At 73.0% G+C, this 57,671-nt stretch carries 51 protein-coding genes and 1 pseudogene (2 of these 52 cut by a window edge); 22 read left to right on the top strand and 30 right to left on the bottom strand.

Annotation, left to right across the window (positions count from 1 at the left end; all coding sequences use genetic code 11):
* From Aiant_RS41215 to Aiant_RS41200, 4 genes are all read right to left on the bottom strand, one after another.
* Positions 1-60: the 5' portion of a hypothetical protein gene (locus tag Aiant_RS41215; RefSeq protein WP_189330067.1), read on the bottom strand. It extends 417 nt beyond the left edge of the window; 60 of the gene's 477 nt are visible here — the first part of the coding sequence; it begins with the start codon at positions 58-60; its stop codon lies beyond the left edge, outside the window.
* Positions 61-106: 46 nt separating this feature from the next.
* Positions 107-355 carry a hypothetical protein gene (locus Aiant_RS41210; RefSeq protein ID WP_189330066.1) on the bottom strand — a complete coding sequence of 83 codons (249 nt, stop codon included), beginning with the start codon at positions 353-355 and terminating at the stop codon, positions 107-109.
* A gap of 61 nt (positions 356-416) precedes the next feature.
* Complete coding sequence (locus Aiant_RS41205; RefSeq protein WP_212846777.1) at positions 417-1,274, bottom strand: helix-turn-helix transcriptional regulator; 858 nt, start codon at positions 1,272-1,274, stop codon at positions 417-419.
* The gene (locus Aiant_RS41200; protein WP_189330065.1) at positions 1,271-2,212 is read right to left on the bottom strand and encodes an SDR family oxidoreductase; all 942 of its coding nucleotides are present in this window, start codon (positions 2,210-2,212) and stop codon (positions 1,271-1,273) included. The genes Aiant_RS41205 and Aiant_RS41200 overlap by 4 nt, the downstream gene beginning before the upstream one ends.
* Positions 2,213-2,425: 213 nt before the next feature.
* Here Aiant_RS41200 and Aiant_RS41195 point away from each other — a divergent pair, with 213 nt between their 5' ends.
* Positions 2,426-3,793 (top strand): alpha/beta hydrolase family protein, encoded by a 1,368-nt coding sequence (locus Aiant_RS41195; protein ID WP_189330064.1) that lies wholly within the window; start codon positions 2,426-2,428, stop codon positions 3,791-3,793.
* 492 nt (positions 3,794-4,285) lie between these two features.
* On the opposite strand, the pseudogene Aiant_RS46285 reads toward Aiant_RS41195, so the two are convergent.
* Positions 4,286-4,456, bottom strand: a pseudogene (locus Aiant_RS46285) (TetR family transcriptional regulator); the annotation flags it as partial.
* A gap of 70 nt (positions 4,457-4,526) precedes the next feature.
* On the opposite strand from Aiant_RS46285, the gene Aiant_RS41190 reads away from it, so the two are divergent.
* The 6 genes from Aiant_RS41190 to Aiant_RS46275 all read left to right on the top strand — a co-directional run bounded on the left by Aiant_RS41190 (position 4,527) and on the right by Aiant_RS46275 (position 10,134).
* Positions 4,527-5,357, top strand: a complete 831-nt coding sequence (locus Aiant_RS41190) for an alpha/beta fold hydrolase (protein ID WP_212846775.1) — start codon at positions 4,527-4,529, stop codon at positions 5,355-5,357.
* Between the two features lie 141 nt (positions 5,358-5,498).
* Positions 5,499-6,083, top strand: a complete 585-nt coding sequence (locus Aiant_RS41185; RefSeq protein ID WP_189330063.1) for an RICIN domain-containing protein — start codon at positions 5,499-5,501, stop codon at positions 6,081-6,083.
* A 70-nt stretch (positions 6,084-6,153) separates the two neighbouring features.
* Entirely contained in the window at positions 6,154-7,359 is a 1,206-nt protein-coding gene (locus Aiant_RS41180) for a GGDEF domain-containing protein (RefSeq protein WP_189330062.1), read from the top strand.
* 18 nt (positions 7,360-7,377) lie between these two features.
* A complete protein-coding gene (locus tag Aiant_RS41175) occupies positions 7,378-8,076 on the top strand; it encodes a putative bifunctional diguanylate cyclase/phosphodiesterase (RefSeq protein WP_189330061.1) in 699 nt (232 codons plus the stop codon).
* A 98-nt stretch (positions 8,077-8,174) separates the two neighbouring features.
* Entirely contained in the window at positions 8,175-9,452 is a 1,278-nt protein-coding gene (locus Aiant_RS46280; protein ID WP_229829969.1) for a M6 family metalloprotease domain-containing protein, read from the top strand.
* Entirely contained in the window at positions 9,373-10,134 is a 762-nt protein-coding gene (locus tag Aiant_RS46275) for a hypothetical protein (protein WP_229829968.1), read from the top strand. The genes Aiant_RS46280 and Aiant_RS46275 overlap by 80 nt, the downstream gene beginning before the upstream one ends.
* Here Aiant_RS46275 and Aiant_RS41165 read toward each other — a convergent pair.
* Together Aiant_RS41165 and Aiant_RS41160 are read right to left on the bottom strand one after the other, a co-directional pair.
* Complete coding sequence (locus Aiant_RS41165) at positions 10,109-10,399, bottom strand: hypothetical protein (protein ID WP_189330060.1); 291 nt, start codon at positions 10,397-10,399, stop codon at positions 10,109-10,111. The genes Aiant_RS46275 and Aiant_RS41165 overlap by 26 nt on opposite strands.
* Positions 10,386-12,626 (bottom strand): putative bifunctional diguanylate cyclase/phosphodiesterase, encoded by a 2,241-nt coding sequence (locus Aiant_RS41160; protein WP_189330059.1) that lies wholly within the window; start codon positions 12,624-12,626, stop codon positions 10,386-10,388. Before Aiant_RS41160 ends, Aiant_RS41165 begins: the two co-directional genes overlap by 14 nt.
* Before the next feature lie 248 nt (positions 12,627-12,874).
* Here Aiant_RS41160 and Aiant_RS41155 point away from each other — a divergent pair, with 248 nt between their 5' ends.
* From Aiant_RS41155 to Aiant_RS41145, 3 genes are all read left to right on the top strand, one after another.
* Positions 12,875-13,807: a LysR family transcriptional regulator gene (locus Aiant_RS41155; RefSeq protein ID WP_189330058.1), complete on the top strand. Its 933-nt coding sequence runs from the start codon at positions 12,875-12,877 to the stop codon at positions 13,805-13,807.
* A 68-nt stretch (positions 13,808-13,875) separates the two neighbouring features.
* Positions 13,876-15,282, top strand: coding sequence for a SidA/IucD/PvdA family monooxygenase (locus tag Aiant_RS41150; RefSeq protein ID WP_189330057.1), 1,407 nt, complete (start codon positions 13,876-13,878; stop codon positions 15,280-15,282).
* Positions 15,272-16,609: an NtaA/DmoA family FMN-dependent monooxygenase gene (locus Aiant_RS41145; RefSeq protein WP_189330056.1), complete on the top strand. Its 1,338-nt coding sequence runs from the start codon at positions 15,272-15,274 to the stop codon at positions 16,607-16,609. The genes Aiant_RS41150 and Aiant_RS41145 overlap by 11 nt, the downstream gene beginning before the upstream one ends.
* Here Aiant_RS41145 and Aiant_RS41140 read toward each other — a convergent pair.
* The 12 genes from Aiant_RS41140 to Aiant_RS41085 all read right to left on the bottom strand — a co-directional run bounded on the left by Aiant_RS41140 (position 16,604) and on the right by Aiant_RS41085 (position 29,624).
* The gene (locus Aiant_RS41140; RefSeq protein ID WP_229830018.1) at positions 16,604-17,134 is read right to left on the bottom strand and encodes a YrhB domain-containing protein; all 531 of its coding nucleotides are present in this window, start codon (positions 17,132-17,134) and stop codon (positions 16,604-16,606) included. The two genes, Aiant_RS41145 and Aiant_RS41140, sit on opposite strands and share 6 nt — an antisense overlap.
* Before the next feature lie 81 nt (positions 17,135-17,215).
* Positions 17,216-18,442 carry an acyl-CoA dehydrogenase family protein gene (locus Aiant_RS41135; protein WP_212846767.1) on the bottom strand — a complete coding sequence of 409 codons (1,227 nt, stop codon included), beginning with the start codon at positions 18,440-18,442 and terminating at the stop codon, positions 17,216-17,218.
* 10 nt (positions 18,443-18,452) lie between these two features.
* Entirely contained in the window at positions 18,453-19,598 is a 1,146-nt protein-coding gene (locus Aiant_RS41130) for an acyl-CoA dehydrogenase family protein (protein WP_189330053.1), read from the bottom strand.
* Between the two features lie 9 nt (positions 19,599-19,607).
* Complete coding sequence (locus Aiant_RS41125; RefSeq protein ID WP_189330052.1) at positions 19,608-20,912, bottom strand: NtaA/DmoA family FMN-dependent monooxygenase; 1,305 nt, start codon at positions 20,910-20,912, stop codon at positions 19,608-19,610.
* Positions 20,909-21,946: an aldo/keto reductase gene (locus Aiant_RS41120; RefSeq protein WP_229829967.1), complete on the bottom strand. Its 1,038-nt coding sequence runs from the start codon at positions 21,944-21,946 to the stop codon at positions 20,909-20,911. The genes Aiant_RS41125 and Aiant_RS41120 overlap by 4 nt, the downstream gene beginning before the upstream one ends.
* A gap of 67 nt (positions 21,947-22,013) precedes the next feature.
* Positions 22,014-23,105, bottom strand: a complete 1,092-nt coding sequence (locus Aiant_RS41115) for an acyl-CoA dehydrogenase family protein (RefSeq protein WP_189330050.1) — start codon at positions 23,103-23,105, stop codon at positions 22,014-22,016.
* A gap of 30 nt (positions 23,106-23,135) precedes the next feature.
* A complete protein-coding gene (locus tag Aiant_RS41110; RefSeq protein WP_189330049.1) occupies positions 23,136-23,963 on the bottom strand; it encodes a MetQ/NlpA family ABC transporter substrate-binding protein in 828 nt (275 codons plus the stop codon).
* 8 nt (positions 23,964-23,971) lie between these two features.
* Positions 23,972-26,254, bottom strand: a complete 2,283-nt coding sequence (locus tag Aiant_RS41105; protein WP_212846765.1) for a copper resistance CopC/CopD family protein — start codon at positions 26,252-26,254, stop codon at positions 23,972-23,974.
* A 4-nt stretch (positions 26,255-26,258) separates the two neighbouring features.
* Positions 26,259-26,882, bottom strand: a complete 624-nt coding sequence (locus tag Aiant_RS41100; protein ID WP_189330046.1) for a YcnI family protein — start codon at positions 26,880-26,882, stop codon at positions 26,259-26,261.
* Entirely contained in the window at positions 26,879-27,718 is an 840-nt protein-coding gene (locus Aiant_RS41095) for an ABC transporter permease (protein ID WP_212846763.1), read from the bottom strand. The genes Aiant_RS41100 and Aiant_RS41095 overlap by 4 nt, the downstream gene beginning before the upstream one ends.
* Complete coding sequence (locus Aiant_RS41090; protein ID WP_189330045.1) at positions 27,699-28,496, bottom strand: ABC transporter ATP-binding protein; 798 nt, start codon at positions 28,494-28,496, stop codon at positions 27,699-27,701. The genes Aiant_RS41095 and Aiant_RS41090 overlap by 20 nt, the downstream gene beginning before the upstream one ends.
* A gap of 6 nt (positions 28,497-28,502) precedes the next feature.
* A complete protein-coding gene (locus tag Aiant_RS41085) occupies positions 28,503-29,624 on the bottom strand; it encodes an ABC transporter substrate-binding protein (protein ID WP_189330044.1) in 1,122 nt (373 codons plus the stop codon).
* 255 nt (positions 29,625-29,879) lie between these two features.
* Between Aiant_RS41085 and Aiant_RS41080 the strand changes: the two genes are divergently transcribed.
* From Aiant_RS41080 to Aiant_RS41065, 4 genes are read left to right on the top strand one after another with little or no spacing between them, the layout of a single operon-like run.
* Positions 29,880-31,094, top strand: a complete 1,215-nt coding sequence (locus Aiant_RS41080) for an LLM class flavin-dependent oxidoreductase (protein WP_189330043.1) — start codon at positions 29,880-29,882, stop codon at positions 31,092-31,094.
* A complete protein-coding gene (locus Aiant_RS41075) occupies positions 31,091-32,020 on the top strand; it encodes an LLM class flavin-dependent oxidoreductase (protein WP_189330042.1) in 930 nt (309 codons plus the stop codon). Before Aiant_RS41080 ends, Aiant_RS41075 begins: the two co-directional genes overlap by 4 nt.
* On the top strand, positions 32,017-33,219 hold the full coding sequence (locus Aiant_RS41070; RefSeq protein ID WP_189330041.1) for an acyl-CoA dehydrogenase family protein: 1,203 nt from the start codon (positions 32,017-32,019) through the stop codon (positions 33,217-33,219). Before Aiant_RS41075 ends, Aiant_RS41070 begins: the two co-directional genes overlap by 4 nt.
* 12 nt (positions 33,220-33,231) lie before the next feature.
* Positions 33,232-34,203 (top strand): aldo/keto reductase, encoded by a 972-nt coding sequence (locus tag Aiant_RS41065; protein WP_189330040.1) that lies wholly within the window; start codon positions 33,232-33,234, stop codon positions 34,201-34,203.
* Between the two features lie 42 nt (positions 34,204-34,245).
* Here the strand turns inward: Aiant_RS41065 and Aiant_RS41060 are convergent, their stop codons facing one another.
* Positions 34,246-34,686, bottom strand: a complete 441-nt coding sequence (locus Aiant_RS41060; protein ID WP_212846762.1) for a MarR family winged helix-turn-helix transcriptional regulator — start codon at positions 34,684-34,686, stop codon at positions 34,246-34,248.
* An 84-nt stretch (positions 34,687-34,770) separates the two neighbouring features.
* Between Aiant_RS41060 and Aiant_RS41055 the strand changes: the two genes are divergently transcribed.
* The gene (locus tag Aiant_RS41055; RefSeq protein WP_189330038.1) at positions 34,771-35,007 is read left to right on the top strand and encodes a hypothetical protein; all 237 of its coding nucleotides are present in this window, start codon (positions 34,771-34,773) and stop codon (positions 35,005-35,007) included.
* The gene (locus tag Aiant_RS41050) at positions 34,929-36,200 is read left to right on the top strand and encodes a DHA2 family efflux MFS transporter permease subunit (RefSeq protein WP_189330037.1); all 1,272 of its coding nucleotides are present in this window, start codon (positions 34,929-34,931) and stop codon (positions 36,198-36,200) included. The genes Aiant_RS41055 and Aiant_RS41050 overlap by 79 nt, the downstream gene beginning before the upstream one ends.
* A gap of 79 nt (positions 36,201-36,279) precedes the next feature.
* On the opposite strand, the gene Aiant_RS41045 is transcribed toward Aiant_RS41050, so the two are convergent.
* Positions 36,280-36,861, bottom strand: coding sequence for a GNAT family N-acetyltransferase (locus Aiant_RS41045; RefSeq protein ID WP_189330036.1), 582 nt, complete (start codon positions 36,859-36,861; stop codon positions 36,280-36,282).
* 61 nt (positions 36,862-36,922) lie between these two features.
* Here Aiant_RS41045 and Aiant_RS41040 point away from each other — a divergent pair, with 61 nt between their 5' ends.
* From Aiant_RS41040 to Aiant_RS41025, 4 genes are all read left to right on the top strand, one after another.
* Positions 36,923-40,255, top strand: coding sequence for a CHAT domain-containing protein (locus Aiant_RS41040; protein ID WP_189330035.1), 3,333 nt, complete (start codon positions 36,923-36,925; stop codon positions 40,253-40,255).
* A 17-nt stretch (positions 40,256-40,272) separates the two neighbouring features.
* Positions 40,273-40,992, top strand: a complete 720-nt coding sequence (locus Aiant_RS41035) for a class I SAM-dependent methyltransferase (protein ID WP_189330034.1) — start codon at positions 40,273-40,275, stop codon at positions 40,990-40,992.
* Positions 40,993-41,011: 19 nt separating this feature from the next.
* The gene (locus Aiant_RS41030; RefSeq protein ID WP_189330033.1) at positions 41,012-41,842 is read left to right on the top strand and encodes an SDR family NAD(P)-dependent oxidoreductase; all 831 of its coding nucleotides are present in this window, start codon (positions 41,012-41,014) and stop codon (positions 41,840-41,842) included.
* 86 nt (positions 41,843-41,928) lie between these two features.
* On the top strand, positions 41,929-42,450 hold the full coding sequence (locus Aiant_RS41025; RefSeq protein ID WP_212846753.1) for a MarR family winged helix-turn-helix transcriptional regulator: 522 nt from the start codon (positions 41,929-41,931) through the stop codon (positions 42,448-42,450).
* Here the strand turns inward: Aiant_RS41025 and Aiant_RS41020 are convergent.
* The 5 genes from Aiant_RS41020 to Aiant_RS40995 form a co-directional block, all read right to left on the bottom strand.
* Complete coding sequence (locus Aiant_RS41020) at positions 42,361-43,935, bottom strand: GGDEF domain-containing protein (RefSeq protein WP_189330032.1); 1,575 nt, start codon at positions 43,933-43,935, stop codon at positions 42,361-42,363. The genes Aiant_RS41025 and Aiant_RS41020 overlap by 90 nt on opposite strands.
* Positions 43,936-44,008: 73 nt before the next feature.
* Positions 44,009-44,734, bottom strand: a complete 726-nt coding sequence (locus Aiant_RS41015) for an anti-sigma factor (RefSeq protein ID WP_189330031.1) — start codon at positions 44,732-44,734, stop codon at positions 44,009-44,011.
* Complete coding sequence (gene sigK / locus Aiant_RS41010; RefSeq protein ID WP_189330030.1) at positions 44,731-45,345, bottom strand: ECF RNA polymerase sigma factor SigK; 615 nt, start codon at positions 45,343-45,345, stop codon at positions 44,731-44,733. Before sigK ends, Aiant_RS41015 begins: the two co-directional genes overlap by 4 nt.
* Positions 45,346-45,441: 96 nt before the next feature.
* A complete protein-coding gene (locus Aiant_RS41005) occupies positions 45,442-47,916 on the bottom strand; it encodes a sensor histidine kinase (protein WP_229829966.1) in 2,475 nt (824 codons plus the stop codon).
* Positions 47,917-47,974: 58 nt separating this feature from the next.
* Positions 47,975-50,221, bottom strand: a complete 2,247-nt coding sequence (locus Aiant_RS40995; RefSeq protein ID WP_229829965.1) for a putative bifunctional diguanylate cyclase/phosphodiesterase — start codon at positions 50,219-50,221, stop codon at positions 47,975-47,977.
* A 106-nt stretch (positions 50,222-50,327) separates the two neighbouring features.
* On the opposite strand from Aiant_RS40995, the gene Aiant_RS40990 reads away from it, so the two are divergent.
* Positions 50,328-50,747 (top strand): VOC family protein, encoded by a 420-nt coding sequence (locus tag Aiant_RS40990; RefSeq protein WP_189330029.1) that lies wholly within the window; start codon positions 50,328-50,330, stop codon positions 50,745-50,747.
* On the opposite strand, the gene Aiant_RS40985 is transcribed toward Aiant_RS40990, so the two are convergent.
* Positions 50,699-52,276 (bottom strand): transcriptional regulator, encoded by a 1,578-nt coding sequence (locus tag Aiant_RS40985; RefSeq protein ID WP_212846751.1) that lies wholly within the window; start codon positions 52,274-52,276, stop codon positions 50,699-50,701. The genes Aiant_RS40990 and Aiant_RS40985 overlap by 49 nt on opposite strands.
* Before the next feature lie 241 nt (positions 52,277-52,517).
* Positions 52,518-54,338: a rhamnogalacturonan lyase gene (locus Aiant_RS40980; RefSeq protein ID WP_189330027.1), complete on the bottom strand. Its 1,821-nt coding sequence runs from the start codon at positions 54,336-54,338 to the stop codon at positions 52,518-52,520.
* 268 nt (positions 54,339-54,606) lie between these two features.
* Between Aiant_RS40980 and Aiant_RS40975 the strand changes: the two genes are divergently transcribed.
* Entirely contained in the window at positions 54,607-56,211 is a 1,605-nt protein-coding gene (locus Aiant_RS40975) for a class-II aminoacyl-tRNA synthetase family protein (protein WP_189330026.1), read from the top strand.
* 525 nt (positions 56,212-56,736) lie between these two features.
* Here the strand turns inward: Aiant_RS40975 and Aiant_RS40970 are convergent.
* Both Aiant_RS40970 and Aiant_RS40965 read right to left on the bottom strand, forming a co-directional pair.
* Positions 56,737-57,168, bottom strand: coding sequence for a hypothetical protein (locus tag Aiant_RS40970; RefSeq protein ID WP_189330025.1), 432 nt, complete (start codon positions 57,166-57,168; stop codon positions 56,737-56,739).
* Positions 57,165-57,671 carry the 3' portion of an RNA polymerase sigma factor gene (locus tag Aiant_RS40965; protein ID WP_229829964.1) on the bottom strand. The gene runs 54 nt beyond the window's last position, so the window shows 507 of its 561 coding nt (coding positions 55-561); the start codon falls outside the window, past its right edge; its stop codon occupies positions 57,165-57,167. The genes Aiant_RS40970 and Aiant_RS40965 overlap by 4 nt, the downstream gene beginning before the upstream one ends.

Here is a 57,671-nt window from a genome sequence, read left to right as displayed (position 1 = left end):
AAGTGCCGCGGTCAGCGTGAAACCACCGGTGACGAGCAGCGGCGCGATATTGACGTCCATGGTGCCAGTATTTCCGCGCGGTGCGGATAGGGCGCCGCCCGGAGCGCTACGCGACTCCGCCGATGACGGTCCGGCCCTCGTCGGCGGCCGAGCGGTAGAACGCCGCGATGGCATGCGAGATCAGCGTGACCTCCTGTCCCGGGCTCCACCAGCCCTCCAGCGCGAGACCGTCGGCGATCTCGGCCGCCTCCCGGGCGTTCACCGTGAACCCGTTGCCGTAGCCGAAGTCGTACTCGACCTCGGCACCGGTGCCCTCCAGGGCGCGGAGCACGCCGGAGAGACCTTCACGAGGCAAAGGCTCATGCTCACGGGGCAAACCTAGACGACTCCTCGTCGTGACGGCTGGAATTGGCAGGTCAGGTGGTTCGTGCGGCAAGGGTCTGTGCGCCGATGACGGACAGCAGGGCCAGCTTGTCGTAGCTCTCCGTCCCGGGAACCGCGGTGTAGACGAGCAGCGAATGCCCCTGCTCCGGGTCGAGCATCGCCTGGCAGGTGAGCTCCAGCAGCCCCACCTCAGGATGCAGGAGGCGTTTCACGTGCTGATATCGGATTCCGATCTCATGCTCGTCCCAGACCGCGCGGAACTCCTCGCAGCTGTCGAGCAGCAGACCCTGGAGATATGCCGCCCGGGAGCCCGGCCCGCGCAGCGTGACCACGTGCCGCAGCCCGGACGCGAACACCCGGGAGTGCAGCTGGTGGTCGTCGGGGTGGTAGAGCGCGCGGCAGGCCGGATCGGTGAACCAGCGGTACCCGATGCTGCGGGCCGGACCGGTGAACCTGGTGAGGTCGCCGTTGAGGGCCACACCGAGCGCGTTCTGCCGCAGGGTCTCGCCGAGCTCGGTGACGATCTCGGCCGGGGTGTCGGCGAGCCGGTCGAAGATGCGCAGCACACCGGGGCTGATGTGTTCGCCGACCGCACCGCTACGAACCGGCGGGTGGTGTCCGGCCAGGCGGAACAGGTGGTCACGTTCGTCGATCGACAGGTGCAGCCCCTGCGCGATCGACGCGACCATCTGCTCCGAAGGGTGCGGGCCGCGGGCGCGTTCGAGCCGGCTGTAGTAGTCGGCGGAGATGTGGCAGAGCGTGGCCACCTCCTCGCGGCGCAGCCCGGACGTCCGGCGGCGCTGCCCGCGCGGCAGGCCGACGTCCTCGGGTTGCAGGGACTCGCGTCGCCGCCGCAGGAACTCGGCGAGCCCGGCACGATCGATGATCATCCTTGTACCGCCGTGAACGCCACCTGTGTCAGCTCCTCGGAGACACGCCACACCCGGTCGGCCTCGTCCTCGCTGCGCAGCCGCGAGTACAGCCGCTGCTCCGCGGGCGGCCCGCCGAGGTGTCCTGGACCGCTCGGCCCGTAGAAACCACCGTCCTCGGCAGTCGCCGCCACCAGCGCCGGCAGCCCCGCGGACTCGGCCGTTCCCAGCAGGATGCCACGCGCCGACAGGGCACCGATGAGCCGCCTGCCCATCGTCTCCCGGGCCCGGCCGACCTCGGGGCGAGCCGCCAGCAGACTCGTCGGGGCCACACCGGGATGCGACAGGTTGCTGGTGATCCCCCACCCGTGCCGCCGGCTGCGCCGGCTCAGCTCCAGACCGAACAGACCAAAAGCGATCTTCGATTGACTGTACGCCCGCATCCCGTCGTACGAGCGTTCCCAGTTCAGGTCCGCCCAGTTGATCGCGTTGGAGTTCGCCGCGACGCTGATCTGGTTGACCACCCGGGCGCCACCGGCCCGCAGCAGCGGCAGCAGGTGCGCCACCAGCGCGAAGTGGCCCAGGTGGTTGGTGCCGAACTGGAGCTCGAACCCGTCCGCGGTGGTCTGCCGCTGCGGCGGCGTCATCACCCCGGCGTTGTTGACGAGCAGATGGATCGGCTGACCCTCGGCCCGCAGCGCCGCGCCGAGGGCCGCCACCGAGCCGAGCGACGACAGGTCGAGCTCGCGCAGCGAGGCCTTCGCCCGCGGCACCTGCCGGCGGATCCGCTCGATCGCCGCCTCGCCCTTGACCGTGTTCCGGACCGGAATGACGACCTCGGCCCCGGCGGCCGCGAGGCGGGTGGCGATGCCCAGCCCGATGCCGTCGCTGCCGCCGGTCACGACGGCCCGTTTGCCGGACAGGTCGGGCATGGTGATGTCGGGCTGTTTGCGCGCCATGTGCTGCTCCTGATGTCGTTCGCCGGGTGTGACACCAGGATGCGATCAGCCGCTGAGGTTAGCCACGGCCTGACGATCCCAGGCTACCGGTGAGCCCGGGTGTCCGGGGACCGGCGACCTGCCGTTACCGATCGCCCGCCCCGGCACGTCTCAGCAAGGCTCAGCGGGCTCTCAGCGCGCCCATAGAACGATCTTGTCGTGACCGTCCTTCACATGTCCGCGCCGGAAATCGTCGTCGTGCTGGACTCGCTCGCCCTGGTGCTGAGCCGGTGGTTGCCGCCCGTCGCACGCCGCCGGACCGCGCTCGCCGCGACGGGCGTGGTGGCGGCCGGCACCGCCCTGGCCGCACCCGGGATGCGCTGGCAGCTGCTGCCGGTGCTCGCCGCGGACCTGCTCGTCGGGGTGGGAGCAGTCATCGGCCGGCTGGTGCGCCGGCGAGCCGAGCGGGCCGGGTGGCGGGCCCGCTGGTGGCTGGCCCTGCCCGGATCCGTGGTCTGTCTCGGCCTGATCGTCGCGGGCGCCGGGGCGGCCTGGGCGCTGCCGGTGGCGAACTTCCCGCAGCCGTCCGGGCCGTCCGCGGTCGGGACCACGGTGATGCAGTGGACCGACCCGGCTCGTGCCGGGCGCGCCGTGGTCGTGCAGCTCTGGTACCCGGCCGGGCCGGTCCCGCCCGACACCCCGCGGGCGCAGTACCTCGGGCGGAACCGGAGGGAGGCGGACATCGTCGCCGCGGCGGAAGGCGACTACCTGGGTGCGCCGGCTTTCCTGCTGGACGGGGCGGTGCGCGCACACAGCCACGCGGTGTCCGACGCGGCGCCCGCGCCGGGCCGCTCCCCCGTCGTGCTGTTCTCGCCCGGGCTCGGCGGCGTGCGCACCCAGAACACCGCCTGGGCCGAGGACCTGGCCAGCCGCGGCTACCTGGTGGCGGGCGTCGACCATCCGTACGACTCGGCGGCGGTCGTGCTCGCCGACGGGCGGACGCTTCGCACCCGGGTCGCGGCCGGCGGCAACCCGGGCGAGGACGCCCGGCGCCGGACCGGCTGGGTCGACGCACGGGCCGCCGATCTCAGCTTCGTCCTCACCCGGCTCGGCCGCCTCGACACCGAGCCCGGACCGTTCACCGGACGGCTCGACACGTCCCGGGCGGCGGCGACCGGCCACTCGATCGGCGGGGCGGCCGCCATGCGCGCCGCCGAGCGCGACCCGCGGTTCACCGCCGTGATCAACCTCGACGGCGGGCCCGATCCGGACCAGGGTCCGCTGCGCCAGCCGGTGCTGGCCCTGACCCATCCCGTCGAGGACCGGGCCGACGCCGACTACGTCGCCCTGGTGTCGGCGATCCTGGAGCGCGGCACCGGACCCGGCTATCTGCTCACGGTGCCGGGCAGCGCGCACCTCACCTTCACCGACGCGCCGCTGTACCTACCACCCGTTCCGGCGCTGGTCGGCTCCTCAGGGCGTACCGAAAGTGTCCGGATGACCACCGCGACCTGCGCCGCGTTCCTGGACGCCGGCCTGCGCGGCCGCGGCGGTGACCTGCCCGCGGTCCTCTCCGCCTACGGCGACCTGCATGTCTGGTAGCGGCCTCAGCAGGGCCGCGGTGAGGACGTCGATGATCCGGTCCTGCCACTGCCGGGGAGTCCAGCCGCACAGGTCGGTGAACTGGAGGTAGGTCTCCACGTTGGTGACGGCGAACGCGATGTCGCGGGCCTGATCGACGTCCAGCCCCGGGCGCAGCGCCCCACGGGCGGCGAGCAGCTCGGCCAGCATGCCGTGCGCGCTCCGGGTCTGCTGCTGGTTGACCTCCCACTGGGCGGCCAGGTCCGGATCGGCGCCGGTGGCACCCCGCATCACCCGCATCAGCGGGGCGACCCGGTGCAGGATCTCGCGGCCGTTGACCACCCACAGCTCGACGATGCGCCGCGGCTCGGTCTCCTGACGCAGCTGCTGGATCCAGGGGCGGTCCAGCATCGGCACCGGCTCGTCGTCGCCGGCGGCGGCCACGTCCATGACGTGTTTGAGCAGCGTGCGCTTGTTGCCGAAGTGGAAGTACACGGTCTGCACGGCGACGCCGGCGCGCTCGGCCACCTGGTCGAGCAGCGTCGCCCCGTAGCCACGGGCGAGGAAGAGCTCGGCGGCCGCGTCGACGATGCGCCGGCGGGTGGCCCGGGCCTGCTCGGCGCGGCTGATGCGGCCGGCCGGTGCGCTGTCGGGTTTCGTCGCTCGCTTGACCCCGTCCCGCATTCGCTAGAGCCTACTCTAGTAACTCGCTAGAGCCAGCTCTAGCGAAATCGACCTCGGAGGAGGGATCACCATGGCGCATCCGACTTTCGCCCCGATCACCTGCACCGACTCCGGCGGGGGCGGTGAGGCCGTGGTGCTGATCCACGGCGGCGGGCTCGCCGACTGGTTCACCCCGCTGGCCGCCGAGCCGGCACTGCGCGATCACCGGGTGATCCGCCTGGTGCGGGCCGGATACACCGGCGCCCCGGCGCCGCGGGGGCTCACCGTCGCCGGCCACAGCGAGCAGGCCGCCGCCCTGCTCGATCACCTCGGCACGGGGCCCGCCCACGTGGTCGCGCACTCGTCGGGTTGCACGGTGGCGCTCCAGCTGGCCCTCGACCATCCCGATGCGGTCCGCGGCCTGACACTCTGCGAGCCGCCGCTGGTGGCGCCGCTCGCCGCTCCGGCGGATCGCGAGCTGCTGCGCACGGCGTTCGGCCCCGTGATCGGCACCGTCATGGCCGCTGTCGCCCGCGGCGATCTGCCGGCGGCGTTCGACACCTTCATGACGCTCGTGTGCGGGCCCGGCCATCGGGCGGTCATGACACAGGCGCTCGGAGCCGGACGCGTCGCGGACGCGGTCGAGCGCAGCGGGTACTTCTTCACGGAGGAGATGCCCGCGGTCGACGCCTGGACCGTGGAGCCGGCGGCCCTGGCGACCCTGCGCCCGCCGGTGCTGCTGGTGCAGGGCGGCGCCAGCCCCGATCCGGTGCACCGGTTGATCGCCCACCTGGCCGAGATGATCCCCGGCGCCACGGTCGCCACCGTCCCCGGCGCCAACCACCTGCTGCCGCTGACGGATCCGGGCGCGCTCGGCGACCTGATCACCCGGTTCAGCCGGGCCACGGTGCGATGGTGCTGAGGTGATCGCCGTCGCCGGACGGGCGGCCGGATCGGCCGACGGGGTCGCTGGCTTCGACATTCTTCGATACGCTCCGGCCTGCGGAATCGCCGGCGCGCCTCCCGTCGCCGCCGGACCGCGCCGACAGCGGGGAGTGACGACATGCGGTGGAGAACGAGACTGGCGGCGGCCTGCGCCGCTCTGAGCCTGGTGGTCGCCTGGCCGGCACCGGCCCGGGCCGACATCAACGACCAGTGGACCACCTGGATCAGCATCCTGCCTCCCGGCGGGCCCAGCGCCAGCGGCCGCAAGGTGATCGACGTCCGGGGCAGGTCGCTGGACCCCCGCGCCACCGTGCAGATCTGGGCGCGCCAGACCACCAACAACGCGAATCAGTACTGGCAGATGACCAAGGTGTATTCGGTCGGAAGCATCCACTACTACACCATCATGAATGTCCGATCCGGCATGTGCCTGGACAAGTCACAGGACGTTCCGGACGCCGACGGGAACGCCGTTTATCAGTACCCGTGCATCGACGGTGCGTACAACCAGCAGTGGGCGTTCACCCCGCTGGAGACCGGTGCCGCCGCCAAGTGGGGGCTGCTGGTCAACCGCAGCGACGGGCGGTGCCTGGATGCGACCGGCGGGACGGACTCCTATTACGACGGCGCGCCGTTGCAGGTCTGGCTCTGCAACCACCGTGGATACGCGGACTGGAACCAGCGCTGGAACATCTTCCTCTGACGATCCGCCGGTGCCGGTGACGATCAGGCCGGCCCCCCACGGACCGCGGCGACGGCGTACCGTGCCTGCCGTGCCCTCGTCGTGGAGGTTGTTCCTCACGTATGCCGGCGCGAGTCTCGTCCCGGTTCTGCTGCTGGGACTGGCGTTGTCGATCGCGCTGAACCACGAGGCACGCGTCCGCGGGATCGGTGTCGCCCGGGTCGAGGCTGCCCTGGTCGCGCGCACCGCCATCGAGCCGCATCTCGCGGACCGCCCGCTCGGCCTGCCCCTGTCGGCCGAGGAGACGCGGGAGCTGCGGGAGATGACCGCCGGTGCGGTCGGATCGGGCGCGATCGTCCGGCTCCGGCTGCGCGACACGGCCGGCCGGGTGGTCTTCTCCGACGACGGGTCCGGGCTGGGCGCCGAGGTCGGCGACGAGGTGCTGCAAGCCGCCCGCGGCACCGCGGTGGCCCACCTGACCAGGCTCAACTCCGACCGCAACGACACCGGTCCGGTCGGCCGGGAGGTGGTGGAGGTCTACCAGCCGATCATCGTGAACGGTTCCGTGGCCGGCATTCTGGAGATCTATTTACCGTACGACCAGATCGCGCACGAGGTCAGCCAAGGCCTGCGGACGGTCTACCTCGCCCTGGCCATCGGTCTGGCCGCACTGTGGATCATCCTGGCCCTGATCAGCGGCTCGACCATACGCCGGATGGCCCACCAGGCCGGACACGACGCGCTCACCGGCCTGCCCAACCGCGTGGTGTTCCAGCGTCGTGCGGCCGCGGCGGTCGAGGCGGCCGAGCGGGACGGTGGCAGCGCGGCCGTGGTGCTGGTCGACGTCGACCGGTTCAAGGAGGTCAACGACACGCTCGGGCACCGTATCGGGGACGGCCTGCTGCGCGAGCTGGGTGGCCGCCTCGCCGCCGCGGTGCGCTCCGGGGACACCGTGGCGCGGCTCGGCGGTGACGAGTTCGGCCTGGTGCTGCCGGACGTCGGACCGGACGAGGCCGGGCCGCTGCTCGACCGGCTGCGCGCGGCGGTCGAGGCCGAGGCCCTGGTCGGCACGCTGCCGCTGTCGCCCGAGGCGAGTTTCGGGTACGCGGTGGCGCCCGCCGACGGCACCGACGTGGACACCCTGCTGCGGCGCGCCGACATGGCGATGTACCTGGCGAAGGGCACCCGCAGCGGGACCGCCCGCTACGACCGGCGCCGCGATCACTACGACGCCGCCCAGCTGGCCCTGGTCGCCGAGTTGCGCCGTGCGATCGAGGCGGACGAGCTGGTGCTGTAGTACCAGCCGAAGGCGGAATTGCGTACGGAAAGAATCTGTTCTGTTGAAGCTCTTGTTCGGTGGCGGCATCCCGAGCGCGGTGTCGTGGCGCCGGACGCGTTCCTGCCGGCCGCCGAGCAGACCGGCCTGATCGATCCGCTGACGCGCTGGATCCTGGGCGCCGCGCTGGCGCAGATCGGCGACTGGGGAGCGGCGTGCGACGCGCTGAGCGTCGCGGTCAACGTGTCGGCCCGCAACCTGGCCCGCGCCGACTTCGCCGACGCCGTGCTGACCGCGCTGGCCGAGGCCGGGGTCCCCGCCGCCCGCCTGATCGTCGAGATCACCGAGACCGCGCTGATGACCGACCCGGCGGTCGCCGCCGACGTCCTGGGCCGCCTGGCCGCGGCGGGCGTGCGGGTCAGCATCGACGACTTCGGGCAGGGTCAGACCTCGCTGGCCTACCTGGCCACGCTGCCCCTGCACGAACTCAAGATCGACAAGAGTTTCGTCGATGACCTGCCGGACAACATCGCCCACGCCGCGATCGTCCGGTCGGTGATCGATCTCGGCCACAACCTGGGCCTTCAGGTGGTCGCCGAGGGGGTCGAGACGACCGAGGTCGCCGACCTGCTCACGGCCGCGGGCTGCGACATCGCGCAGGGCTACCTGCTGGCCCGCCCGATGCCCGCCGACGATCTGCCGTCCTGGCTGAACGCCCGGCAGGCCACGGTCGGCTGAGCCGCCGTCCGCATCTTGGGATTGATAACCGTCGATGAGACTGCCAGGATGGCCAGATGGCGACGGCGCGGGGTCTCGGTTCGGTCATATCCGTTGTGGTGCTGACGGTCACGGGGGCGCTCACCGTGACACCGGCCGGGGCGGCGCCGCCGGGCGGTGCCGACACCGAGACGCCGTGGCGGACACGGCACTGGCCGCAGACCCAGCCGTGGCAGCGTGACGAGCCGGCCGCCCTGGCCGAGCCGGGCGGCGGGCCGCAGCCGATCGACCCGCAGCACTACGAGCTGCCGGACACGATGACCTGGTCGGACTACCGGAAGGTGCCCGGGACGAACTGGGCGGACCCGGCGGTGCACGGGTCGCAGCGCACCTTCAACGGCGCGCTGGTGCTGGTCGACTATCCGAACCAGCCGTTCGTGGTGACGCAGCCGGCGAACTCGACGATCTACCAGAACCCGACCGGCGTACAGAACCTGGCTCGTGACGACGTTCCGGCCTTCTATCGGGACTTCCTGAACAAGCCGGGCACGCTCAATCGCGGGCACACCATCCACGAGTACTGGATGGAGGATTCGAACGGGCGCTTCGGCATCGAGTTGAGCTCGTTCGGGGTCTACCGGATGGCGAGCCCGAGCTACGAGTACGGCATCGAGTCGTCCATGCAGCACGGCCGGGGCTGCCCGGCCGGCGCGGTCTGCGGTCGTGACCTGCGCGGCGACGCGCGCGCCGCGTGGATCGCCGCGGTCGGCGCGGAGGAGGCCGCCAAGTACGACTTCGTCTTCTTCCTGTCCGCCGGGCAGGACGAGTCGTCCACCTGGCAGGAATTCGGCCAGATGAAGTTCACCACCAGGGACGACGTCACCGACGAGTTCGGCCCGCCGGACGAGTCGCTGCCGAACTGGAACGACACCCGTTACGTCCCGTGGACCTCCTGGCAGGCCTCGGCGAACATCTGGCCCAACGCCGCCGCGGGCAGCTCGGTGCAGGCGGAGAGCTCCGGCATGTCGACCTACGCGCACGAGTTCAGCCACATCCTCGGCGTCGGCGACAACTACAACAATCCGTACGGGATCCCGGCCCGCCGCGACTACAGCGGACCGTGGGAGATGCTGAGCCGGGGCACGTTCAACGGGCCGGGCGGCCCGCACAGCCGGTGGCTGATCCCGGGCACCGCGGGCTCCTCGATGGGCGCGCAGCACATGCTGCGCAACAAGATGAAGCGGCATCGTCGACGACGCCGCGGTGCTGAAGCTGTCCCGGGACGCCCTCGCCCGCTCCGGCGTCGTGGTGACGACGGTGACGGCGCGCGAGGTGGACAAGGGCCGGGCCGGGATCACCGTGACGCTGGACGGCGGGGACAGGTCGGCGGCCTGTGATCCGTCGGCGGATCCGTACTGTGACGGCGGCGGCTACGACAACTACACCCTCGAGGTCGTCGACCGGATGGGGTTCGACTCGTTCACGCCGGACTCCGGGGTGCTGCTGGCCAAGACGAAGAACGCGGACAATGCTCCGTTCATCTGGACCGTCGACGCCAATCCGCAGGACATCGACAAGGTCGACTTCGTGTTGCCGGACGGGACGCCGCAGAAGATGACGATCGGCGATTACCGGCAGCTGTCCGACGCGCTGTTCCACGCCGGGACCAGGTCGGGCAGCGAGTTCGAGTACGTGGACGTGGCCAACCGGCTGCACTTCTACGTGCTGGAGCGGCGGCGGGATCGGCACGGGGTGTTGTCGTACCAGGTGGCGGTGCGGTCGCTGGACGGGGCCGGGCCGGGTGCCCGCGGGGTGAAGGCGTCCCCGGCGTCGGCCCGTCTCGACAAGACCGGCTGGGCGCGGTGCACCGTTCCGGTGCGCAACACCGGGCGCGGCGACGATGTGCTGCGCGTGTCGGCGCCGGGGGCGACGGTGCCGCGGGCGGTCGTCGCGGTGCCCGGCGGGAAGACGTCGTCGGTCGAGGTCTCCGTGAACAGTCCGTCGAAGGTGGCGGTCACGATCACCTCGGAGAGCGACCCGGCCGCCCGGACGGTCACGACCTGCACGGTGCGGCGGTGATCGCCCACTCGCGCAGGGTGGTGGCAAAGAGGGCCGGGTCCGCGGCATGCAGGCGATGGGCGGCGTCGGGGAACGAGCGGTAGTCGAAGGGCCCGCTGGTGGCCTCTTGGGCCCGGCGCGCCTGGTCGTCCGAGATGGCTCCCTGGAGCAGGGCTCCGGTCCGCTCGTCGACCCGGCGGGCGTTGTGCAGGAACAGGACTCTCGCCGGACCGCTGCTCGGCGGGCCACCGCTGGAACGCCGTCTTATGCCTCTACCAAGCCACACGAGTCGACGGTGCCGGCGACTGCGCCGCCTGCCGCTCCAGCAACCACGGGGTGAGGCGGTCCGCCGCCTGCGGCCGGCTCAGGTGGTAGCCCTGGACCAGGTCGCAGTCCCACTCCCGCAGGCGGTCCAGCACCACCTCGTTCTCCACCCCTTCCGCGATCAGCCGCATGTTGAGGTTGTGGGCCAGCTCGACCGTGCTCTTCACGATCGCCGCGCTGCGCGGGTCGGTGTCGCAGTGGGCCACGAAGGCACGGTCGAGCTTCAGGTCGTCCACCGGCAGCGCATGCAGGTAGGCCAGGCTGGAGTACCCGGTCCCGTAGTCGTCGACGGCCAGCCGGATGCCGTTCGCGCGCAGCTGGGCCAGGGTCTCGGTGGCCCGGGCGGCGTCGCGCATCAGCACCTCCTCGGTGACCTCCAGGTGCAGCGCGGCCGGCGGCACGCCGTACCGGGACAGCGCCGTCGCGACATACGCCGCCAGCGTCGGGTCGTGCAGGTTGGAGGTGGACAGGTTCACCGCGACGGTGAGGTCGAGACCGGCGGCCCGCCAGTCCCGGCACTGTTCCAGGGCCAGCTCCAGCACCTGCATGGTGAGGCGGCCCATCAGCCCGGCGTGTTCGGCCAGGGACAGGAATCCGTCGGGATAGACCAGGCCGCGGGTCGGGTGGTTCCACCGGACCAGGGCCTCCACGCCCGAGACCGCGCCGGTCGCCAGGTCCAGCTGGGGCTGGTAGTGCAGGATCAGGTCGCCGTCGTCGAGACCGGCGCGCAGCTCCTCCAGCGTGGTGAGCCGCCGCCGGCCGCTGTCGTCGTCGGCGCCCTCGCTGGCCACGGCGAGGCCGCTGTGGTCGCTCTTGGCGGTGTACATGGCGTTGTCGGCGTGCCGCATCAGGGCGCTGCGGTCGGTGCCGTGGTCGGGAAAGACGGCCAGGCCGATGCTGGCGTCGACGTGCAGGGTGACCTTTTCCAGGTCGAACGGGTGCCGCAGCGCGGTGAGCAGCCCGGTCGCGCTTTGCAGGGCGCGGTCGACCCCGGCGGCGGGCAGCAGCACGCCGAACTCGTCGCCGCCGAGGCGGGCCAGCATGCCGTTGTCGCCGAGCGCCTCGCCCAGCCGGGCGGCGACCAGTTGCAGCAGCTTGTCACCGAGGTGATGCCCGAAGCTGTCGTTGATCTCCTTGAAGCGGTCCAGGTCGACGATGGCGACCGCCATCGGCGCGCACGGGTCGCGCAGGTGCAGTTCGGCGTCCAGGGTCTCCTGGAACAGGCGGCGGTTGGGCAGTTCGGTCAGGTCGTCGGTGCGGGCCTGGCGGCGGGCGTCCGAAAGCGCTTCGACGGCCCGCACGGTGAGCAGCATGCGGACGATCGCCGCGGCGATCGCGGTGGCCGCGAGCAGGGTGCTGGTGCGGGGCACCACGTGGCCGTGCCAGCTGCCGTACAGCAGCAGGCCCATCGCCGCGCAGGCCAGCGCCACCGGTAGCGACGAGCCCACGAACGCCCTGGTCGATCCCCGGACCGACGACCGTTTGCGGGTCTGCCAGGCGGCCACGACGATGAGAGCCAGCGCGACCGACCACAGCGCGTCCGTCCAGCCGCCCGGGATGTAGGTGCCGTGGTTGGTGTCGAACATGTGGATGGCGTTGGCGGTGGTGTTGAGGCCCATCCCGGCCAGCAGCAGCACCCACACCGGTTCGGTGCGCCAGCCGCTGAGCGCCCACGCGCCCAGCAGCAGGCCGGCCAGCACGATGTCGGCGATCGGGTAGGCCAGGCTCACCAGGATCGACGCGGCCGAACCGCCGAAGGTGAAGCCGGACAGGAACACCAGCGAGGCGAACGCCGCCGCGCAGGCCGAGGCGATCAGGCCGTCGAGCCAGGTGGGCAGGCTGATCCGGGAGCGCCGGGCCCGCAGCAGCCGCAGCAGCGCGGCGTAGGCGAACGGGTAATACGCCAGCCACATCGCGTCGGCCGGCGAGGGGTACGGCGGCGGGTGCAGGTCGACGAGGACCGCGATCCAGTAGACCGTGCCCGCGGCGTAGCAGCTCAGGCCGCCGGCCATCAGCAGCCAGGCGCCGCGGTCCTGGCGCACGCCGAGACCGCGGGCCGCCACCAGCGCGGCGGCCAGCAGGTAGATCCCGTCCTGGAGCACGTCGTTCACCCAGGTGTGCCGGTCCATCCAGCCGTGCGCTACCGGCATGATCGCGACAAACTGCGCGACCAGCAGCACAACGCCCACCACGAATCCGGCTGAGAGCCAGATCCGCCCACGCGCAGGCGTCCTCTTCACCGAAGGCACACTGGCACAATCGGGCGGTCCAGGCCACACCTGAGCGTTCTGTCGCAATCTCGTGACCTGACGGGCCGCCGTACCCGCTTCGGCAATAACCTACTAGTTACATAGGTTAACTAGGTTATCCCGGGTTCCTGTGCCATATTGGACTTCGTGACAGCAACCAGCCTCACCAGCGGGAACGGCGGTGCGTGATGCTCGACCTGCGGCGCATGATGCTCCTCAGCGACCTCGCCGATCTCGGCACGGTGACCGCCGTGGCGGAGCGCCGGTGCATCACCAGCTCCGCGGTGTCGCAGCAGTTGCGCGTGCTGGAGAAGGAGACCGGCGCCATCCTGTTCCGCCGCGACGGCCGGACGCTGACCCTGACCCGCAGTGGCCACGTCCTGGTCGAGCACGTGCGCCGAGTCCTGGGCGCGGTCGACGAGGCGCTCAGCGCGGTCGCCGCCACCCGCGGCTCGGTCGCCGGGCAGATCGCCGTCGCCTCGTTCAACATGGGCGTCTCCATGCTCGCCGCGCCGACGATCCAGCAGCTGCGGATCGCCGAGCCCGATCTCCAGATCCACCTCCAGCAGGCGCCCAGCCAGGCCGGCGTGCGGCTGCTGCGGCAGGGCGAGGTCGACATCGCGATCACCTGTCGCTACGACTTCGACGCCGACGACCCGTGGAGCGGCCTCGCCGGCGATCCGCTCCTGCACGAGCCGCTGGTCCTGATGGCGCCCTCGCACCTGCACCTGCGGATCCGCGGCCGCGGCCTGTCCGCGCTGGCCGGCGAGTCGTGGGTGACCGGCCCGCGCGACTCCCGGCTGGACACCGCGGTGGAGCGGGCCGGCAAGTCGGCCGGCTTCATCCCGGAGATCAAGCACCGGGTGATCGGCGCGCAGAACATCTGCGACCTGGCCGCCACCGAGGTCGGCGCCGCCATCGTGCCCCGCCTGTCCGTGCCGGCCCATCTGGAGGGCCTGATCGTCGACGGACTCCACCTGGGCGTGCGGACCATCAGCGCGGTGGTCCGGGAGGGTCGCCAGCGCGACCCCAACATCGCGACCATCCTCCGCACGCTGCGCACCATCGCGGCGGAGATCGCGCCCGCGCCGCGCGCCGACCGCCTGAGCATCGCCTCTTAGCAGATCAAAATCCGATTTTCGTACGACCAGCAGGCCCAAACCTGCCCGAAATGAGAGGAATGGGAGCCATGGCGAACGCTGATCTCGCCGCCCGTGAATCCCTCCGGCTGCTCGGCCCCGATCCGGCCGGCTGGGTCCCGCCGACCGACGGCACCGACCACGACGTCGCGGTGATCGGGGCCGGCCAGAGCGGACTGACCATCGCCCACGCCCTCCGCCGGTACGGCATCACCCGGCTCACCGTCCTGGACGCGGTCGACGACGAGCAGCACGTCGGGAGCTGGGCGAGCCGGGCCCGGATGCACACGCTGCGCACCGGCAAGACCCTGGTCGGACCCGAGTTGGGCAATCCGGCGCTCGGCGTCCGCGCCTGGTACGAAGCCCGCTACGGCCCGGACGCCTGGGCCGCGATCGACCGGGTACCGACCGCCGACTGGATCGCCTACCTCACCTGGTTCCAGCGGCAGGTGCGGGTGCCGGTCCGGCGCGGCGTCCGGGTGCTGCGGGTCGAGCCGGGCGACGCCGGCCGGATCCGGCTGCACCTGCGGCAGCAGGGTCGCGACTCGGTCGAGACGGTACGCAAACTGGTCCTGGCCACCGGCGTCGAGGGCATCGGCGGCCCGCGCATCCCGGACGAGGTGGCCGCCCTGTCCCCCGCGGTGTTCGCGCACACCGGCCACGACATCGACTTCGCCGCACGGCGCGGCCGCACGGTCGCCGTGCTCGGCGCCGCCGCCTCCGCGTTCGACGCCGCCGCCACCGCGCTGGAGGCCGGCGCGGCCGAGGTGCACCTGTTCTCCCGGCGGGACGACCTGGTCGTCGTCCGGCCCGGCGGGGTCGCGCCCAGCCCCGCCGCCCACGACACCTTCCACCACCTGCCCGACGACGTGCGGTGGAAGCGCCGGTTCGCGTTCGCCGGCAGCGTCCCGGCCGACTCGGTGGTGCGGGCCACCGCCCATCCGAACTTCCGGATCCACCTGGCCGCCCCGTGGCAGGACGCCACCGAGGCCGGCGGGCAGGTCCGGGTCACCGCCGCGGACGGCCCGCACACCTTCGACTTCGTCATCGCCGGCACCGGCTATCAGCAGGATCCGCGGACCCGCCCCGAGCTGGCCGGGATCGCCGGCCGGATCGCCCGCTGGCAGGACCGCTACGAGCCCCCCACCGAGCTGCGGTCGGAGCATCTCGGCAGCTTCCCCTACGTCGGGCCCGGTTACGAGCTGACCGCCCGGGACAGCACCGACGCCGCCTGGGTGTCCGCGATCCACGTGTTCAACGCCGCCGCGAGCCAGAGTTTCGGGCTACCGGTCGGTGACATCCCCAGCCTGCGCGCGGGCGTCCCCCGGCTGGTCGACGCGATCGCCCGGGACCTGGTCCTGGCCGACCTGCACCGCCCGGCACCGTCCGCTCCCGCCCCCGCGTCGCGCGAGGAATACGCGCACGCGCTCTGGAAGCCGGCGACCGTTGCCGCCTGAACGGAACCACCTCATCCTGAGCGTCGCGCTCAACAGCACCGGTTCCGCCGCACGCTCCTGGGCCGCCGCGGGCACGAAGTGGAACCGGTTCGTCGACTGGAACCACTACCTGCGGTCGGCGCAGCTCGCGCACGAGGGCGTGTTCGACATCGTGTTCGTCTCCGACCACCCGGCGCTGCAACGCGACAACACGTCCCGGCCGATCCACAGTTTCGATCCGACCGTGCTGTTCTCCGCGGTGGCCGCGGCCGTCCCGGACATCGGATTCCTGCTGACCGCGTCCACCTCCTACAACTCGCCGTACAACCTGGCCCGCCGGCTGGCCACTCTCGATCACATCTCCGGCGGCCGGGTGATCTGGAACGTGGTCTCCAGCTTCAACCCGGACATCGCCGCGAACTTCGGCGCCGCGCCGCTGCCCGGGCGCGCCGAGCGGTACCGGCGCGCCGACGAGTTCGTCCAGCTGGTCAAGGATCTCTGGCTGAGCTGGGACACCCCGCCGGACGAGCCGCCGGACGAGCAGCTGTGGGACGCGGGCACGGCGCGGCGGATCGACCATCGCGGCGAGTTCTTCGACGTCACCGGGCCGCTGAACGTGCCGATCGGTCCGCAGGGCCATCCGGTGATCTCGCAGGCCGGCGCGTCCGCCGCGGGCATCGACCTGGCCGCCAAGCACGCCGACATCGTGTACGCGTCCCTGCTGCACCGGACGTCCGCCGTCGACTACCGGGCACGGCTGCGCGACCGTGCCCTGGTCCACGGCCGGGACCCCGGGGACCTGCGGCTGCTCCCCGGACTGACCGTGATCCTCGGCGAGACGCGTGCCGAGGCGTACCGAAAACATGAAGCGCTGCACGGGCACCGTGGCGAGGAGGGCCTGATCGCCGACTTCCTGCACCGCAACTGGGCGACGGACCTGCCCGCCGGCCTGGATCCGGACAAGCCGCTGGACCCGGCGCTGTTCACCTGGGACGAGGGTCAGCAGCGGCCGGTCGGCTTCGTGAAGTCGTTCGCCGAGCTGGCGGCTGCCGAGGAGATCACCCCACGGCAGCTCGTGCGCCGTGTCGAGGGCGGCCATCGCCTGGCGGTCGGCACCCCGCACGAGGTCGCCGACACCATCCTGGACTGGTGGAGCTCCGGCGCGGTGGACGGCTTCAACATCCACATCCCGGTCCTGCCGGACGGCATCGCCGAGTTCAACCGGCACGTCGTCCCGCTGCTGCGCGCGGCCGGCGCCGTCCCCACCGGTTACGACGGCTCCACCCTGCGCGAACGCCTCAAACTCCGCGACCCCCGGAATCCCGAGCCCGCGCCATCAAGATCATGACGTCCCCGCGCGGGCCGGACCGGTCAGCGTCTTGATCGGCAGGACGTACCGCCGGTCCGGAGCCCGGGTGCGGCTGGTGAGCTCCTCGGCGGGCTCGCGCCCGCCGAGAACGGCATCCACGTAGGCCGCGGCCTCCGGCAGGGAGAGCCGCGGGGCCTCGGACCGCAGCAGGCGCAGCGCGGGGAGCCGGCCGTCGCGCCGCGCGACGTCCCGGACGGCGTCCAGCAGCGGGTCCGGTGCGCTGCCCCGTGACTCCTGGTACAGCTCCGCCCAGTCCTCGCCGAGGAAGGTGGTGACCGGGATGTGGTGGATGCTGCCGTCCTGCCGGTCGACCAGGTACGGGCCCTGGCCGATCAGCTCGGTGCCCTCCTCGCGGGTCCGGGCGTAGTCGGCCGAGTTCCAGCAGACCAGCCAGCCGAGGGCGTGTTCCTCCACGTCGACGACAGCCAGGTCGGGCAGCGTCGGCTGCTCCTGCCGTTCCCGGGCAAGCTGCGCTTCGACCAGTTCCACGGCGCGCGCCTTCATGATCACGACAGGCATCATCCGGCACGACAGCACCGCCGTCCCACCGTATTACGCGGGACGGCGGTACTCCCACCGGCGTGGCTACTGCGCGGCCTCCAGCAGGCTCGGTGCGACGCCGACGGACGGGATCGAGACGGGCAGCACCCCGGTGAGCAGGTGCTCGCCGATCTGGCGCTCGCGGTAGATCGCCGGGTTGTGCGAGGAGAGCACGCGGGCGTTGCGCCAGTGCCGGTCCAGGCGCAGGTTCTCCTCGACCGCGGACGCCCCACCCACCTCGAAGATCTCCGTGGTGGCGTGCAGCACCTGGTCGATCACCACCGACTGGGCCCGCAGCACCGACAGTTCCGCGCGCTGTTCGAGTTCTCGCACCTGCTCCTCGCGGTCCGGCGACGCCGCGTCGTGCAGCGCCCAGCGGGCGTTCTTGGCCGTGTCCAGGTCGTCGGCGACGGCCAGCACGATCTGCCGTGAGGTGTGCGCGATCGCGTCCACGCGGCCCAGCACCTGCTGGACGAGGGGATCCTCGGCGGGCAGGTCCGCGCTGCCGTGACCGTAGGAGCGGCGGCGCCGGCGGACGAAGTCGGCGGCCTCGTCGACCGCGCGGCGGGCGATCCCGGCCAGCGTGGCCAGGTGCACCAGTTGCACGATCGAGGTGGTGCCGGCGTGCCGCTGCCGCTGCGGGATGACGTCCTCCGGGTCGACCGGCACACCGGTCAGGATCGTCGTCCCGCTGCCGCTCATCCGCTGGCCGAAGCCGGTGTAGTCGTCGAGCAGCTGAAGGCCGGGGGCGTCGCGCGGGACCAGTGCGGTGATCCGGTTGCCGTCGTCACCGACGACGGCGACCGAGATCCAGTCGGCGTACAGGCTGCCGGTGCTGTAGTACTTGGTGCCGTCGAGCACCAGCCTGCCGCCGGCCTCGGTGAGCGTGGTGGTGGTACGCCCGCGCACGTTGCCGGAGCGTTCACTGGTGGCGTTGCCGACCACCGCGCCGGCGCCGATCCGCGACAGCCAGCGCCGGCCACGGTCGGTGTCGCGCTCCTCCCAGCGGTCCTCGGTGAACCGGAAGTGCACCCGGAACGCCTGCACCAGGTTGGACTCGGCGGCGCCGAGCTCGACGAGCAGCTCGAACAGCTGGCGCAGGCTCGCACCGGACCCGCCGAACTCCTGCGGGACGCGGACCGCGCCGAGGCCGAGCGCGGCCAGCTCGCGGGCCTCGTCGAGCGGGAGACGGCGGGTGGCCTCGCGCTCGCGGGCGTCGGCGGCGATCCGGTCGAGCAGCGGGCGGAAACGGGTGACAAGGTCGGTCGGCACGGCGTACCCCCTAGAAGTAGCCGACGGCGGGCAGCTCGGCGTCGTTGACGACGACGTCACCGATCGCGCGGGCCTTGAAGACCGTCGGGTTGTGGCTGAACAGGGTGCGCAGGTTGCGCCAGTGCCGGTCGAGGTGCTGCGACGAGCGGGTGGCGGAGGCGCCGAGCGCGCCGTAGACCGCTCCGGCGGCACGCAGTGCGATCTCCTCCACGCCGACCTTCACCTTCGAGGCGGCCAGCGAGGCGCCGGGGCCGTCCAGGGCCTCGGCGGCGGCCAGGACGGCGGCCTCGACGACGTACGCGGTGGCCGCCAGCTCACCGACGATCTGGAGGATCTGCGGGTCGTGCCGCGACTCGTCGTGGTTTCCCCACGAGTACGACCGGGTCCGGGCGCGGACCCGGTCCGCGGCGTCGGCGCTCAGGTCGCGCAGGATGCCCGCGGCGATCGCGTGCAGCAGCAGTTGCGCCTGGGCGCCGTTGCGGCGGTCCGGGCCCGGGAACGGGATCACCTCGGCGGCGTGGACCAGCACGTTGTCCAGCACGGTGGTGCCGCTGGCGGTGTGCCGCTGGCCGATCCCGTCCCAGTCGTCGTCGTGCAGGACGCCCGCGCGGTCGGCCGGGATCAGCACGCTGACCCGTTCGCCGCTGCCGTCGCTGACCGCCAGCCGCAGGTAGTCGGAGTAGAGCGCGCCGGTGCTGTAGAACTTGCGCCCGTTCAGCCGGTACGCCGAACCGTCCGCGACCAGCGTGGTGTCGTACGTGTACACGCCCGCCCGGTTGGTCAGCTCCGCCGCCGCGCCGCCGAACACCTTGCCGTCGAGGATCTCGGCGAGCCACGGCCGGGCCGGGTCGCGCAGCACCTCCTCGACGAAGCCGTAGTGCAGGCGCAGGATGTGCGGCACGTCCGGGTCGGCCTCGGCCAGCCGGATGAACAGGGTGAACTGCTCCCGCCGGGTGTATCCGGCGCCGCCGTCGGCGACCGGGACCCGCACGGCGCCGAGCCGGTGCTCGCGGACCAGTGCGAGGGCACGCAGCGGTCGCTCCCCCGGTGCCTCGGCGCGGCGGCGCCGGGCGTCCGCGGCGATCTCCGCGAGCACCGAGGAGAGTTCGTCCGAGTCGAGCGCGGGTGGGCGGACCGGGGTGGTGATGACGGGCATTGCTCCTCCTCAGCTGTCCGCGAAGGACCAGGTCGGTATCGGCAGGCCGAGGTGATGGCGCAGGGTGCGGCCGGTGTACCGGCGGCGGAACAGGCCACGCTCCTGCAGGATCGGGACGACCTCGTCGACGAAGGCCGGCAAACCCTCGTCGATGACGTCGAACATCAGGTTGAAACCGTCCGCCGCGCCGGCGGCGAACCACTGCTCGATGGTGTCGGCCAGGGTCTTCGGGCTGCCGGCGACGGTCAGGTGTCCCCAGCCGTACCGGGCCACGTCGCGGACCGTCAGCCCCTCGTCGGCGAGGAATCGGATCGAGCGCAGGAACCCCTCGGAGGTGTCCTGGCGGCGGCGTTCGAACAGGTCGCCGGGCAGTCGCAGCGGCGCGTCCGGATCGAGTTGCTCGACCGGCACACCGAGCCGCTGGGCGAGCAGGGCCAGGTTCGCACCGTCGAAGAACTCCTCGCGGCGGCGTTCGGCCTCCTCGTCGGTGGCGCCGAGGGACACCACCATGCCCGGCAGGGCCAGCACCGCCGGGCGGCCCGGTGCGCGGGCCCGCGAGGCGGCGGCCAGCCGCGCCCGGTAGTCGTGGGCCGCGTCCAGGGTGCCCGCGGCGACGAACGTCGCGTCGGCGTACCGGGCCGCGAGGTCGAAGCCCTCCGGTGAGCCACCGGCCTGGAACACCACCGGAAGTCCCTGCTCGGACGGCGGCAGCAGGCCGCCGCCGGTGACCGCGAAGAAATCGCCGTCATGGTCGATCGGACGCACCCCGCCGGGCCGGGCGTACTGCCCGGTGGCCTTGTCGGCGACGATCGCGTCCGGTGTCCAGGTGCGCCACAGCGCGCCGACGACCTCGACGAACTCGCGGGCCCGGGCGTAACGCCGGTCCTTGGGCGGCAGCGGGTCCCGGCCGTAGTAGGGCGCCACCAGCGGGTGGTAGCTGGTGACGACGTTCCAGCCGGCCCGCCCGTGGGAGATCCGGTCCAGGCTGGCGATCGAGCGGGCCAGGTTCACCGGGTGGTGCCACGAGGTGGAGACGGTGGCGACCACGCCCAGGTGCTCGGTGGCCAGCGCGGCGGCGGTCAGCGCGAGGACCGGGTCGAGTCCGGCGCGCTGCGGTTCGGTCTCCCAGGTGGGCTGCAACGCCGGGACGTCGGCCGTGAAGATCGCGTCGAACAGGCCGCGCTCGGCGAGCTGCGCGATCCGTACGTAGAAGTCGGGGTTGGCAGTGCCGAGTGGATCGATGCCGTCGCGCCGCCAGGCGCCGCCGTAGGCGCCCAGCCCGGGACAGTTGATCCCCAGGTGCAGTCCGGTCATGCCACGGCCCGGCGGCGAGCGTGCTTGTCCGGGCCGAGCCACGGCGGCTGCCACCCTTCGTCGGCCCGGTTGACCGTGACGCCGGGCGGGACGAGCTCGTCGATCGCGTCGAGAATTTCCGGATCAAGAACGATTTCCGGTACGCCGAGCAGGCTCTCCAGGTGCTCCGGCGTGCGCGGCCCGATGATCACGCTGTCCACCTGCGGATGGCGCAGCACGAACGCCACCGCGAGCTGCGGCAGGCTGAGCCCCGCCTTGGCCGCGAGCTCGCCCAGCGCGATGGCGAGGTCGCGTTTGCGCTGGTTCTCCGGCAGCCGCGGGTCGTGGCGGCCGGGTTGCCGGGCGACCCGCGCCGAGGGCGGCGGCACCGGGAGCCCGGCGACGTGCCGGCCGGAGAGCCAGCCACCGGCGAGCGGGCTCCAGGTGAGCACGCCGAGCCCGTAGCGGGCCGCCACCGGCAGGCTGGCCCGTTCGGCGCCGCGCGCCAGGATCGAGTACGGCACCTGCTCGGTGGCCGGCCGGCTGCGTCCCGCCACGTCGGCCGCCCACTGCGCCTCGACCAGCAGGTGCGGCTCGTTGGTGGTGGTCCCGTAATAGCGGATCTTGCCCTGGCGGACCAGGTCGTCCAGCGCACCCACGATCTCCGTCACGTCGGTGTCCGGGTCCGGTTTGTGCTGCTGGTACAGGTCGATGTGGTCGGTCTGGAGCCGGCGCAGCGAGTTCTCCACGGCCCGGTGGATCCAGCGCCGGGAGCTGCCCCGGGTGTTGACGCCGTCACCCCACTGGCCGTGGAACTTGGTGGCGAGCACGACGTCGTCCCGGCGGCCGCGCAGCGCCCTGCCGACGATCTTCTCGCTCTCGCCCTGGGAGTACACGTCGGCGGTGTCGATGACGTTGATGCCGAAGTCCAGGGCCTGGTGGATGATCGTGATCGCCGCGTCCTGGTCGGCGGTGGCCCGGGCGCCGAAGTTCATCGCGCCCAGCGTGAGCGGGCTGACCCGGACACCGGTGCGGCCGAGCGTGCGGTAGGTCAATGTCTCGTCCGTTCGTTCGCTTCTTACCAGCGGGGAAAGGCGGGCGTTCATGATCGGCGCGGTCCGGCTACGCGATGCGTCTGGCCAGCGTCGCGTAGCGCGCCGCACGGACCACCGGAGCCAGGCCGCGGACCTGGAGGAACACCGCGGCGCGGGCGCGGACCTGGGCGATGTCGCCGTCGAGCAGACCGGCGCCGCCGCGGGCCACCACCGCGGCCGTGGTGGCCCGCACCGCGATCTCGTCGAGCACGGCGCGCCAGTGCGGCTCGGGCAGCGGGCCGGCCACCGCCCGTTCCAGCTCGTCGGAGAGCGCGCGCAGCGACGGCTCGCTGGGCTGGGCGAGCAGCGCGTCGTCGAGGGCGGCGCGGGCCAGGCCGTACGGGCCGGGTGGGGGCAGCGCCGGGAGGTCGGCCGGGTTCACCTCCGGGTCGATCTGCTGGGCGCGGCGGACCTCCCACCCGATCAGCCCGTCGCGGGCCTTCCAGTCGGCGACCGGGATCACCTCGGTGACATACGCGTCCGGCAGCAGGTAGCCGTCGAGGGTCAACTCCGCGGTACGGGAGCCGTAGACCGCGGTGAGCGGCAGCACCCGGCCGGTGATCCGGGGGTCGTGCAGGTCGGCGAGGCCGAAGACGTACCGCTCGGCCGACTCGTCGACCGCGCCGAGCCAGAGCACGTCGGTCAGGCCCCAGCCGGAGTGCCAGCCGATCACGCCGTCGACCCGGTAACCGCCGGGCACCCGGGTGGCAACCGTGCCGCGCCGCTGCGGCCAGGACCGGACGTGACCCATCCCGGCCCCGCCGAACAGCTCGCCGGCTGCCAGCCGGGGCAGCAGCGCGAGGGTCTGCGGGGTCCCGGCCTGGATCGCCGGCCCGACCGGGGCGCCGTGCTGGGTGACGATCGTGGCGGTGGACGGGTCGGCGCCGAAGAGCAGGTTGTCGGCCGCGACCCGCACCTGCGGCGGGACCCGCACGCCGCCGAACTCCTCCGGCACCGACCAGCGGTAGTAGCCGGCGTCGCGCAGCGCCTCCAGGTGTGAGCGCGGCACCTCGGTGCGGTCCACCCGGGCCGCGGCCGGTGCCAGCACCTCCGCGACGACCTCGGCGAACCGCCGATAGGCCGGGTGCGAGCGCACGTCGACGCCCTCCAGAACACTCATCGGTCAACCTCCTTCACAGACAGCCGGTCGTCATGCCGTGGCCGGCAGGTTCGCGCCGGGATAGCGGGCCTTCAGGTACGCGGCCAGTTCAGGGCTCTCCAGGGCGTGCGTCAGGTCGAGCACCCGCGGGTCGCCGGCGAGCCGGGCCGGCGCGGTCAGCACCCGTGCCCACGGGTTGTCCGGGCCCTGCTCGACGGCGAGCGGGTCGGTGGCCGGGTTCAGCCCGAGCGTCGTGGCCTGCGCCGGGGTGAGCACGATCGCGTCGTACTGCTGGTAGACCTCGCGCAGGTGCACATCGGAGTACTGGCTGAGCAGCCGCAGGTGGCGCAGCGAGTCGGTCACGTTGGCCTGGCTGACCGCGAGGTCGGCCGGGCCGGTGCCACCGAACGCGCGGTCGAGTTTCACCAGCTTGGCGCGCTGCAACAGGTAGAGGCCGCGGGCGAAGCCCTCGTCGTCGCCGGGCAGCACGATCTTCGCGCCGTGCGGCAGGCTCCTGCCGCGGATCTCGTCCTCGACGATGCCCGCCCCGACCCAGGAGGTCGTCTCCTTCAGGTCGGTCCACCGCGACGAGTAGAGGCCGAACGGGATGACGTCGACCCGGGCCACGATGCTCGCCGGGTCGCCGACGGCCGGCGCCTCCTGGTAGAACGCGAGGTCGGCGTGGTCGGGCCGGTCGACCAGCTGGACCGTGGTGGTGGGGGCGAGCAGGTGGTCGATCGCGTACTGGAGGATCTCGCGATATTCGCCGGGTCCGGTGTAAACCGACAGCGTGCCCGCGCCCGTCTGATAGGTGACGGCGGGGTGCGACCCGCAGCCCGCCAGGACGAGAGCGAGCAGGCCGATGAGTGTGCGTTTCATCGCGGTTCCTAACGGACGTCGTATCGGAACGAGGCGACCCGGGGTCCCGCCCGAGTGCCGAATGTGACTGTCACCTGCCAGGTGCCGGTGACCGGCACGACCAGGTCGCGGCTGGTCCATCGGGTGCCGTCGCCGGTGTCCTCGGGGGCGCCGAAGCGGACCGGCAGCCGGGCCACGTTGGCGTCGCGGGAGGACAGGTCCACCGTGAGCGGCGAGTTCTGCGGCGCTTCGACGATCAGTTGCTGCGGCCCGCGCCGGGTGGACGGGATGCTGACGTCCAGGACAGCGCCGGCACCGAAATCGACAGTCGTGTGCACCGGCGGGTCGTAACTGGCGGTCGCCGGGGCCACCGAGGAGAGCACCCCGGTCGCCCCGAGGACCACCGTGGCCAGCAGCACCTCAGCGGTGACGAACCGGCCGAGCCGGCGGTAAGCGACGGCGGCCGCGGCCAGCACCAGGGCCACCAGCCCGACCTTGACCAGCAGGATCTTTCCGTAGGAGGTGGTGAGCACCGCGTCGACCGCCGGCACCCGCAGCACCGCCAGGCCGGCTCCGGTGGCCACCGCGAGGCCTGCGTGGACCAGTGCGTATCGGTGCCAGGCAGCGAGCGGGACGTCGCGGCGGCGATCGACCACGATCACCACGACCCCGCCGAGCCAGGCCAGCACCGCGTACACGTGCAGCAGGGTCACCACCAGCGGCAGCGGGAACAGGGCGCGGTCCGCGCCGTGCCCGCCGTAGGCGACGGCGGCCACCGTCGCCGCCGACGCGAGCCACCCGCCGAGCCACCTCAGCCGCCCAGCCACCGTGGCCGGCCGCCCCGCCACCACGACAGGCGGCTCTGCAACGGCGGCCGACCGCTCTGCCACCACGGCACGCGGCTCCGCAACGGCAGCCGACCGCTCCGCCACCACGGCACGCGGCTCCGCAACGGCAGCCGACCGCTCCGCCACCACGGCACGCGGCTCAGCAACGGCAGCCGACCGCTCCGCCACCACGGCACGCGGCTCAGCAACGGCAGCCGACCGCTCCGCCACCACGGCACGCGGCTCCGCAACGGCAGCCGACCGCTCCGCCACCACGGCACGCGGCTCAGCAACGGCAGCCGACCGCTCCGCCACCACGGCACGCGGCTCAGCAACGGCAGCCGACCGCTCCGCCACCACGGCACGCGGCTCAGCAACGGCAGCCGACCGCTCCGCCACCACGGCACGCGGCTCAGCAACGGCAGCCGACCGCTCCGCCACCACGGCAGGCAGCTGTGCAGCGGAGGCCGGTCGCTCTGCCACCGCGGCCGGCCTTCGACCGGGGTCCCGCGGACGCAGTGCCGGTGATGAGGGCGGCCGATGGGGGCTCCACGGACGCACTGCCGCCAATGACGACAGCCAGCCGAGGCGTCGCCGACGCACTGCCGCCAACAACGGCAACCGGGCCAGGCTCCCCCGACGCACTGCCGCCAATGACGACCGCCGGCCGAGGCGCCACGGACGCACTGCCGCCAACAACGGCAGCCGCGCCAGGCGCCACGGACGCACTGCCGCCGATGACGACAGCCGGCCGAGGCGCCATGGACGCTCTGGTGGTGCGGCGAGCGCGACCAGTCCGATCAGGGTAGCGAGCGCGGCGAGGCCGAATCCGCTGCTCACGAGTTCGCGCACTGCGGCGGCGGAGAGGTGGGTGACGCCGCCGGAGCGTTGGGACGCTTCGACGGCCAGGCGGCCGGTGAGGCCCACGGCGAGCAGGGCGCCGCCCCAACGGACGGTCAGCTGCCAGCGGCGGTGCCGGCGCAGGTGCGGCCAGAGGCGGGTGGTGGTCCACCGGACCCCGGCGGACAGGACCGCGCCGGTGTAAACGAGGAGTTTGAGGGCGTACAGGAAAGGGTTTTGCTCTCTGTCGGCGGGGGCCGTGAGCAGGCCGGCGGCCGTGCCCACGGTGAACGCCGCGGATACCGACACCACGTGCGTGTCGGGCGAGAGCAGCCGGGCGGTGGCCAGGAACGAGCCGTCCGGCAGGGCGGTGACCAGGCGCACCGTGACGACGGTGCGGCCGGCGTTCAGGTAGGTGCCGGCCACCGGATGGCGAGTGCCGTCCCGGTCGATCACCTGGGGCGAGTCCCGCACCACCGAGACGGGCTCGTCGAGGGTGAACACGATCTGCGCGGTTCCCCGGTCCAGGTGGCTGCCGTCGGCGGGGGCGGTGCTGATCAGGGTGGCGTGGGCCGACGCGGGCGCCGGGAACGCCAGCGTTGCCAGGATCGTTGACGCGACCACCGCGCCGAGCCGTCGCCACATCCGGTTACCTCGTTCGCCGCACGGCTGCCGAGAGCGAGAGCACCAGCGCCAGGCCGATCAGGACCCACTGGGTGACCTGGGCGCCGTTCGTCTCGGCCCGGGGCGTGATCACCGTGGCCGCGGCGCCGCCGTGGTGGCCTGCGGACGCTTCGTCGAGGACCACGATCGGCGCCGGGTGGTCCGGCTCGGAGGCGTCCAGGGCCACCTCGTCCCACTTCACCGACGATCCGTCGCTGTACTGCTGGATCGTCGGCAGCGGCACCGCGCTCCGGTCCTCGGGCCACGGGCCGCCGGAGAACGTGAAGATCCCGAACTCGGCCGGCCCGAGACCGGCGCCGGCGGCGTGCCAGACGATGCGGGTGACCCGCTCCCCCGCGGTCTCCACCTTCGCCGTCCAGCCGGTCAGTGGCAGCACCTTCACCGAGGTCAGCGTCACGTCGTCGGGGATGGTCACGGTCAGCCCGACCGTCGAGGCCGTCTCGTTCTCGGTCGGCACGCTCAGCCGGACCGCGCCGTAACCGCCCTTGCCGGGCGCGTCCCCGCCGTCGACCCGCACGTGCGCCTGGGCCGGGGCCGCGACCAGCAGGGTCGCGGCGATCACGGCGGCGGCCGCCAGCAGCCTGCTCATCGGGTGGTCAGCCCTCGCTGCCACCGGGTGAGGTAGCGTTCGGCGCCGGCCATCACCGCGTTGACCAGCACACCGAGCAGGCCCAGGGTGAGGATGCCGGCGTAGATCTGCGGGGTCTGCATCCGGTAACTGGCGTTGTTGATGTAGATCCCCAGGCCCTGCGCGCCGCCGACGAGCTCGGCCGCGACCAGGGCGGTGAAGGCGTTGGCGGCCGCCAGCCGGATGCCCGGGAAGAACGACGGCAGCGCCGCGGGCAGCACCACCTGGGTGAAGATGTAGAACCGGCCGGCGCCCAGGGTCCGGGCCGAGTTGATCAAGATGCGTTCCACTCCGCCGACCGCGCCCACCGCGTTGATGAAGATCGGCCAGAAGCAGGCCCAGACCACGATGGCGATCTTCGACTCCTCGTCGATGCCGAGGAACGCCACGAACACCGGCAGCAGCGCGAGCAGCGACAGGTTGCGGAAGAACAGCAGGACCGGCTCGGCGAACTTGCCGAACGCCGGGATCGACCCGACCAGGATGCCGAGCACGATCCCGATCACCAGGGCGATCGAGAAGCCGATCACCGCCCGCTGGATGCTGGGCCAGGCGTCGGTCACGATGGTGCCGTCGGCCAGGCCACCGACGAACGCCTTGACGGTGTCCTGCGGGGTGGCCAGGTACAGCGAGTCGATCAGGCCGCGGTCGATCACCAGCCACCAGAGCACCAGGAAGCCGAGCAGGCCGGCCGTCCCGTACAGGTAGCGGTCGTATTTGACCAGGAATGCGCGGGGGCGCTTGGGGCGCCGGATCGCGACCTCCGCCGGGACCGCCTCAGTCGTCGCCGTTGCCAAGGTGCACCTCCTCCTCGAGGATCCGGGCGACCTGCGCGCGGATGCGGGTGAACTCCAGGCCGCTGCGGGCGGCGCTGGTCCGCGGCCGGGGCAGGTCGACCTCGATCAGGTCCTTGACCCGGCCGGGTGAGCGGGTCATCACCGCGATCCGGTCGGACAGGAAGATCGCCTCGTCGATCGAGTGGGTGACGAACAGGACGGTCTTGCGGGTCCCGCCGGACTCCCAGATGCGCAGCAGTTCGCCCTGGAGGAACTCGCGGGTCTGCGCGTCGAGCGCGGCGAACGGCTCGTCGAAGACCAGGATCTCCGGCTCGTAGGCCAGGACCCGGGCGATCGCGACGCGCTGGCGCATGCCGCCGGAGAGCTGGTGCGGCAGCCGGTTGGCGGCCGTGGCGAGCCCGACGGTGCGCAACACCTCGGCGGCGCGCTCGCGGCGCTCGGCCCGGGGCACCCCGCGGATGCGCAGGCCGGCCTCGACGTTCTTCTGCGCGGTGAGCCAGGGGAACAGCGCGTAGCTCTGGAACACCACGCCGACGTCCTTGTTGACCCCCTCGACGTGCCGGCCGTCGACGAGCACGTCCCCACCGTCGTTGCTCTCCAGCCCGGCCAGGATGTTCAGGAAGGTCGACTTCCCGCACCCGCTGGGCCCGAGCAGCGAGACGAACTCGCCGCTCCGCAGATCAAGATCAAAATTTTCCAGTACGGTGTGGAACCCGCCCGCCGCGTGCGCGTCCGGGAAGATCTTGGCGACCTGCCGGGCCTGGATCTTCACGCTCATCGCGGCCTACCTCCGCACCAGCGGGCTGTCCAGCACCCCGCTGTTCTGCTCGGTCTGGATGATCGACTTGTTCTCGGTCTGGGACTCCAGCAGATCGGCGGATTTCGCGTACGGGTTGTAGGCGTTGGTCGCCATGTCCTCGATCTTGACCTGGCGCCAGGCCGGGGTCACCTCGCCGACCTGTTCGACCAGGTCCCACCAGAGGTTCAGGCTGGCCTTGTCGAGCAGCGCGTTCGGCGCGTAGTGCCAGTTGGTGGTCTGCTCGATCGGGTACCCGGTGGTCTTGCCGGCGATCTCGGCCGACTCCTTGGGGTGCTCGTTGGCCCAGTTCGCGGTCTTGGCGATGATGCCCACGAACTCGCGGGCCGCGGCCGGGTGCGCCTTGAGCCAGGTGTTGCTCGCCTTGTACGGCGCCTGCCCGCCCAGCTCGCCCCAGTCGTCGAAGGACGTGGCGATCTCGGTGAACTTGTCCTTCTGGCTGAGCAGCACGCCGACCAGCGGCGGGTGGAAGACACCGAGCTCGATCTCGCCCTTCTCCAGCGCCGGGGCCACCAGCTCGGCCTTCAGCTCGACGAATTGGATCTTGCTGAGGTCGACGCCGTTCTTCTTCAGCAGCCGCTTGATCACCAGATCGGTGCAGCTGTTCACCCCGGAGACGCCGACCCGGTGACCCGCCAGCGCCTTGAGGTTCTTCAGGGTGATCGGCGAGCCCGCCTTCACGAAGTACGCCATGTGCGGCTCCTCCGGCAGGTCCAGCATGCTGGAGGCGATCAGCGTGAAACCCTTGACACCCTTCGAGTACGCGGTGATGTTGTCGCTCTGCATGCCGGTCGCGATGTCCACCTTGCCCTGGTCGAGCAGCTGGGTCGCGGGCACCGTGGTGGCCGGGCCGACGTATTCCGGCCGGACACCGGCGTTCTTCCAGTAACCGAGCTCGTCGGCGATCCGGACCAGCGACAGCGCGGTGGGCGAGTTGGCGAACCGGAAACTCACGTAGTCCTTGCCGCCCGCGTCGCCGCCGCAGCCCGCCAGCAGCGAGGTGACCGCGGCGACGGCGGCCGCTCCCGCGATCACCCGCGACAGCCTGCCGACCAGGCGTTTTCGTCCCACTTCGGTACTACCGCTCATGGCGGTCTTCCTCTCTCACGGCCGCGCCCGTCTCAGGTGTCCGTCGCGGAAAGTCGAGCCGCCGGGGTGCCGCACCGGCTGGGCTTGGATCAGTCTTGGGCGATCGGCCGCGGCGGAACAACGCCGCCGCGCTTCACGAATCCCGTAGCTGAACTTCAGCATCGCCGCGCCGTTGACGTGCTCTCTTGACAAATCCGCCCATCGCACATCTCCTATAGGCGGTATAGAGATTCGCCCGGGTCCAAAGGGGAATGCGTGCTGCACCTCAACGTCAACATCCTGAACGCGGGCGTCTTCGGCGGCTCGTGGCGTTACCCGGGCACCGACGGCACCGCCGGCTTCACCGTCGAGCACTACACGACCATCGCCCGCAAGGCCGAGGCCGCGAAACTGGACGCGGTGTTCCTGGCCGACGGGCCGGTGCTCGACCCGAACATCCGATACCGGCCCGGCAACAGCCTGGAGCCGACCACGGTGCTGGCCCGGATCGCCGCGCAGACCGAGCGGATCGGGTTGATCGGCACGCTGTCGTCGTCCTACAACGACCCGGTCGAGCTGGCCCGCCGCCTCGGTGACCTCGACCATCTCTCCGGCGGCCGGTTCGGCTGGAACGTGGTCACCACGGCCGGCGCGGCGGCCGCCGGCAACTTCGGCCGGGCCGCCGAGCCCGGGCACGCCGGCCGCTACCGGCGCGCCGCCGACGTCGCCGCGCAGGTGGTCGCCGCCTGGGCGGCCCGCACCGAGCTGGCCTCCCCGCAGGGCCGGCCGGTCGTCGTGCAGGCCGGCGGGTCGACCGACGGCCGGCGGCTGGCGTCGCGGATCGGCGAGGTGATCTTCTCGGCCGACCAGGACCTCGCGCACGCGCGGGCGTTCCGCGCGCAGATCCGCGACGGGGCGCGGGCGTTCGGGCGCTCCCCCGGCGAGATCGTCGTGCTGCCCGGCCTGTCGACCGTGGTGGGCAGCACCGAGGCGGAGGCGAGGGCGCGGCGGGAGCGGCTCGACGAGCTCCTGCCCGACGCGTACGCCCGCAGCCGGCTCGCCGGTCAGCTCGGCATCTCACTGGACGGGCTCTCCGACGACGAGCCGATCCCGGACGGGCTGCTCGTCGAGCCGGACGCGGCCGGCGGCTCGCAGACGTTCTACCGGGTGGTCAAGCAGATCGTCGACCGGGACCGGCCGACCCTCGGCCAGCTGCTCAAACGGCTCTCCGGCGGGGGCGGGCACCGGATCGTGACCGGCACCCCGAAACAGATCGCCGACGACATCGAGACCTGGTACCGGGCCGGCGCCGCGGACGGCTTCAACGTGATGCCCGACGTGCTGCCGACCGGCTTCGACGACTTCGCCGACCACGTCGTCCCGGAACTGCGCCGGCGTGGCCTGTTCCGCACCGAGTACGAGGGGTCCACGCTGCGCGGGCACCTCGGCCTCGGCCTGCCCGCCCTGCCCGCCCCGGAGGTGGCCCGATGACCAGCCCGACCGTTCAGCTCGCCCTCGCCGTCGGCGGTCCGGGCCTGCTCTCGCTCGCCGACGCCGGCACGATCGCGGCCGCCGCCGAGCAGGCCGGCATCGCCGCGATCCGGCTCGCCGACCGCTCCCCGCACGGCGTCGCGCTCGACCCGACCGTGACCGCGTCGTACCTGGCCGGGCGGCACGGCGGCGTCGGCTGGGTGCCGGAGCTGCCGACCACCGGAAACGCGCCGTACAACGCGGCCCGCCGTGTGCTGTCACTGGACCGGGCCACCGGGGGCCGGTCCGGGGTGGCGCTGCGCCCGGGCACCGGTGACGAGGTGAGCGAGCAGGTGGTCCCCGAGCCCGGCGCCACCGACCCGGTGCGCCGCTGGACCGAGTACGCCCGGGTGCTGGCCCGGCTCTGGGAGTCCTTCCCGCGCACCGCGGTGATCGGTGACCAGCGCTCCGGAGTGGTCGTCGACAACAGCCGCATCACGCCGATCCGGCACGAGGGCGCCTTCTACCGGGTCGCCGGGCCGCTCGACGGGCCGTCCTCGGCGCAGGGCCGGCCGGTCCTCGTCGCCGACCTGGGGCTGCTCGACGCCGGCGCGGTGGCGCCGCTCGCCGACGTCGTCGTGGTCGACCTGGCACAGGCGGCCGGCGCCGACGCGGTGCTGTCGCAGGCGCTGCGGCTGGCCGGGCGGGACCGCGGCGAGATCGCCCTGCTCGGCCGGGTCGCCGTGCGGCGCGCGGACGCGGCCGGCGGGCTCGCCGGGCGCCTGCGGCGCTGGGCCGACGAACACCTGCTCGACGGGATCGAGCTGGTGCCCGAGGGCGGCGCGGAGGACGTCGTCACGGTGCTGCAAGCGCTCACCCCCCGCCCACCGGCACCCACCCTGCGCGCCGGGTACGGCCTGCTCGAACGTCTGGTGGTGCCGGCGTGACCACGGAGGTGATCGCGACGACGTGGACGGTCGCGGGCATCCGGGCCGGCGCCGCACCGGTGCTGCGGCGGCTCGCCGCCGGCGCCCGCGACCGGGAACTGACCCGTACCTATGCCAACCGTGAGGTGCGGGCGCTCGCCGAGCAGCGGATCACCCTGGTCGGGATCGCGGCGGCCGACGGCGGCGCGGGCGGCACGGTCCGCGACGTCACCGACCTGGTCGTGGCGATCGCCCGGGCCGACTCCAACGTCGCCCAGGCGCTGCGCAACAGCTTCCTGCTCGCGAACCGGGTGGCCCTGCACCACGACCTGCCGCAGCGGGCGCTCACCCTGGCCCGGTTGCGTGCCGGTGACCTGTTCGCCGGCACCGGCAACGAGCGCGGCGGCGGGGCCAGCGGATCGGTGCACACCACGCTGCGCCGCGACGGCGACGGTTACCTGGTCGACGGCGAGAAGTACTACTCCACCGGCGGGCTCTACGCGACGTGGTTCACCGGCTCGGCCACCGGCGAGGACGGGCGGGTGTACGGCTTCACCGTCCCGGCGAGCCGCGACGGTGTGCAGCGCCTCGACGACTTCGACGCGATCGGGCAGCGGCTCACCCAGAGCGGCACCACCCGGCTGGTGAACGTGCGGCTGAGCGCCGACGAGGTGACGCCCCGGGACAACAGTGCCCTGGACGTCCCGTGGGCCGGCTCGTTCGCGCAGCTCTACCTGGCCGCGGTGGAGGCCGGGATCGCCGCCGCCGTGCTCGACGACGCGATCGCGTTCGGGCGGGACCGGGCCCGGCCGATCAAGCACAGCTCCGCGGCACGCAGCGTGGACGACCCGTACGTACGGCACACCGTCGGGGAGATCGCGGCCCGGGCGCAGGCGGCGCGGGCGGTGGTGCTGCTCGCGGCGGAAGCGCTTGATGGCGTACGCGAAGAGCGGGAACCGGAAGAACGGCGGACCACGGCCGCGGCCGCGGCGGTGACCGTCGCCCAGGCCGGCGTGATCGCGGTGGAATCGGCGCTGAAAGCGGCGGAGTTGCTCTTCGACGTCGGCGGCGGGTCGGCGACCGACCGCGATCTGGGCTTCGACCGACACTGGCGCAACGCCCGCACGGTCGCCAACCACAATCCTCGGCAGTGGAAGGCGGCCGTCGCCGGCGCGTGGCACCTGACCGGCGAGGAACCACCGACCACCGGATTGTTCTGACAAGGAGCCCGCATGAGCACCGACCGCTACGACCGACTCGCATACCGCCGCACCGGCGACTCGGGCCTGAGACTGCCCGCGTTCTCGCTCGGACTGTGGCAGAAGTTCGGCACCGACTACGCCTACGACAACCAGCGGGCGATCGTGCTGCACGCCTTCGACCTGGGCATCACCCACTTCGACAACGCCGACCGGTACGGCCCGCCGCACCGCGCCGCGCAGAAGTTCTTCGGCGAGGTGCTGCGCAGGGATCTCGCGGCGCACCGCGACGAGCTGATCCTGTCGACCAAGGCCGGCAACCCGATCGGCCGGAGCCCCTACCAGTCCGGCGGCTCCCGCAAGTCGCTGCTCGCCTCGCTCGACCACAGCCTGCGCGACCTGGGCACCGACTACGTCGACGTGTTCTACCACCACCGCGCCGATCCGGAGACGCCCCTGGAGGAGACGGTCGGCGCCCTGGTCAGCGCGGTCCAGCAGGGCAAGGCGCTCTATGTCGGCGTCTCCAACTACGACACCGCGCTCGCGCATCGGGCCGCCGAGCTGCTACGTCAGGCCGGGGTGCCGCTGCTGGTCCACCAGCCGCGTTACTCGATCTTCGACCGGACTCCGGAGACCGGCGGGTTGCTCGACCAGGCCGCCGCCGACGGGTTCGGGCTGGTCGTCTACTCGCCGCTCGCGCAGGGCCTGCTCACCGACAAGTACCTGGCCGGCATCCCGGCCGGCGCCCGCGCGCTCACCAGCGCGTTCCTGACCCCGGACGCGATCGACGACGCGTACCGGCAGCGGGCCCAGGCACTCAACAAGATCGCGTCCGACCGGGGGCAGTCACTGGCCCAGCTCGCCCTGCAATGGGTGCTGCGCCGGCCGGAGGTCACCTCGGCGATCCTCGGGGCGAGCTCGCCCGAGCAGCTCGACCACAACGTGCGGGCCCTCGACTTCCCGCCGCTGACCGCGGACGAGCTGGCGCTCATCGACGGCATCTGAGGCGTTCTCGCCCCGCTCATCCCGGCGACCGGAGGCCGCAGGTCACCTCTCGTCGTACCCGAGAGCTTTGAGCGCGAGCCGGTGCAACGTCTCGCGCTCGGCCGGGGTGAGCCGGGCGAGCAGCACGTCGGTGGCCTCGGTGAGCTTGGCGTCGGTGTCCCGGCGCAGCCGGTTGCCCGCCGCGGTGATGGTCAACCGGTACTTGCGGCGGTCCTCCGGGTCGCGGGTACGGGTGACCAGGCCCGCTTTCTCCAGGCTGTCGATGAGCCGGACCACCTCGCTGCGGTCGATCTCCATGGCGTTGGCCATCTCCTGCTGGGAGATCTCGGCGCGCTCGGCGAGGTAGGTCAGCACCCAGTGCTCGCGCAGCGGGGTGTCCAGCTGAGCGTGCAGGGCCTTGTGCAGCTTGCCGAACAGGTACGTCGGGAAGCGCAGCAGGCCGGCCGGGTGGAAGGCGCCCGCGGCGGACGGTTCGGTGGTCACCTGCTGATTATATCTATTGTTGAGCTCCTCAATCATTGTTAGCCTCTGCAATTGGGAGGCTCATCAATGCTGCGAGGAGGAGCTGTGACGACAACGCGAACCGACCGGATCCCCGCTCACGTCTGGCGCATCGCCGGCGTGGTGGTGTTCGGCGCGGTCATGGGCATGCTGGACACCTCACTGGTCAACATCGGACTGCGCACCATCGGCACCGACCTGGGCGCCCCGCTGCCCACCGTCCAGTGGGTGGCCAGCGCCTACTGCTGGCCCTCGGCGTCTCGCTCACCGTGTGCGGCTGGCTCGCCCGCCGGGTCGGCGTGACCCGGCTCTGGCTCGCGGCCCTGGCCGCCTTCACCCTCACCTCGGTGGCCTGCGCCTTCGCGCCGACCGCGGGCTGGCTGATCGGCACCCGCATCCTGCAGGGTCTCGCGGCCGGGCTGATGATCCCGGCCGGGCAGACCATCCTGGGCCAGGCGGCCGGGCCGCAGCGGATGGGCCGGGTGATGGGCGTGGTCGGGATCGCGGTCGTCGGCGCGCCGGCGATCGGCCTGACCGTCGGCGGGTTCATGCTGGCGCACTGGAGCTGGCCGTGGCTGTTCCTGATCAACGTGCCCTTCGGGCTGGCCGGCCTGGCGCTCGGGCTGCGATATCTGCCCCGTTCGCAGGGTGCGCCGGCGCACCGGCCCGACGTGCTCGGGGTGGTGCTCGCGGGCGGCGGGGTGTCCGCGGTGGTCTACGGGCTGTCCGAGATCGGCACGGCCGGGTCGGTGACCGCGCCGCCGGTCTGGCTGCCCGTGGCGCTCGGGCTCCTCGCGGTGGCCGGGTTCGTGGTGCGCACGCTGCGCAGCGAGCGGCCACTGCTGGACGTGCGGCTCTTCGGCATCCCCGCCTTCCGGGCCGCGACCAGCGCCGGGTTCTTCGCCGGTGGCGCCATGTTCGGCGTGATGGTGCTGCTGCCGCTGTACTTCCAGGTGCTGCACGGCACCGGGCTGATCCGCACCGGGGTGGACCTGCTCGCCTACGGGGTGGGCGGGATCGTCATGCTGCCGCTGGGCGGCCGGCTGACCGACCGGTTCGGCGGCGGGCGGGTCGCGGTGCTCGGCAACCTCGCCATCGCGGCCGCGGTCCTGCCGCTGGCCCTGCTGCCCGCCGACGCGAACGGGATCCTGCTCCAGGCCCTGCTCTTCGGGGCCGGGATGGCCACCGGGGTCGCGGCGATGCCGCTGGTGTCGTCGGCGTACGCGGCGGTCCGCCGCGAGCAGCTGCCCGACGCGACGGCGATCGTCAACATCACGCAGCGGGTGGGCGGCGCGGTCGGGGTGGCCACGGTGGCGGTGATCCTGTCCCGCGCGACGGCGTCCGGCTGGGCCACGGCCTCGGGATACCACCTGGCCTTCGCCGCGCTGGCCGGCCTGTCGCTCGCGGCCTCGGCCGCGTCGATCGTGCTGCGCGCCCAGCAGCGCCGGGACAGCACCGCCACCGCTCGGATTCCAGCAGGTCAGCCGCGGTCGTGAGGGCGGTCGTGAACTCGTCCGGCGCGATGCGGGCGGCGAACGTCCGCCGCATCGTCGTCAGCGAGGCCGCCAGGCGCTGTTACCGGCGCTGACCGCCCGGAGGCGACGTGCGCGGCGTCCACTCACGGGCCAGGACGGCGAAGACGATCTGGTCGGCCCACTCGCCGTTGAACAGGTAGCTCTCGACGTGATGGGCCTCCTGCCGCATGCCGAGCCGGGCCATCAGCCGGGCGGACGCGGCGTTGCGGCCGTGGCAGCGGGCGACCACCCGGTGCAGGCCGAGCTCGGTGAATCCCCAGTCCAGCAGCGCGGTGGCGGCTTCGGTGGCCAGGCCGCGGCCGCCATGGCCGGGGTGGAAGACGTAGCCGAGTTCGGCGGTGCGCTCGGACCGGCTGCGCCAGACCAGCTCGACGGTCCCGATGACTGTGCCGCCGGTGACCGCGGCGAGGGTCAGGCAGTCACCCTCCTCGCGCAGCGCGTCCTCGCTCGCCATGGCGAGCACCGAGGCACGTGACTGCTCGCGGGTGCGCGGCCCGGTTCCGAGCATCCAGCGCACGACGTCGGGGCGGGACTGGAACGCGTACACGTCGTCGAGGTCGTCCGGGGTGACCGGGCGCAGGGTGAGCCGGGCGGTGCTGATCGGGTACGTGGGCTGGAACACCTGTCCACGATAGAGGGAAGGCGGTGGTCCTCGATCGGTGCCGGTGGGAGACTGCCGAGCCGTGCGCACCTCCCGAGCCGACGAGCTCAAGTCCGGCCTCCTGGAGATCATCTCGGAGGCCGGCGACGATCCGGACGCGCTCCTCGGGGCCGAGGCGTTCGCCACGGTCGCCGAGCTGGCCGAGCACGCCGGCCAGGACGTCGACGCCGCCTATCTGCTCGGCGCGTGGCACTGGCTGCGCGGTGGGCTGGTGGGCGACGGCGAGCGGGAACGGGAGGTGCAGGCGGCGCTGATCTGGTGGGAGGGGTGCTTCCCCCAGTACGTCGACGAGCTGCCGACCGTGCTGCTGCCCGCGCTGACCCGGCTGGCGCCGCGGGTGGGTGACACCCCGCACCACTGGAACCTGGAGGCCGGTCTCCTGATGGAGTCGTCGGCCGGCGGCGAGTGCCGGGCGGTGCTGGACCGGGCCGTCGCGCTGCTGCACGACGCGGCACGGGAGGGACCGGACCCGTTCGTGCATCGCGGCGACCTGTGCAACGCGCTGCGGCTGCGGTTCGACCGGTTCGGCGACCGGGCGGACATCGACGAGGCGATCCACGTCGGTACGGCCGCGCTCGCCGAGGCGCCGGCGGACTTCCCCGCCCGGGCCGGGCTGCTGACGAATCTCGGCCTGGCACTGCACGCCCGGCACGAGCGGACCGGCGCCGCCGAGGATCTCGACGAGGCGTTGCGCCTGCACCGGGCGGCGGTCGCGGCGGAACCCGGGCAGCCCCTGCCGCTGTCCAACCTGGCCGGCGCGGTGATCAGCCGCTTCCACCGCACCGGGGCGCGCGCCGACCTGGACGAGGCGATCGACCTGGGCCGCCGGGCGGTGAGCCTGGCCGGCCCCGGCGATCCGGACCGTTCCGGGTTCCTGTCCAACGTCGGCGGCGCGCTGCGGCAGCGGTTCGAGGCGTTCGGCGACGACGCCGACCTGGAGGAGGCCGTGCGGATCCACCGGTGGTCGCTGGCCGACGTCCCGGACGACCACCCGGACCGGCGCCGTCGCCTGGAGTGCCTGGCCGCCGCGGTGCAGGCGCGGTTCGAACGGTACGGCGACGACGCCGACCTCGACGAGTTCGTCGGCCTCGCCCGGGACTGCTCCCCCGACCTGCTCGCCTCCGCGCTGGTCCAGCGCTTCGAGCGGACCGGGCAGAGCGCCGACCTCGACGAGGCCGTCGACCTGCGACGGGAGGTGCTCGACGCGCTGCCGGACGACCACGCCGACCGGCTCGACACCCGGCACAATCTGGCGGTCGCCCACTACCTCCGCTTCTCGCACACCGGCGACAGCGCCGACCTGGACGCCGCGATCGCGTTGTTGCACCAGGTCCTCGCGATGCCGCCGGAACGCACGCAGGGCCGGGCGTGGTCCCAGCTCTGCATCGCCCTGCGGGCCCGCTTCGAGCGAACCACCGACCCGTCCGACCTGGACGACGCCGTCACCGCCGGCCGGCGGGCGATCGCGGACTCCGGCGGCCCGGCGGGCCTGGCGAATCTGAGCGCCGCCCTCTGGACGCGTTTCGAGCACCGCGGTGAGGTGGCCGACCTCGACGAGGCACTGCGCCACCTGCGAGCCGCCCAGGAGACGCTGCCGGAGGACCATCCCGACCGGCGCCTGATGCTGACCAACCTGGCGACCATCGGGCGGACCCGGTACGAGGCGGGCCGCGGCGACCACTTCCTGAGCGAGGCGATCGACGCCGCGGAGGCGGCGCTGACCGGGCTGCCCGACGGCCACCCGGACCGCGGCATGTACCTCGGCAACCTCGGCCTGGCCCTGCGCGCCCACTCCGGCGGCCGCGACCGGGCGATCGACACGCTGCGCGAGGCGGCGCTCGCCGACGGGACCGCCGCGGCACTCGGCACGCAGCTCGGGCACGCCTGGGCCCGGCTGGCCGCCGAGGCGGGCCGCCCGGACGAGGCGGCACGTGCCTGGGCGACGGTCTTCGCGCGGCTCCCGGAGCTTGCCGACCACGGACTCGGCCGCGCCGACCGGCAGCACCACCTGAGCCTGGTGAGCAACCTCGGCGCCGAGGCCGCCGTGACCGCGTTGACGCTCGGTGACGTGGAGCAGGCCTGGGCGTGGCTGGAGCAGGGGCGCGGCGTACTTCTCGCGCAGACGCTGGAGTCGCGGGCCGGGCTCGGCGAGCTGCGCCGGGTGCGGCCCGACCTGGCCGACCGGGTCGTCGCGGCACGCGCGGTCCTGGACGCCGAGCCGGTGCCGGACCTGGCCACCGTCCGGGGCCGCCGGGAGGTCGCCGGGCGCTGGCGCGGCCTGCTCGACGAGATCCGCGCGACGCCCGGCTTCGCCCGGTTCGGGCTGCCGCCCACCATCGCGCAGCTGCGCCGGGCCGCGCGCGGCGGCACGCTGGTCGCCGTGCTGGCCAGCGACGAGGGCTGCCACGCGCTGACCATGACCGAGCGCGGCGCCGGCACGGTCGCGCTGCCGGCGCTGACCTACGACGAGGCGATCGCGCGGGCCAACGCGCTGCGCGGGGCGGTCGACGGGGAGGAGCCGGACACGGTCCGGGAGGTGCTCGGCTGGCTGTGGGACACGGTGACCGGGCCGATCCTGCGCCACCTCGGGCACACCGCGACGCCGGGGCCGGGCGAGCGGTGGCCGCGGGTGTGGTGGATGCCGACCGGGCCGTTCGGGACGCTGCCGCTGCACGCGGCGGGGCGGGAGACGGGCGTACCGGATCTGGTGGTCTCGTCCTATGCGCCGACCGCGCGGATCCTCGACCACGCCGGGCGCCCCGATCAGGGCCGGCATGACGGCCGGGTGGTCGCGGTCGGGGTGAACGAGGCGCCCGGCATGCCGCCGTTGCTGCACGCGCGCCGGGAGGCGGAGCAGGTGGCCGCAGCCGAGCTGGGCGGTGCCGCGACGCTGCTGCTGGACGAGCAGGCGACTCGGGAGGCGGTCCGGGCGTGGCTGCCGCGGGCCCGCTGGGCGCACCTGGCCTGCCACGCGGCCACCGCGACCGACCCGGCGCAGGGGCACCTCGCGCTGCACGACGGACCGTTGAGCGCCCGCGAGCTGACCGGACTCGACCTCAGCGGCGGCTTTCTCGCGTACCTGTCGGCGTGCACCACCGCGGACGGCGGCGTGCGGGTGCCGGACGAGTCGATCCACATCGCGTCGGCGCTGCAACTGGCCGGGTTCACCCACGTGATCGGCACGCTGTGGCCGGTCAGGGACGCGATCGCGCGGCGGTTCAGCCGGTCCGTCTACGCCGACCGGGCCCTGGCCGGCGACCCCGCCCTGGCCGTGCACCACGCGGTCCGGGCGCTGCGCGAGCGGTATCCGCAGCGGCCGGATCTCTGGGCGACACACCTGCATTTCGGACCCTGACAGGTACGCTCGGCCGGGTGTTCTCTCCTAACGGCCCGTCGCTGCGGGAGCTGTGCGTGCAGGCACTGTCCTCGGTCGAAGGCGGGTATGACCGGCTGGCGGAGAAATTCGACCACACCCCGTTCCGGACCCCGGACAGCATTCTCCACGCGACCGTCCAGGAGTTGTCGGCGGCGGGGCCGTTCCACCGCGGTCTGGATGTCTGCTGCGGGACCGGCGCGGGCCTGACCGTCCTGGACCGACTGTGCCGGGATCAGGTGACCGGCGTCGACTTCAGCGCCGGGATGCTCGGCGAGGCGCGCGGCGCGGTTCCGCGGGCCACGCTGGTGCGCGCCGATGTCCGGGCGCTGCCGTTCACCGGCGGCTTCGACCTCGCGGTGACCTTCGGTGCGCTGGGGCACTTCCTGCCGTCGGAGCGGCCGGCGCTGTTCGAGGGGGTGCACCGGGCGTTGCGGCCCGGCGGCCTCTTCGCGGTGGCGATCGGCGACCTGCCGACGCGCAACACCGGGGTGTACTGGGCGACGCTCGGCCTGGACCTGGCCATGGTGGTCCGCAACACCGTGGTGCGGCCGCCGTTCGTCATGTATTACCGCACCACTCCCCGGCCCGCGGTCCGGCGTGACCTGCGGGCGGCCGGCTTCACCGTGGAGACGGTCGACCTGAGCGCCGACGGCGGCGACCTGCGGTTCTCGCTGCTGCTCGCCCGCAGACCCGCCATGAGATACTTTGATGGTTAAAACCATCTGAGGAGGGCTCATGCCGGTAACGGTGATCACCGGAGGCACCGACGGCATCGGCAGGGCGCTGGCCACGACCTATCTGGATCGCGGTCACGACGTGCTCGTCATCGGCACCAGCGCGGAGAAGGGAAATGCCTTCCTGGCCGGTGCGGCAGCGGCCGGGGCCGGCGAGCGGGCCCATTTCCTGCCGGCCGATCTGAGTCTGGTCGCCGAGAACCGGCGGGTGATCGCATGGATCACCGAGCGCTTCGCGGCGGTCGACGTCCTGATCCTGGGCGCGCGATTCCACCGCTCGACCCGCGCTGAGACGCCGGACGGGCTGGAGAGCAATTTCGCGCTGTATTACCTCAGTCGCCATCTGCTCAGCCACGGCCTGGTTCCGCTGCTGAACCGCGCCGCCCATCCGGTGGTGCTGAACTTCGGCGGGGCCGGCCTCACCGGGCCACCCCGCTGGGACGACCTGCAGCTGCGGCACAACTATCCCGGCACCGGGGCCCTGGGGCACAGCGCCGCGCTCTGTGACCTGCTCGGCGTACGTTTCACCGCACTACACCGCGAGCCCCCGATCCACTACGTCCTCAACCATCCGGGGGTGGTCGCCACCAGCTTCGCCGGCGAGTACGACCCCGCCACCGCTGCTCACGTCGACGGGTTGCGCACCTCGGGCAAGCCGGTGGCTCTGGCGGTGGCCCAGATCCTCCCCTTCCTGGACTCCCCCGCCACCGGGCTGAGCGCGGTGCTCGAAGGCAAGGCTCTGCCCGTCGACACCCCGGCCTTCGACCCGGAGGCCGCCGCGGCCCTGCACGAGATCACCGAGAAGCTCCTGGCCGACCTGCCCGTGCGCTGACGGGCCGGCCCACGGACCCGTGCCGGGATCGCCGCACACGCGGGCGGCGGTGCGCGCTCCGCCGGCAGGCTCGGTAGCCTGGTCAGGTGAACCGAGCCGTGACGCCGCGCCGGGCCGGGAAAGGCGAAGCGGCCGAGCCGGACCCGCTGACCCGCCTGGAGGCCGGGCTCTCGGCCCTGGTCCGCTGGAACGAGAGCAAGCACATCCGCACCGAGCTCGCCGTCCGAAGTGGCCACGATCTGCCGCCCAGCGAGTGGCGGCTGCTGGAACACTTCGACCTGGCCGCGCCGATGCGCATCTCGGACGTGGCCGATTGCCTGCGTGTCGACGTGTCGACGGTGTCACTGCAACTGCGTCAGCTGCGCCGCCTTCAGCTGGTCGAGGCGGTCCCGGACCCGCGCGACAGGCGGGCGACGCTGATCGCCATCACGCCGGCGGGCCGCAGCGCCCTGGCAACCGTGCGGGCCGCGCGGCGGGAATTGCTGGCCGAGGTCTTCGCCGCCGTGCCCCCGGAGGAGCTAGGCGCGGCGGCCGACGTGTTGCTCGTCGTGCAGGACCACATGCTCGCCGGCATGCGGGGCGTTCCCGATGCGGTCACCACCGACTGACCCGGGCCCGCCGATCAGGACCGAGCCGTGGGTGCGGACCACGCCCTTGCCGGCCGCCTTCGCCTCGTACAGGGCGACATCGGCCTGCTCCACCAGGTCGAGCGGCTCGTGCCGGCCGCCCACGCCGACGGTCGCGCCGACGCTGCCGCGGGCGGTGATCACGGCGACGCCCACGTCGATCGGCTCGGTCAGCTGGTGCAGGACGCGCAGGCCGATGTCGTACACCTCGCCCGGGTCGTTCAGGTGGGGCAGCACGACGGCGAACTCGTCGCCACCGAGGCGGGCCACCGTGTCGTCGCCGCGTACCCCGGCCCGCAGCCTCGCCGCCACGCCGACCAGCAGCGCATCGCCGGCGGCGTGGCCGTAGGTGTCGTTCACGGCTTTGAAGCCGTCCAGGTCGATCAGCAGGACGCCGGTGAGCCCGTCCGGGCCGGCCGCGGCCAGCTCGGCCTCGGCCCGCTGCTGGAACCCGGCCCGGTTGGCCAGCCCGGTCAGCGGGTCGTGCGCCGCCTGGTGGGCCAGTTCCGCACCGCGGCGGCGCAGCTCGTCGGCGAGTCGCTGGTTGACCCGCAGGTTGAGGAACTGCCGGACCAGCACCAGGGTGGCGGTGGCCAGCAGCAGCCAGAACAGGGCCGCGGTGAGGCTGCCGGTGTGCAGGTAACGCCAGGCGGCGACGGCGAACGCGAGGCTCACCGGCAGGTACGGCAGCAGCAGCCACCGCCCCGCCCGGTGCGCCTGCTCGGTGAACGTCTCCGGTGGCAGCGGCGCCCGGCTGGCCAGCGCGGTCAGCAGCCCGGCGATGACGTAGCCGGCGCCGACGCCGGTGGCGTACCACGGCAGCTGGTGGGCGAGGTTGTGCACCGCCAGGAGCATGGTGGCGGCGAACGCCAGCAGGCCCAGCGCGAGCAGGGTCAGCGCGGTGTCGCCGCGGTGGGACAGGCTGCGGGAGAGCAGCACGACCGCGTACGCCGCACCGATCAGCTCGGGCAGCAGCACCGAGACGACGAGCGGGCCGCTGAGCCCGGGCAGCCGCGCCTGGGCCGGCTCGATCACGAACTCCCACGCGAGCAGGAACAGCGCGCCGGACACCGTGGCGACGTCGAGCAGCCGGGACAGCCGGTCACCGTGCCCGGCCCGGCCGGCGCTGCCCAGCAGCACCAGCGCGACCAGGGAACACAGCGCCGCGCCGACCGCCAGCAGCTCGTCGAGTGACGCGTCGGCGGACAGGAAGACGTCCACGGTGTCGACCACGCTGGAGGCCGACCACAGTCCGGCGGCGGCCGCGGCCAGCGACCACGCCCAGCGCTGCTGCCCGCGCGACGTCCGCGCCTGCCGGCGGTGTCCGAGCGTGGTGACCAGCGCGATCAGCGCCAGCAGGACGTTGTCGGCCACCACGCCGGTGCGCGAGCCGAGCAACGGCAGCAGGCCCTGCACGGCCAGGCCGGCCGCGATCGCCGTGCCCGACTTCCGTCCTACTCCCCGCATGGTCCGCCCTCCACCCGGCAAAGTTCGGACCTTTGCCGGGCAACCTGAGGAAAGTGGCGCCGCGACCCGAGCCTCAGGTCGTCTTCACGCCGGCCACCATCAGCGTCGGCGTCGGCGATCCGCCCGGCGGTTCCACCGAGACACCGACGACGGAGGGCGCGGGCATGCCGTCGACGATCTGCACGGCCGTGGTCTGGCCGACGGCCAGCACGCCCTCGGAGACCGGGGCGCCCGACCGGACCGTCCACAGCTGGAAGACCCGGCCACCGGTGGGCGGGGCGTCCGCGGCCATCATGATCACCCCGGAGTCGCGCAGCCGGGAGTACGCCACGGTGACCTTGCCTCCGCCGGCCAGCACCTGGTCGCGGAGCACCACGTCGGGGGCGGCCAGGATGCCACGGACTTCGGCCTCCCGGGCGCGGGCGGCTTCGACAGCGCTGTGCTCGTCGCGTACGCGAAGCTCTTGAACGGTGAAGACGGTCGTGCCCGCGCTGACCGCCGCGACCACAGCGGCGGCCGCGGCGATCCACCGTGACCGATGAGACCGCCGGGCGCGGCGCGGCGTGGCGACCGGGAGCTGGCGGGTCGTCGCGACCGCGGCCAGGACGTTGTCGCGCAGCCGTGGCGGCGGCACCGACCAGGTGCCGTCGGCCAGCCGGGCGGCGGTCTCGCGCAGCTCGGCGGCCTCGACCCGGCACTCGTCGCACTCGAGCAGGTGGCGGTCGACGGCCGCCCGTTCGAGGTCGTCGACGGCGTCCAGCGCATACGCGCCGACCAGCGAGTGGATGTCGACGCTCATGCCGGCACCTCCACGCCCAGGCAGTCGCGCAGCCGGATCAGGCCGTCGCGCATCCGGGTCTTCACCGTGCCCAGCGGGGTCCGCAACAGCTCGGCCACCTGCGGATACGAGTGGCCCTGGTAGTAGGCCATGGTGACCACCTGGCGCTGGAGGTCGGTGAGGTCGTCCAGGCAGTGGCGCACCTGCTGGCGCTCCAGCCGCCCGGACACCTCGTCGGCCACCGCGTCGTAGGGGGTGTCCAGCGACGCCGCGCCGGCCCGCACGGTCCGCTCGGCCGCCGCCTGCTCGGCGCGGACCCGGTCGACGGCCCGCCGGTGCGCGATGGTGAACACCCACGCGGTCGCCGACCCGCCGTCCGGGTCGAACCGGGCCGCGCAACGCCAGACCTCGACCAGCACCTCCTGGGCGACCTCCTCCGCCTGGGCGGGGTCGCGCACCACCCGTCTGACCAGCCCGTACACCCGGGGCGCCACCAGGTCGTAGAGCCGGGCGAACGCCTGCTCGTCGCCGCGGCCGACCGCCCGCAACAGCCTGTCCGCGTCCACCGGTGCCGCCGGTCCGGGCACCGGGGCCAGCCGCCCCGCCCGGTGACTCACGTCGCGCTCCGCCATCAAGATCCGTCCTTTTCGCGTGCAGCTACACCGAGGATTCGGAGCCGTCGGCGGACCGGATGGGTCACTTCTGCGAGGTGTTTTCCCCGGCCACGGTCACCGGGTACGGCCGGGCAGGCGCACCCGCACGACGGTGCCGGTGGGCTGGTTGTCGTCGAGCGTGATGGTGCCGTGGTGACGGCGCACGATGGCGCGGGCGAGGCTGAGCCCGAGACCGCTGCCGGAGATGCCGTGGTGCCGCACGTTGCTGCCGCGATAGAACCGGTCCAGGGCCTGTTCGTGTTCGGCGCCCGGGATGCCGATGCCGTGGTCGGCGATGCTCAGCTCCACGAGGTCGCCGTCCCCGTGCAGCCGGACCCGGATCCGGCCGTCCGGCGGGCTGTAGGCGACGGCGTTGGCGAGCAGATCGTCGACGACCTGCCGGAGCCGGGCCGGGTCCCCGGTGACGTACAGGTGCTCGGGCAGGTCGGTGTCGATCGGCCGGCCGGTGGCGGTCACCGCCTCGGTCACGAGCCCGGCGAGGTCGGTCCGCCGGACGCTCAGCGGGATCTGGCCGGATTCCAGGCCGGCCAGGTCCAGCAGGGTGTCCACGATCTCCTGCACGACGGCGGTGTTGCGGCCGACCGCCTCGATCATGTGCTGGTGGTCGGCGTCGAAGGCGGCCGACTCGTCGGCGAGCAGACTCGCGTTGGCGGCGATCGACGTCAGCGGGGTGCGCAACTCGTGGCCGACCAGGTCGATGAAGTCGTTCTGCGCGCGGGCCAGTTGCCGGGCGAACTGTTCCGAGCGGCGCAGCGCCAGGTGCAGACCGATCTGCGCGGCGATCCCGTCGAGCAGCACGGTCAGCAGGTCCTCGTGGAACTCCGGGGTGCCGGCGTAGCAGGTCAGCACGCCGAGCAGCGTGTCGCCCTGCCGGACCGGCACCGCGAGGACGGTCCGGATGCCGCGCTCGTGGCAGATCCGGATCCGCTCCCGTTCGTACGGGGTCGGCCGCTCCAGCCGGGTCACGTCGGGAACCCAGAACGGCCTTCCGCTGTGCCAGGCCCGGCCCGTGATGCCCTGCCCGCGCACCGGGACGTGCCCGAAGAAGCCGTCGTCGCGGACATCGGTGGCGTCGTAGTGCCCGGCCGAGCGCAGCTCACCGGTCAGCTCGTCGATCAGGAACAGTTCGGCGCAGGGCCAGCCGAGCGCGGTCGTCACCGCGCGCAGGATCTCCGGTACCGCCTCGGCGGGCGAGGCGGCGGTGCGCAGGGCCTGGTCGACCTCCTGGTGACACACCCGGAAGCGTTCGGCGCGGCGCACGGCGGTGACCTCGTGGGCGACCGCCACGGCGCCGAGCAGCGTCCCGTCGGCGCCGATGATCGGCTGAGCGGTGGTGGCGAACCGGCGGGTCCGGTGACCCGGGACGACGGCCAGCACGTCGGCGTCGACGACGCGCTCGCCGTGGAAGGCCCGCATGAGCGGGGTCTGCTGCCACGGCATCGGCCGCAGATCGGGATAGCGCAGCATGTCATGGAGCGTCGCCGGATAGTCGACCGGCAGCTTCACGTCGTCGGACCAGCCCCTGACCTCGCGCAGGGCACGGTTGAGCAGCACCACCCGGCCGGTCTCGTCGCAGGCGGCCACCCCGACCGAGAGGCTGTCCAGCAGCGCGTTCAGGAAGCTGCCGTGCCGGTCAGCCAGTTGTTGCGCGGCATCACGCTCGGACAGGTCGGTGAGAAAGACGCACGCCAGGGCGCCCGCGGCGCTGCGGACCACGGACAGCGACGCCTGGACCGGCAGCCGGTGCCCGTCGCGGTGCCGCATGGTCAGGCTGCGCAGCACGGGCCGGCGCGGCGCCGCCTCGAACAGCCGGCCGAGCGCGAAGTCGATCGGCTGCCCGTCGTAACCGGGCAGCAGGCAGTCGTCCAGGTGCCGGCCGCACACCTGCTCGGCGGTGTAGCCGAGCAGCCGGTGAGCGGCGCGGTTGAAGCCGGCGACGATGCCGTCCGGGTCGATGGCGAGGAACGCCTCCTGCATGCTGTCGAGCAGCGCCGCGGTGTCCAGGCCGGCCACCGCGTCCGGGCCGGCGGAGCGGTCCGCGTCGCGCAGCAGCGCGGCGACCTCGGTCAGGGTGGTCAGCTGCTCGGCCGTCCACGGCCGGGCCACGGTGTCGAAGACGGTCAGCGACCCGAGCGGCTGACCGGCCGCGTCGCGCAGTGGCACCCCGGCGAACGCCCGCATCCCGAAACTCCGCACCAGCGGGTGCTCGCGCAGGTCAGGGCTCTTCTCGGTGAGCAGGTCGGCGGACCACACCGGCCGTCCGCGGCTGACCACGTACTTGCAGACCGAGTACGTCAGCGGCGCCCGGCCCTCGCCGGTCAGCTCCGCGGGCAGGTCGTGGACGCCCGCGAAATACTCCTGCACGTCGTCGACGAGCGTGACCGCCGCCATCGACGCGGTCAGCAGCCGGGCCGCCAATCGGGCGATCGCGTCCATCGGCGGCGGCGCGGCCGGCCACCGGCGGCGGGCCATGGCAACCGCGGCCAGCCGGGCAGGATCGCGCAGCACTGCCTCGTTCAGTTCAGCCACGGACGGGCTAACGAGCGCCCTCCCGATGCGTAACGATCTTGATCACGAACCGTGCCGGTCAGCCCGCCAGCGCGGCGTCGGCCGATCGAGGGTTCTCGGTGGGGCGGCCGAAGTAGTAGCCCTGCGCCAGCTGGTAGCCGAGCCGGTGCAGCTCGGCAGCCTGCTCCGCGGTCTCCACGCCCTCGGCCACGGCGGACATGCCGAGCCCCTCGGCGACCTTGATCAGGGTGGCGGCGATGACCGCCGGGCGCCCGCCCGCGGCGACCTGGTCGACGAACGACTTGTCGACCTTGAGGGCGTGCGCCGGCACGGTTTGCAGCAGGGTGAGCGAGGAGTGCCCGGTGCCGAAGTCGTCCAGGGCGATCCGGACACCCATCTCGTCCAGCCGGTGCAGCGCCTCGACGGAGCGGCCGCTCTCGAAGACGGCGGTTTCGGTCACCTCGACGGTCAGGGACGCGGCGGGAAGCCCGTTGACGGTCAGCGCGTCCCGGACCGTGTCGACGAGCCCGGGGCGGGCGAGCTGGCGGGCCGACACGTTGACGGTGACCCGCGGGGGTGCGCCCGAGCCGGGCTCGGCGCGCCAGATCGCCAGCTGCCGGCACGCCTCGCGCAGGATCCAGGCGCCGAGTTCCACGATCGTGCCGTCGCGTTCGGCGACCGGGATGAAGTCGGCCGGGCCGATCACGCCGCGTTCCGGGTGGTGCCAGCGCACCAGCGCCTCCACGGCGACCAGCCGGCCGGTGGGCAGCTCGACGATCGGCTGATAGACCAGCCGCAGGTGCCCGGCGTCCATCGCGGTGCGCAGCTCGGCGCCGATCCGGGCGTCCTCGTCGGCGCCCCGGTCGAAATCCGCGACGTACCAGCGGTACGGCTCGCCGGCCCCCTTGGCAGCGTACATGGCGACGTCGGCCCGGCGCAGCGCCTCCGGCGGTTCGGTGAACGGGCCGGTGTCGGCCAGCCCGATGTTCGCGCGGATCAGCAGATCGTGCCCGGCCGCCCGGATGGGCTTCGCGAGCTGCTGCCCGATGCGCTCGGCCATCCGGGTCGCGGCCTCCGGGCTCGCGCCCGGCATCAGGAAGGCGAACTCGTCGCCGCCCATCCGGGCGACCGACGCGAGGTCACCGGCGGCGGCGGTCAACCGCCCGGCGACCTCGGCGAGCAGCTGGTCGCCGACGTGGTGGCCGAGCTGGTCGTTGACCTTCTTGAAGCCGGTCAGGTCGAGCAGCGCCACGCAGCACGGCCCGGTCGTCAGGGCGGCGCGCAGCAGCGTCTGGAACTGGCGCCGGTTCGCGAGTCCGGTCAGTTCGTCGTGCAGCGCCAGCGTCTCCAGGTCACCGGCCTGCTTCTGGATCTGCTTGAGAAATCCGGACATCCGGGCGGAGATGAGCAGGAACAGCACCACGGCGCCGGCGGCGGCCACCATCCAGTCGCCGCGCCGGCCGGAGACGCCGGGCAGGAACAGCAGGCCGGGGGCGAGCAGGGAGCTGGCGGTCAGCAGCGCCTGGCGGCCGCGGCGCACCTGCACCCGGCCGGCCGGCGACGTTTCGGCACGCCGGGCCGCCATCGACGGGTGCAGCGCGGCGGCGCCCCACAGCACGTAGGAGGACATGAAGAGCGCGTCGACCGGACCGCCCTGCTCGACGTTGATGAGCTCGCCGAGGGTGGCGTAGGCGACGTCGGCGCTCAGCAGCGCCACCGCCGCCGCGCCGAGCAGCCGCGCGCTCGGGTGGCCGGCGCGGGAGCCGGTGAACAGGCCGGCCAGGATGGCCAGCAGCATGACGTCGGCCGCCGGATAGGCGGTGTTGATGACGCGTTCGAGCAGCGTCGCGGCGGACGCGGTGGCCGCCGGGTGCAGGATGAACACCCAGAACACCAGGCCGGTGCCGGTGGCGACGATGGCCGCGTCGAGCACCGCCCGGGGGTCACGGTCGCGGTGCTGGTGGACCAGCCGGACGAACCCGGCGACCAGAAGCGGGTAACTGCTCAGATAGAACACGTCGGCGAGTGACGGGAACGGCTCCTGATGGAGCACGTACACGTAGTAGTTCCAGACGACGTCGCCGGAGACCGACATCAGCTGGCCGGCCGCGAACAGGTACCAGATCGCCGGGCGCTCCGGCCGGTGCAGGCGGACGCCGACCAGCATGAGCAGGGCGTAGGTGCAGCCGATGGTGGGGTAGACGATGCTCTGCGCCACGCCGCCGGAGGACAGCAGGTAGTAGCCGCCGACGACCACGACCCCGATCACCAGGGCGACGCACCACAGGCGGTGCGCACCCTCATGGTCGCGGCGTCGAACGTTCACCCCGGTGATTTCGGCGGCGACGGGCCGCGGTTAAGTCTGACGGTTCGCCGGCGCCTGTGAAGAGCCACACTCTGCGATGATCAACTTTTCTTCGTGGAGGGCTGTCGTGCGGCAGAGACTCAACCTGATCCTGCTCGGCGTGCGGGACGTGGCCGCGTCGGTCGCGTTCTACCAGGCGCTGGGCTGGCGGCGGGCGGCGGCGGGCTCGGACGAGTTCGCGCTGTTCGAGCTGGGCGGGGTCGCGGTGGCGTTCCAGTCCCGGGCGGCGTTCGCGGCCGACGCCGGGCTGCCGGACCGGGGGCCGGGCGGGTTCGCCGGGTTCGCGCTGGCGTACGTGGCGCGCAGTGCCGAGGAGGTCTACACGGTGATGACCAGGGCCGCCGAGCTGGGCGCCACCGTGACCCGCCCGGCCGGCCCGAACGCGTGGGGGCACAGCGGCTACTTCACCGACGCCGACGGTCACCTGGTCGAGGTGCTCTACGAGGACGGCTGGATCTTCGACGAGAACGACGACCTGGTGCTCTGATCCTCCCGGAGCTGCTCCAGTCGCGGGGTCAGGGGCGAGCCGCGGCGGCGGGCGTGGCGCAGGACGTCACCGACCACCGCCCGGCCCACCGGCAGCCGGACCTCGTCGGGCGCCTCGCAGGCCAGCAGGGCTTCGCCGGCCCGGTCGACCTCGCCGGCCTGCAGGTGCGCGCGGGCCAGCGTCACCTGGTGGGTGGCCCGCTGCCCGGGGGTGACCGCGGCCAGGTCGGCGGTGTCCAGGGCCAGGTCGGCGCCGATGCTGCGCAGGCTCTCGCCCAGTTCGACGGCGATCGCCACCCGGCGCATCCGGACACTCGTGCGGTTGAAGCCGGTCCCGTACCGGTTCGCGTCGGCGGCGACCGTGCCGGCCAGCTCGTCGGCGTCCGCCAGCAGCGCGTAGGCCCGGCCCGCGTCACCGATCCGGGCGGCCGCCACCGCGCCCTGCCCGAGCAACGCGCCGCGCACCGAGGTCGGGCCGGGCCCGGTCAGCTCCGCCGCCTTGATCCGGCCGGCGGCCAGCACGCTCAGCTCCAGCGCCGACGCCGCCCGGCCCAGCGAGGTGAGCACCGTGGCGCCGCAGCCGGCCGCCGCGCCCAGCAGCAGGTCGTCCTCACCCCGCTTGGCCGCCTCGAAGGCCCGGTCGGCGGCGAGCCGCGCCAGCTCGTACAGCCCGGCCTTGACCAGCACCATCGCGGCGATCTGATAGGTCTGGCTGAGCAGCCGGGCCGCCTCGGCCGCGTCCGGGTCGCCGCCGCGGGCGCCGTCCGAGGTGGCCGCGTCACGCAGCAGCCGGGGCACGGTCCGCATCAGCCGGGCATACTCGGCGTGCTGGTAGGTCCGCCACGCGGCACGGACCGTCACCGCCAGCTCGGCCAGCGACACCGGCGCCGACCGGGCCGGGAACAGGCGTACCGGATCGCCGGTGACCTCCAGCGTCGCGTGCAGCCGCTCCACCGTGTCCTCGTCGACGAACCCGGGGTCCGGCGGGCCCTGCGCGTCGCGCCCCATCAGCAGTTGCAGGTCGATGCGCAGCAGGTCGGCGACGTCACGGGCGTCCTCGATCGTGTCCAGCCGGTCGAGATCCTGCTCGACCGCGATGACCCAGGCCAGGGCCCGGTTCAGCCGGTAGGCGACGGCCTTCTGCGACATGCTGCGCCGCAACCGCCACAACGCGACCCGCTCCCCCGGCGGCAGCAGGCCGCGGCTGTCGTCGGCCAGGTGCCGGTCCGGTGCCGCCCGCGCCGCGGCCAGACCGTCGAGCAGCACCTCAGCGGTGAGCGCGTCGGCACAGGCCCGGGACCGCACGCCGGACGCGGCCTGCCCCGGCTCGGTCAGCAGATAGTCGTCGACACCGGTCTCCGGCTCGGCCAGGCCGTCGCGCAGGCCCAGCATCTGCTCGCTGAGCTCGTCCTGCAGCTCCCACCAGGTCGCCGCCTCGGCCCGCGTCGTCGGCCGGTCGGCGCCGCCCGGCTCCAGAACCGGGACCTCGCCGGTCTCCGCCTTTCCTGACACGCCGTCCGTGGGGACCATCGCCACCGCCTTCTCGTGTCGCGTCTGCCCACGCATACCGGACATATGCCCGCTCGGTTGAGAAGCTCTCATCTTCGTCAATGGGTCGGCCCGGGCGTCGCACCAGCCGTGCGATCCCGGTAGGCAAGCGCAAAATTCCCGGGCATCTCGCCGCTTTCCGGTCCAGGTCATCCGGGCTCACGACGGCTTTCGCGTACGCCCGGAGCGCTCCCCGCCTCGTCGAGGCGGGGAGCGGCCGCACTCAGCCGCCAATCGCGAAGGACGGGTGCGGTGGCTGGTTGTACGCCGTGTTCTGCCAGGCGACGGCCTCGCGGTACATCCGGTCCTGCATCAGCGACGGGCGCGAGATGCCGGTGCTGTCGGTGGTCGAGTAGATCCGCAGCCGGGTGTTGTCGGTGGTCGGCCAGATGACCTCCTCGCGCCAGTCGCCGAGGATGTCGGCCTGCAACGACGGGGTGGCCTTCGTGCCGTTGTTGGAGTGCACGCCACTGGCGGTCAGCAGCCGGGTGTCGGCGCTGGTGCCGTACTTGTCGATGTGGGTGCCGTCGAGCAGCTCCCGCTGCGCGTCGCCGTCCCACCAGATGACGAAGTTCGTGCTGGACGGCTTGCGGCCGATGTTCTGCCCGGACGTGGTGAACAGGCCGGAGACCGCCGACGACCAGGACTCGGCGCCGGGACTGCCGGCGTAGATGTCGTCCGAGACGCCGCGGCCGTTGTCGCAGCCGCAGGAGGCGTTCGACCAGATGATCGACCCGGTGCGGGCGTCGGCCATCCAGGCGGCCAGCTTCGTGGTGCCCTCGTCGACCTTGAAGATCTCCAGGCCGGGACGGCTCGGGATCAGATCACCGACGTGGTACGCGTCGCCATGGCCCTGCCCGTTGACCCACAGCCCGTAGCCGTTGTCGTCGACGGCCATCGCGCCGTACAGGATCTCGTCCCGGCCGTCACCGTCCACGTCGGCGACGGAGAGCTGGTGGTTGCCCTGCCCGGTCCAGGCGGAGCCGTTGGTGGACGAGTTGCTGTCGAAGGTCCACCTGCGAGTGAGCGCGCCGTTGCGGTAATCCCAGGCCACGATCACCGAGCGGGTGTAATAGCCGCGGGCCATGACGATGCTGGGATAAGACCCATTGAGGTACGCGGTCCCGGCCAGGAACCGGTCCACCCGGTTGCCGTAACTGTCACCCCACGACGAGACGGTCCCGCGCGGCACCACGTAGTCGGCGGTCGCCATCGCCCTGCCGGTCTGCCCGTTGAAGACGGTCAGGTACTCCGGCCCGGACAGCACGTACCCGGACGAGTTGCGGTAGTCCGCACCGGCGTTGCCGAGCACCGCGCCGGTGCCGTCGGTCGTACCGTCGGCGGTCTTCATGACCACCTCGGCCTTGCCGTCGCCGTCGTAGTCGAAGACCTGGAACTGGGTGTAGTGGGCGCCGGCCCGGATGTTCCGGCCCAGGTTGAGCCGCCACAGCCGGGTGCCGTTCAGCCGGTACGCGTCGATGATGACCGGCCCGGTGTAGCCGGACTGCGAGTTGTCCTTGGCGTTGGACGGGTCCCACTTGAGGACGATCTCGTAGGCGCCGTCGCCGTCCAGGTCGCCGACCGAGGCGTCGTTGGCCGAGTAGGTGTAGGCGACGCCGTCCGGGGTGGTGCCACCGGCCGGCACCTGGATCGGCACGTCCTGGTAGGCGGCGGCGAGTGCGACGGTCGGGGTGGCCGCCGCCAGCGAGGCGGTCTCGACGCCGTCGACGACCGGCTTGACCGTGTAAGACGCGCCGGCCGGGGCGCCGGCGTCGGTGAAGTTGGTGCCCTTGGTGATCGGGGCGGTGGTCAGCCGGGTCGAGCCGCGGTAGACGTTGAACGCGACACCGGCCGGGTCGGAGGCCAGCAGCCGCCAGGACAGGAAGTTGCCGGTCGAGGTCCGCAGGCTGATCAGGCCACGGTCCAGGGCGTCGACGGCCGGGGAGGCCGCCTTCGCCGGAGCGGCGCCGGCGGCGGTGGGGACGGCACCGGGGGTGAGTAGGACGGCGGCCACCGACAGGCCGCTCAGGAGTTTGCGTCGCATGGGGGATCCCAACGTGGTTGAGGACGGGACGCACCGCTACTGAAGCGGTTAATCCCGGGACCGTAGCACTCAGAGCCACCCAAGCCATAGACGCAGACCAATTCCTGAAATGATTCATCGGGGCGGTTGCCGCCTCGTCGAGTGCGGGACCGCGGCTGTGGGGCGTGCCACGAGGACACGACCACTCATGTCTGGCGTGTTACGGTCCGCTGCCCGGATCGGCGGTCCCCGTCACCGGCGGGAGCGACCGAACGGAAACAGACGGCCGATGACACTGCCCCTCGTCACCACCTGGCGCCGGTGGAACCATCCCGCGCTGCTGGCCGGCGTGCTCGCCGGCGTGCTCAGCCTCGTGTGGGCGCTCTGGCTCGCCCGCGACGCCGGTGACCTCGCCGCGCAGTACGCCTGGACCTCCTTCGTCCGCCAGCACCCCGGGTCGGCATACAACCTTTCCTGGTACGGCGGCATCCACCCGGCCTCGTACAGCGTCGTCTCGCCGTACCTGATGGCCTGGCTCGGCGTGCGTACCACCGGCGTCCTCGCCTGCGTCTGCGCGGCGGTCCTCGGCGCGCTGGCCATCGTGCGCTTCGGGGTACGCCGCCCGCTGCCGCCCGTGGCCTGGCTGACCGTCGCCGTCTGGTCCAACCTCGCCGCCGGGCGGGTCACCTACCTGCTCGGCATGGTGTTCGCCCTGGCCGCCACGATCCTGGCGCCGGCCGGAACCGACCGGCGGCACCGCCCGGTGCTCGCGGCGCTGCTCGGCACCGTCGCGACGCTGTGCAGCCCGGTCGCCGGGCTGTTCATCGAGGTGCTGGCCGCCGCGCTGTTCCTGACCGGCCGGCGCCGCGACGCCTGCCTGCTCGCGGCCGGACCGCCGGTGGTGATCGCGGCGACGTCGCTGCTCTTCCCGTTCTCCGGCGTGCAGCCCTTCCCCTGGTACGCCGCCTTGGCCACCTTCGGCGCCGCCGTCGCCGTCGCCGTGCTGACTCCCCCGGCCTGGCGCACGGTCCGCGCCGGCGCCTGGGTCTACGCCGCCGGCGTCGCCCTGACCTGGATGCTGCCCACCCCGATCGGCAGCAACGTCGAACGGCTCGCCCTGCTGGCCGCTGCCGCGGTCCTGTTCTGCGCCGCGCCCCTGATCGGCCGCCGCAGTCGCATGGTCACCGCCTACCTGGCGGCCACCGGATTGGCCGCGTGGACCCTGAGCCAGCCGATCGCCGACCTCTTCCACACCTCCCCGGCGAGCGCCGCGACCGCCGCGGCAGACGCCCGGCCGCTGATCGGCGAGCTGACCCGCCTGGGCGCCCAGCGCGGCCGGGTCGAGGTGGTGCCGCTGCGCACGCACGAGGAGGCGTCCGCCGTGGCGCCGCACGTGCAGCTGGCCCGCGGCTGGAACCGGCAGGCCGACGTCGAACGCAACCCGCTGTTCTACGACGGGACGCTGACCGCGGACTCGTACCGCACGTGGCTGCACGACTGGAGCGTCACGTACGTCGTCCTGCCCGCCCGGGAACCGGACAGCTCCGGCCTCGCCGAGGCGGCGATCATCACCGCCGGGCAGACGTGGCTGCCGCTGGTGTGGAGCAACGCCGACTGGCGCGTGTACCGGGTCGCGGGGTCCGATCCGCTCGCCTCGGCGCCCGCGACCGTCGTCGCCGCCGGACCGGCCGCGCTCACCGTCACCATGCCGCGGGCGGGCCGCACGGTGCTGCGGATCGCCTGGTCACCGTGGCTGGAGACGAGCGGGAACGGCTGCCTCGTCCAGAACGGCTCGTGGACCGAACTGGTCGCGCCGGACGCCGGCACCTACACCATCGAGGCGCGCTACGCCTTCGACCGGGGCACGCCCTGCGCGGTCGCCGCCTCCGGCTGACCCCGCGGCGGCAGCCCGTTTCGCGACGCTGCCGCCCGCCGTGGCGGTCGCGCACTCGCGCGACGCGGCTGCCCGCGGTAGGGGATGCGAACCTGCCGGCGCAGGTGGCAGGTGACCCCGCCTGGGGTGGCCGCGATCCTGCCCCGTCACCTCGGAGACGCTGCCTGCCGGGCCAGCGGACAAGTCAGCGCAAGGCGACCGCGACGCTGCCGCCACCCCCGGCACGCTCGGCGCCGGACCGACGGACAGGTCAGCGCGACGCTGCCCGCCGGCCCCGACACGCTCGGCGCCGATCCGACGGTCACGTCAGCGCAATGCTGTCCGCTGACCCCGACACGCTCGGCGCCGAGCCGACGGACAGGTCAGCGCAATGCTGCCCGCCGGCCCCGCCACGCTCGGCGCCGGACCGACGGTCACGTCAGCGCGATGCCGCCCGCCGGCCCCGACACGCTCAAAGCCGAGCCGACGGACACGTCAGCGCAATGCTGCCCGCTGACCCGGGCACGCTCGGCGCCGATGAACGGGTCAGCGCGGAGTGACCTCGATGCTGCCCGCGGACACGCTGGGCGCCGGGCCGGTGAACGAGGCAGCGGGGCTGGCCGCGGCGCTGCTCGCCGCTTCGGAGGCGCTGGGCGCCGGCCCCGCCGTGGACGACGGCGACGGCGCGGGCGGCGAGGTGCCCGGCGTCACCTCCGGGGCAGGAACGCCGACGCTCGGCGAGGCCGGCGCGGCAGGCGGCGTGGATGCCGGATCCGCTGGCCGCAGCAGGGCGAACGCCGTGATCGTGACCGCCGCGGCGGCGACACCGGCGGTCAGCGGCAACCACCACCGGACCAGGACCCCGCGACGCTCCGCGCGCGCCGGCGCCGACGCCGGGCGCAGGTCCTGGCTGGTGACGGTGGCAGCCCGAGCGGACAGGGCCCGGCGCAGGCGGTGCTCCAGATCGATGTCGGTCATTTCTCCCCCAGCTGGGCGCGTAGCAGCGTCAGGGCGCGGTGCGCGGTCGACTTGACGGTTCCGGTGGTGATCCGCAGCGCGTCGGCGATCTCCCGCTCGGACAGGCCGGACCAGTAGCGCAGGACGATGACCTGCCGCTGCCGGGTGGTGAGCCGCCCCAGCGCCTGGATCACCTCCCGGTCACCCGCTCCGAGCAGGGCCTCGTCCTCGGCGGCCGGGGCCGGGTCGGGGCGGGGCGGCAGATAGGCGCGGGCGATCCGGCGCCGCCGCAGGACGGATCGGGCCGCGTTCATCACGGCGGACACCAGGTAGGCGTTCGCGTCGGAGACGGCGTCCAGTCCGGCGCGGTGACGGCGGTAGAAGCGGGTGAAGACGTCCTGGACGATGTCCTCCGCGGTCGGTAGGTCGTCGACCATGAGCACGGCCAGGCGGACCAGCGGCAGGCGGCGCTCCCGGTAGAGCTCGTCGATCGCGGACGCCGCGGGCGCCGCCGTGGCGGCAGA

The organism is Actinoplanes ianthinogenes (assembly GCF_018324205.1).
GTDB classification, from domain to species: Bacteria; Actinomycetota; Actinomycetes; order Mycobacteriales; family Micromonosporaceae; genus Actinoplanes; species Actinoplanes ianthinogenes.
The sequence above is the reverse complement of the archived record's forward strand: the minus strand, read 5'-3'. Positions and strand labels throughout refer to the sequence as shown.

Excerpts from the sequence above, each read along its gene's own strand:
- Aiant_RS41205 (WP_212846777.1), bottom strand. The coding sequence starts at position 1,274 with ATGATCATCGATCGTGCCGGGCTCGCCGAGTTCCTGCGGCGGCGACGC.
- Aiant_RS41200 (WP_189330065.1), bottom strand. The coding sequence starts at position 2,212 with ATGGCGCGCAAACAGCCCGACATCACCATGCCCGACCTGTCCGGCAAA.
- Aiant_RS41195 (WP_189330064.1), top strand. The coding sequence starts at position 2,426 with ATGTCCGCGCCGGAAATCGTCGTCGTGCTGGACTCGCTCGCCCTGGTG.
- Aiant_RS41190 (WP_212846775.1), top strand. The coding sequence starts at position 4,527 with ATGGCGCATCCGACTTTCGCCCCGATCACCTGCACCGACTCCGGCGGG.
- Aiant_RS41185 (WP_189330063.1), top strand. The coding sequence starts at position 5,499 with ATGCGGTGGAGAACGAGACTGGCGGCGGCCTGCGCCGCTCTGAGCCTG.
- Aiant_RS41155 (WP_189330058.1), top strand. The coding sequence starts at position 12,875 with ATGCTCGACCTGCGGCGCATGATGCTCCTCAGCGACCTCGCCGATCTC.
- Aiant_RS41150 (WP_189330057.1), top strand. The coding sequence starts at position 13,876 with ATGGCGAACGCTGATCTCGCCGCCCGTGAATCCCTCCGGCTGCTCGGC.
- Aiant_RS41140 (WP_229830018.1), bottom strand. The coding sequence starts at position 17,134 with ATGAAGGCGCGCGCCGTGGAACTGGTCGAAGCGCAGCTTGCCCGGGAA.
- Aiant_RS41130 (WP_189330053.1), bottom strand. The coding sequence starts at position 19,598 with ATGCCCGTCATCACCACCCCGGTCCGCCCACCCGCGCTCGACTCGGAC.
- Aiant_RS41125 (WP_189330052.1), bottom strand. The coding sequence starts at position 20,912 with ATGACCGGACTGCACCTGGGGATCAACTGTCCCGGGCTGGGCGCCTAC.
- Aiant_RS41115 (WP_189330050.1), bottom strand. The coding sequence starts at position 23,105 with ATGAGTGTTCTGGAGGGCGTCGACGTGCGCTCGCACCCGGCCTATCGG.
- Aiant_RS41110 (WP_189330049.1), bottom strand. The coding sequence starts at position 23,963 with ATGAAACGCACACTCATCGGCCTGCTCGCTCTCGTCCTGGCGGGCTGC.
- Aiant_RS41105 (WP_212846765.1), bottom strand. The coding sequence starts at position 26,254 with ATGTGGCGACGGCTCGGCGCGGTGGTCGCGTCAACGATCCTGGCAACG.
- Aiant_RS41100 (WP_189330046.1), bottom strand. The coding sequence starts at position 26,882 with ATGAGCAGGCTGCTGGCGGCCGCCGCCGTGATCGCCGCGACCCTGCTG.
- Aiant_RS41090 (WP_189330045.1), bottom strand. The coding sequence starts at position 28,496 with ATGAGCGTGAAGATCCAGGCCCGGCAGGTCGCCAAGATCTTCCCGGAC.
- Aiant_RS41085 (WP_189330044.1), bottom strand. The coding sequence starts at position 29,624 with ATGAGCGGTAGTACCGAAGTGGGACGAAAACGCCTGGTCGGCAGGCTG.
- Aiant_RS41075 (WP_189330042.1), top strand. The coding sequence starts at position 31,091 with ATGACCAGCCCGACCGTTCAGCTCGCCCTCGCCGTCGGCGGTCCGGGC.
- Aiant_RS41065 (WP_189330040.1), top strand. The coding sequence starts at position 33,232 with ATGAGCACCGACCGCTACGACCGACTCGCATACCGCCGCACCGGCGAC.
- Aiant_RS41030 (WP_189330033.1), top strand. The coding sequence starts at position 41,012 with ATGCCGGTAACGGTGATCACCGGAGGCACCGACGGCATCGGCAGGGCG.
- Aiant_RS41020 (WP_189330032.1), bottom strand. The coding sequence starts at position 43,935 with ATGCGGGGAGTAGGACGGAAGTCGGGCACGGCGATCGCGGCCGGCCTG.
- Aiant_RS41015 (WP_189330031.1), bottom strand. The coding sequence starts at position 44,734 with ATGAGCGTCGACATCCACTCGCTGGTCGGCGCGTATGCGCTGGACGCC.
- sigK (WP_189330030.1), bottom strand. The coding sequence starts at position 45,345 with ATGGCGGAGCGCGACGTGAGTCACCGGGCGGGGCGGCTGGCCCCGGTG.
- Aiant_RS40985 (WP_212846751.1), bottom strand. The coding sequence starts at position 52,276 with ATGGTCCCCACGGACGGCGTGTCAGGAAAGGCGGAGACCGGCGAGGTC.
- Aiant_RS40980 (WP_189330027.1), bottom strand. The coding sequence starts at position 54,338 with ATGCGACGCAAACTCCTGAGCGGCCTGTCGGTGGCCGCCGTCCTACTC.
- Aiant_RS40975 (WP_189330026.1), top strand. The coding sequence starts at position 54,607 with ATGACACTGCCCCTCGTCACCACCTGGCGCCGGTGGAACCATCCCGCG.
- Aiant_RS40970 (WP_189330025.1), bottom strand. The coding sequence starts at position 57,168 with ATGACCGACATCGATCTGGAGCACCGCCTGCGCCGGGCCCTGTCCGCT.